The 56,124-nt window shown below is 66.9% G+C and carries 47 protein-coding genes and 3 tRNA genes (1 of these 50 only partly in view); 31 read left to right on the forward strand and 19 right to left on the reverse strand.

Features of this window, described 5'->3' with window-relative positions:
- The coding region (locus HLH27_RS14915) for a DUF4347 domain-containing protein (RefSeq protein ID WP_182950842.1) at positions 1–8,342 on the reverse strand (8,342 nt) is incomplete at its 3' end.
- 391 nt (positions 8,343–8,733) lie between these two features.
- On the opposite strand from HLH27_RS14915, the gene HLH27_RS14920 reads away from it, so the two are divergent.
- Positions 8,734–10,263 (forward strand): TolC family protein, encoded by a 1,530-nt coding sequence (locus HLH27_RS14920; protein WP_246375931.1) that lies wholly within the window; start codon positions 8,734–8,736, stop codon positions 10,261–10,263.
- A 76-nt stretch (positions 10,264–10,339) separates the two neighbouring features.
- Here HLH27_RS14920 and HLH27_RS17130 read toward each other — a convergent pair whose 3' ends face one another.
- Positions 10,340–10,666: a hypothetical protein gene (locus HLH27_RS17130; RefSeq protein WP_246375932.1), complete on the reverse strand. Its 327-nt coding sequence runs from the start codon at positions 10,664–10,666 to the stop codon at positions 10,340–10,342.
- Between HLH27_RS17130 and HLH27_RS14925 the strand changes: the two genes are divergently transcribed.
- From HLH27_RS14925 to HLH27_RS14950, 6 genes are all read left to right on the forward strand, one after another.
- Positions 10,665–11,264: an efflux RND transporter periplasmic adaptor subunit gene (locus tag HLH27_RS14925; protein WP_246375933.1), complete on the forward strand. Its 600-nt coding sequence runs from the start codon at positions 10,665–10,667 to the stop codon at positions 11,262–11,264. The two genes, HLH27_RS17130 and HLH27_RS14925, sit on opposite strands and share 2 nt — an antisense overlap.
- A 9-nt stretch (positions 11,265–11,273) precedes the next feature.
- On the forward strand, positions 11,274–12,641 hold the full coding sequence (locus tag HLH27_RS14930; protein WP_182950844.1) for an efflux RND transporter periplasmic adaptor subunit: 1,368 nt from the start codon (positions 11,274–11,276) through the stop codon (positions 12,639–12,641).
- Positions 12,626–14,779, forward strand: coding sequence for an HlyD family efflux transporter periplasmic adaptor subunit (locus HLH27_RS14935; RefSeq protein WP_182950845.1), 2,154 nt, complete (start codon positions 12,626–12,628; stop codon positions 14,777–14,779). Before HLH27_RS14930 ends, HLH27_RS14935 begins: the two co-directional genes overlap by 16 nt.
- 112 nt (positions 14,780–14,891) lie before the next feature.
- On the forward strand, positions 14,892–16,796 hold the full coding sequence (locus HLH27_RS14940) for a hypothetical protein (RefSeq protein ID WP_182950846.1): 1,905 nt from the start codon (positions 14,892–14,894) through the stop codon (positions 16,794–16,796).
- 68 nt (positions 16,797–16,864) lie between these two features.
- Positions 16,865–16,939 (forward strand) — tRNA-Val (locus HLH27_RS14945).
- A gap of 459 nt (positions 16,940–17,398) precedes the next feature.
- Complete coding sequence (locus HLH27_RS14950; RefSeq protein WP_182950847.1) at positions 17,399–18,520, forward strand: hypothetical protein; 1,122 nt, start codon at positions 17,399–17,401, stop codon at positions 18,518–18,520.
- A 94-nt stretch (positions 18,521–18,614) separates the two neighbouring features.
- Here HLH27_RS14950 and HLH27_RS17260 read toward each other — a convergent pair whose 3' ends face one another.
- A complete protein-coding gene (locus HLH27_RS17260) occupies positions 18,615–18,743 on the reverse strand; it encodes a hypothetical protein (protein WP_275943922.1) in 129 nt (42 codons plus the stop codon).
- Between the two features lie 411 nt (positions 18,744–19,154).
- Between HLH27_RS17260 and HLH27_RS14955 the strand changes: the two genes are divergently transcribed.
- The gene (locus HLH27_RS14955; protein ID WP_182950848.1) at positions 19,155–19,511 is read left to right on the forward strand and encodes a YidB family protein; all 357 of its coding nucleotides are present in this window, start codon (positions 19,155–19,157) and stop codon (positions 19,509–19,511) included.
- A 21-nt stretch (positions 19,512–19,532) separates the two neighbouring features.
- On the opposite strand, the gene HLH27_RS14960 is transcribed toward HLH27_RS14955, so the two are convergent.
- Positions 19,533–20,438 (reverse strand): N-formylglutamate amidohydrolase, encoded by a 906-nt coding sequence (locus tag HLH27_RS14960; RefSeq protein WP_182950904.1) that lies wholly within the window; start codon positions 20,436–20,438, stop codon positions 19,533–19,535.
- A gap of 153 nt (positions 20,439–20,591) precedes the next feature.
- Here HLH27_RS14960 and HLH27_RS14965 point away from each other — a divergent pair.
- A tRNA-Val gene (locus tag HLH27_RS14965) sits at positions 20,592–20,666 on the forward strand.
- A 118-nt stretch (positions 20,667–20,784) separates the two neighbouring features.
- Here the strand turns inward: HLH27_RS14965 and ruvX are convergent.
- The gene (gene ruvX / locus HLH27_RS14970; RefSeq protein ID WP_182950849.1) at positions 20,785–21,264 is read right to left on the reverse strand and encodes a Holliday junction resolvase RuvX; all 480 of its coding nucleotides are present in this window, start codon (positions 21,262–21,264) and stop codon (positions 20,785–20,787) included.
- 76 nt (positions 21,265–21,340) lie between these two features.
- On the opposite strand from ruvX, the gene gatC reads away from it, so the two are divergent.
- The 5 genes from gatC (at position 21,341) to HLH27_RS14995 (ending at position 26,473) form a co-directional block, all read left to right on the forward strand.
- Positions 21,341–21,628: an Asp-tRNA(Asn)/Glu-tRNA(Gln) amidotransferase subunit GatC gene (gene gatC / locus HLH27_RS14975; RefSeq protein ID WP_182950850.1), complete on the forward strand. Its 288-nt coding sequence runs from the start codon at positions 21,341–21,343 to the stop codon at positions 21,626–21,628.
- Positions 21,625–23,112: an Asp-tRNA(Asn)/Glu-tRNA(Gln) amidotransferase subunit GatA gene (gatA, locus tag HLH27_RS14980; protein ID WP_246375934.1), complete on the forward strand. Its 1,488-nt coding sequence runs from the start codon at positions 21,625–21,627 to the stop codon at positions 23,110–23,112. Before gatC ends, gatA begins: the two co-directional genes overlap by 4 nt.
- Positions 23,112–24,560, forward strand: coding sequence for an Asp-tRNA(Asn)/Glu-tRNA(Gln) amidotransferase subunit GatB (gene gatB, locus HLH27_RS14985; RefSeq protein WP_182950851.1), 1,449 nt, complete (start codon positions 23,112–23,114; stop codon positions 24,558–24,560). Before gatA ends, gatB begins: the two co-directional genes overlap by 1 nt.
- A 95-nt stretch (positions 24,561–24,655) precedes the next feature.
- A tRNA-Ser gene (locus HLH27_RS14990) sits at positions 24,656–24,748 on the forward strand.
- Between the two features lie 480 nt (positions 24,749–25,228).
- Positions 25,229–26,473, forward strand: a complete 1,245-nt coding sequence (locus HLH27_RS14995; protein ID WP_246375935.1) for an O-antigen ligase family protein — start codon at positions 25,229–25,231, stop codon at positions 26,471–26,473.
- Between the two features lie 39 nt (positions 26,474–26,512).
- Here HLH27_RS14995 and HLH27_RS15000 read toward each other — a convergent pair whose 3' ends face one another.
- Positions 26,513–27,079: a cytidine deaminase gene (locus HLH27_RS15000; RefSeq protein WP_408870860.1), complete on the reverse strand. Its 567-nt coding sequence runs from the start codon at positions 27,077–27,079 to the stop codon at positions 26,513–26,515.
- Here HLH27_RS15000 and lysA point away from each other — a divergent pair.
- Both lysA and HLH27_RS15010 read left to right on the forward strand, forming a co-directional pair.
- Positions 27,036–28,394, forward strand: a complete 1,359-nt coding sequence (gene lysA, locus HLH27_RS15005; RefSeq protein WP_182950854.1) for a diaminopimelate decarboxylase — start codon at positions 27,036–27,038, stop codon at positions 28,392–28,394. The genes HLH27_RS15000 and lysA overlap by 44 nt on opposite strands.
- 7 nt (positions 28,395–28,401) lie before the next feature.
- A complete protein-coding gene (locus tag HLH27_RS15010) occupies positions 28,402–31,233 on the forward strand; it encodes a DUF4175 domain-containing protein (RefSeq protein ID WP_182950855.1) in 2,832 nt (943 codons plus the stop codon).
- A gap of 212 nt (positions 31,234–31,445) precedes the next feature.
- Here the strand turns inward: HLH27_RS15010 and HLH27_RS15015 are convergent, their stop codons facing one another.
- A complete protein-coding gene (locus tag HLH27_RS15015; RefSeq protein WP_182950912.1) occupies positions 31,446–31,598 on the reverse strand; it encodes a hypothetical protein in 153 nt (50 codons plus the stop codon).
- Positions 31,595–33,040, reverse strand: a complete 1,446-nt coding sequence (argH, locus tag HLH27_RS15020; protein ID WP_182950856.1) for an argininosuccinate lyase — start codon at positions 33,038–33,040, stop codon at positions 31,595–31,597. The genes HLH27_RS15015 and argH overlap by 4 nt, the downstream gene beginning before the upstream one ends.
- Before the next feature lie 3 nt (positions 33,041–33,043).
- Here argH and HLH27_RS15025 point away from each other — a divergent pair, with 3 nt between their 5' ends.
- The 10 genes from HLH27_RS15025 (at position 33,044) to HLH27_RS15070 (ending at position 42,639) form a co-directional block, all read left to right on the forward strand.
- A complete protein-coding gene (locus HLH27_RS15025) occupies positions 33,044–33,640 on the forward strand; it encodes a TlpA family protein disulfide reductase (RefSeq protein ID WP_182950857.1) in 597 nt (198 codons plus the stop codon).
- A gap of 72 nt (positions 33,641–33,712) precedes the next feature.
- Positions 33,713–34,492 (forward strand): N-formylglutamate amidohydrolase, encoded by a 780-nt coding sequence (locus tag HLH27_RS15030; protein ID WP_246375939.1) that lies wholly within the window; start codon positions 33,713–33,715, stop codon positions 34,490–34,492.
- A gap of 7 nt (positions 34,493–34,499) precedes the next feature.
- Positions 34,500–35,411 carry a shikimate dehydrogenase gene (locus HLH27_RS15035; protein ID WP_182950859.1) on the forward strand — a complete coding sequence of 304 codons (912 nt, stop codon included), beginning with the start codon at positions 34,500–34,502 and terminating at the stop codon, positions 35,409–35,411.
- 2 nt (positions 35,412–35,413) lie between these two features.
- Complete coding sequence (gene coaE, locus HLH27_RS15040) at positions 35,414–36,040, forward strand: dephospho-CoA kinase (RefSeq protein ID WP_182950906.1); 627 nt, start codon at positions 35,414–35,416, stop codon at positions 36,038–36,040.
- Positions 36,037–36,717 carry a DNA polymerase III subunit epsilon gene (gene dnaQ, locus HLH27_RS15045; RefSeq protein WP_182950860.1) on the forward strand — a complete coding sequence of 227 codons (681 nt, stop codon included), beginning with the start codon at positions 36,037–36,039 and terminating at the stop codon, positions 36,715–36,717. Before coaE ends, dnaQ begins: the two co-directional genes overlap by 4 nt.
- Positions 36,718–36,918: 201 nt before the next feature.
- Positions 36,919–39,240: an adenylate/guanylate cyclase domain-containing protein gene (locus tag HLH27_RS15050; protein WP_182950861.1), complete on the forward strand. Its 2,322-nt coding sequence runs from the start codon at positions 36,919–36,921 to the stop codon at positions 39,238–39,240.
- On the forward strand, positions 39,237–40,127 hold the full coding sequence (locus HLH27_RS15055; RefSeq protein ID WP_182950862.1) for an MlaE family ABC transporter permease: 891 nt from the start codon (positions 39,237–39,239) through the stop codon (positions 40,125–40,127). Before HLH27_RS15050 ends, HLH27_RS15055 begins: the two co-directional genes overlap by 4 nt.
- A gap of 3 nt (positions 40,128–40,130) precedes the next feature.
- The gene (locus HLH27_RS15060; protein ID WP_182950863.1) at positions 40,131–40,826 is read left to right on the forward strand and encodes an ABC transporter ATP-binding protein; all 696 of its coding nucleotides are present in this window, start codon (positions 40,131–40,133) and stop codon (positions 40,824–40,826) included.
- Positions 40,826–41,782 (forward strand): MlaD family protein, encoded by a 957-nt coding sequence (locus HLH27_RS15065; RefSeq protein ID WP_182950864.1) that lies wholly within the window; start codon positions 40,826–40,828, stop codon positions 41,780–41,782. Before HLH27_RS15060 ends, HLH27_RS15065 begins: the two co-directional genes overlap by 1 nt.
- Positions 41,783–41,793: 11 nt before the next feature.
- Positions 41,794–42,639, forward strand: a complete 846-nt coding sequence (locus HLH27_RS15070) for a hypothetical protein (protein WP_182950907.1) — start codon at positions 41,794–41,796, stop codon at positions 42,637–42,639.
- Positions 42,640–42,761: 122 nt separating this feature from the next.
- On the opposite strand, the gene HLH27_RS15075 is transcribed toward HLH27_RS15070, so the two are convergent.
- From HLH27_RS15075 to bioB, 5 genes are all read right to left on the reverse strand, one after another.
- A complete protein-coding gene (locus HLH27_RS15075; RefSeq protein WP_182950865.1) occupies positions 42,762–44,189 on the reverse strand; it encodes a SulP family inorganic anion transporter in 1,428 nt (475 codons plus the stop codon).
- Positions 44,190–44,320: 131 nt separating this feature from the next.
- Positions 44,321–44,848: a 6-pyruvoyl trahydropterin synthase family protein gene (locus tag HLH27_RS15080; RefSeq protein ID WP_182950866.1), complete on the reverse strand. Its 528-nt coding sequence runs from the start codon at positions 44,846–44,848 to the stop codon at positions 44,321–44,323.
- On the reverse strand, positions 44,841–45,578 hold the full coding sequence (queC, locus tag HLH27_RS15085) for a 7-cyano-7-deazaguanine synthase QueC (protein ID WP_182950867.1): 738 nt from the start codon (positions 45,576–45,578) through the stop codon (positions 44,841–44,843). Before queC ends, HLH27_RS15080 begins: the two co-directional genes overlap by 8 nt.
- Before the next feature lies 1 nt (position 45,579).
- On the reverse strand, positions 45,580–46,215 hold the full coding sequence (gene queE, locus HLH27_RS15090) for a 7-carboxy-7-deazaguanine synthase (RefSeq protein ID WP_182950868.1): 636 nt from the start codon (positions 46,213–46,215) through the stop codon (positions 45,580–45,582).
- 94 nt (positions 46,216–46,309) lie between these two features.
- Complete coding sequence (gene bioB, locus HLH27_RS15095) at positions 46,310–47,320, reverse strand: biotin synthase BioB (RefSeq protein ID WP_182950869.1); 1,011 nt, start codon at positions 47,318–47,320, stop codon at positions 46,310–46,312.
- A 209-nt stretch (positions 47,321–47,529) separates the two neighbouring features.
- On the opposite strand from bioB, the gene HLH27_RS15100 reads away from it, so the two are divergent.
- Both HLH27_RS15100 and HLH27_RS15105 read left to right on the forward strand, forming a co-directional pair.
- Positions 47,530–48,786, forward strand: a complete 1,257-nt coding sequence (locus HLH27_RS15100) for a DUF2075 domain-containing protein (RefSeq protein ID WP_182950870.1) — start codon at positions 47,530–47,532, stop codon at positions 48,784–48,786.
- A 132-nt stretch (positions 48,787–48,918) separates the two neighbouring features.
- Positions 48,919–49,488: a TetR/AcrR family transcriptional regulator gene (locus tag HLH27_RS15105; protein WP_182950871.1), complete on the forward strand. Its 570-nt coding sequence runs from the start codon at positions 48,919–48,921 to the stop codon at positions 49,486–49,488.
- Positions 49,489–49,518: 30 nt separating this feature from the next.
- On the opposite strand, the gene HLH27_RS15110 is transcribed toward HLH27_RS15105, so the two are convergent.
- The 4 genes from HLH27_RS15110 to ybaK are packed head-to-tail and all read right to left on the reverse strand — an operon-like array spanning position 49,519 to position 51,980.
- Positions 49,519–49,935, reverse strand: coding sequence for a ketosteroid isomerase-related protein (locus tag HLH27_RS15110; protein ID WP_182950872.1), 417 nt, complete (start codon positions 49,933–49,935; stop codon positions 49,519–49,521).
- Between the two features lie 12 nt (positions 49,936–49,947).
- Positions 49,948–50,826 carry a carbon-nitrogen hydrolase family protein gene (locus HLH27_RS15115; RefSeq protein WP_182950873.1) on the reverse strand — a complete coding sequence of 293 codons (879 nt, stop codon included), beginning with the start codon at positions 50,824–50,826 and terminating at the stop codon, positions 49,948–49,950.
- Positions 50,823–51,461 (reverse strand): GNAT family N-acetyltransferase, encoded by a 639-nt coding sequence (locus tag HLH27_RS15120; RefSeq protein ID WP_182950874.1) that lies wholly within the window; start codon positions 51,459–51,461, stop codon positions 50,823–50,825. The genes HLH27_RS15115 and HLH27_RS15120 overlap by 4 nt, the downstream gene beginning before the upstream one ends.
- A 15-nt stretch (positions 51,462–51,476) precedes the next feature.
- Positions 51,477–51,980 carry a Cys-tRNA(Pro) deacylase gene (ybaK, locus tag HLH27_RS15125; RefSeq protein WP_182950875.1) on the reverse strand — a complete coding sequence of 168 codons (504 nt, stop codon included), beginning with the start codon at positions 51,978–51,980 and terminating at the stop codon, positions 51,477–51,479.
- Between the two features lie 273 nt (positions 51,981–52,253).
- Here ybaK and HLH27_RS15130 point away from each other — a divergent pair, with 273 nt between their 5' ends.
- Positions 52,254–52,808: a hypothetical protein gene (locus tag HLH27_RS15130; protein ID WP_182950876.1), complete on the forward strand. Its 555-nt coding sequence runs from the start codon at positions 52,254–52,256 to the stop codon at positions 52,806–52,808.
- A gap of 123 nt (positions 52,809–52,931) precedes the next feature.
- On the forward strand, positions 52,932–53,750 hold the full coding sequence (locus tag HLH27_RS15135; protein WP_182950877.1) for a shikimate dehydrogenase family protein: 819 nt from the start codon (positions 52,932–52,934) through the stop codon (positions 53,748–53,750).
- Between the two features lie 36 nt (positions 53,751–53,786).
- On the opposite strand, the gene sucD is transcribed toward HLH27_RS15135, so the two are convergent.
- Entirely contained in the window at positions 53,787–54,668 is an 882-nt protein-coding gene (gene sucD / locus HLH27_RS15140; RefSeq protein WP_182950878.1) for a succinate--CoA ligase subunit alpha, read from the reverse strand.
- Complete coding sequence (sucC, locus tag HLH27_RS15145) at positions 54,668–55,870, reverse strand: ADP-forming succinate--CoA ligase subunit beta (protein ID WP_182950879.1); 1,203 nt, start codon at positions 55,868–55,870, stop codon at positions 54,668–54,670. Before sucC ends, sucD begins: the two co-directional genes overlap by 1 nt.
- A 215-nt stretch (positions 55,871–56,085) precedes the next feature.
- Between sucC and HLH27_RS15150 the strand changes: the two genes are divergently transcribed.
- Positions 56,086–56,124, forward strand: partial view of a ferritin-like domain-containing protein gene (locus HLH27_RS15150; RefSeq protein WP_182950880.1) — the beginning only. It continues 786 nt past the right edge of the window; the window shows 39 of its 825 coding nt (coding positions 1–39); it begins with the start codon at positions 56,086–56,088; its stop codon lies beyond the right edge, outside the window.

A 56,124-nucleotide genomic window follows, 5' to 3' on the forward strand; every position in this document is an offset into this window, starting at 1 on the left:
GTGCTGGAGAGGTCGGACGGCAGGACGGTCCAGCTCGCGCCGCCATCGGTGGAATAGCGCCACGTGCCCTGGGTGGTCGCGTTGGCGGCATCGCCGGTGATGGCCATGCCGCCAATCGGGTCCGGCAGCGAATTCCGTGTCGGATAGGAGAAGACCGGCCCCAGCACCGATGTGACCGTGGCATGCGGTGCATTCGCCGCCGTCGTATCTTCCGATTCGGTCGGTGCCTGCGGGGCGCCCGTCATCGTCGGGGCGTCGTAGACCGGAATGGTCAGCACCACGCTGTCTGCGCTGATCGAGGCGGCATCCGTCGGTACCGTGCCGGCGATGGCCGTGCTGACATCGACACCCGTATAGACGGTCGTGCCGATATCGGACCCGTAGACCGGGGTCGTGCCCTTCATGAAGGATGGCGCTGCGTTGTTCGACTGGCCGCTGTTGTCGACGACATGGACCGTGAGGCCGCCGGGCTTGCCGCTGAAGCCCGCCACCGGCACGAATTGCAGTTGCGCCGTCGTCGGCAGCACCAGCGCGTTGGTGGCGGAAAGGTTGGACGGCAGGGCGGTCCAGTTCGCTCCGCCATCGGTGGAATAGTGCCACGTTCCCTGGGTCGCCGGGTCGGCGGCGTCGCCGGTGATGGCGATGCCCGCGAGCGTGTTGGCGGTCGAAAGGGTGGCATTGTCCGTCGCGTCCGAAAAGACGGATGTGAACAGCGAAGCCACCGTGCTGCCCGGTGCGGTCTCGGTCGTGCTGTTGACCGTTTCCGCCGGCATGACCGGGGTGCCGGTGATCGTCGGCGCATCGTTGACCGCCGCGACGTTCAGCGACACCGATTGCGCGTTGGCGGAATAGGCCGCCGACGGTGTGTTGGTGCCCTGGCCGAGGGACGCTGTCGGCAATGTCGTCACCGTGCCAGAGTGCACGGCATCTGACTGATCCCACGCGCGGAAGGTCAGCGCGTTGGAGATCGTACCGTTCCAGTTCGCGACCGTTGGCTGGAAATAGACCTGCGTCTGCGGTGTGACCGTCAGATCGAACGCGGACCCGGCGGGGATGGCGGGCATGGTCGCCCAATTCGTGCCGCCATCGGTCGAATAATACCAGGTGCCCTTGCTGGTATCGACGTTGGTGATGGCGATGCCGAGCGTGCCTGTCGCGCTGCCGTCATGGTCGTTGGCGAGGTCTGGATCCTGCACGTTCCGGGGGCCCGACGGATTGCTGTCGAAGCCGATCAGGGTGGCCAGAGACGTTCCCTGGACGCCGCTGACGGGTGTTGCCGCATCCTCGGACGACTGGATCGGGAGAAGCGTGGTTGTGGTCAGTACCGGCGAATCGTCGACTGCGGTGACAGAGACGGTGCCCGTGGTCGTGACCGGGGTGGCGACCCCGTTTTCGTACAGCGACATCGTGACATTGCGCGGCGTCGTTGTCGGCGTGTCCGAACTGTCGGCATAGGTGATCGCCCGCAACGCGGTCTGCCAGCTTGACAGCGGGGTGCCGACGGTCCCCGTCAGGGTCAGGGTATAGGTGTAGGCCGCGGAATCGTAACTGGTATTGCCCGTGTCAATGCTGATGCCCGACGGAAGGGTGGGGGCGGCCAGAACGTCCTCGGGCAGGGCATTCGTGACTTGGATGACGGCTTTCTGGATGCTGCCGGTGCCCTGCAGGGTCAGGCTGTTATCCAGATATGTCGGCAGGACCGGTGTGTTGTTGTTGGGCTCGGTGAACGCAGTGGTGAAGCCCGCCGGAGAGGCCGGAGGAATATCGACATAGGTCCACAATGGTGCACTGGTCTTTGCCCCGCCGGTGCCCTGATGGCCCGTGAGGCTGTTACCGCCCACGCTGGTCGTGTTGCCATCCGACAGCGTCGCGCCGATGGCGAGGTTGGACCAGCCGTCATTATTGGCGGCCGTGTATGTGTATGTCAGATTCTGGAGCAGGGTGGCGATGGACGCCGCCGTGGCATTGCCGCCGAATGTCACCTGCAAGATGCCGGTCGACAGCTTCGCCTGGTCGTAGGTGCCGATCTGCGTGCCGCCGACTGACACCGCACCGTTAGCGATGGTGGCATTTCCGGCGGCGCCGAATCCGTCCGTGGCGGAGGGCGAGGCCGTGGTCGGGGAACTGTAGCGCTGGACCGTCAGGACCGTGCCGGCATAGGCGTTGGCGGACACGATAGCGCCGTCGCCTACCAGGCGGTCGATCTCGGCATCGGAAACCGCGAGCGTGCCGGCATTGCCCAGGCTTATGGTCTGCCTGCCGTTCTGGTCGGTGATGGGCGTGGTTCCGCCCCAACCCGTGGTGGCGCCGGACACGGCCCATGTCGGCGCGGTGTCGGGCAGGGCGAACGACATGTCGACATGGGTCGCGACATGGCCGCCCGTGCTGTCGGGGGAAACCGTGGCCGTTGCGGCGGCTGTCGTGCCGTGCGGGTTATAGACCAGCGTCTCGCCCCCCGGCAGGCCCGACTGCCCGGCGGACGGCAGGGTGACGGTTGCCAATGTGGATGACGGCGTGGCCCCGTAGAATGGAATCAGGGTGGCGTAGGTGCCGTCGGCAGCGGTGAGCAGACCCGCGCCCGCGTTGAGCTGGCTCGATGTGTCGTAAGTGCCGTGGCCGTCCGCCTCGACAATCTTTACCTTGACATTGCCAAGGGCCGTATCTGTCGCTGAAGCATATGTGTTCGGGGTATAGCCCAGATCCTGCCAGACTTGGCCCGCAACATAGGCCAGGCCCGTCGTGACGCTTGCGGAATAATCATCGACTGCGGGATTGCCCGACCCGTCGCGGCTCTGGTCCACCGCGCCACTCGTGTTCGCGCCTGCTGCGACGTTCTGCAGCGACAGCCATGTGACCGTCGCCGTGGTCGCATCCGCGCCCAACTGGGAGGCCGGGAGTTGCACGTGATAGGTGATCGCCTCGCTCTGGCCGCCTTCGAGCGTGATCCTTCCCGTGACCGCGGAGGAACCGAGTTGGGGCGTGGAGGAGTTCTTCGTTCCGTCGACGTCGGGTGTCGGGTTCGACAGGGTCGCGGTTCCGTAAGGGCTCTCGCCTGACGCAAACGGATCGTTCAGCGTCACGCCGTAGGCCGTGACGGTGCTGGTGTTGGTCAGCGTATCGACATAGGTGACGGTATAGGTCCCCGTGCCCGCGTCGTACGTGATGCCCTGGACCGTCTTGGTCAGGGTGACTTGCGGTTCGACCACCGTCTGGGTGACTGACGGGGTGGTGACGGGCTGGGATGCGGTTGCATCGGTCGAAACGCTCAGCGTTTCGCCAATAAGCTGGTTGCCAGCCTTGTTGCTGGCGTCGTTGTTGACCCATGCATTCACATCGACGACGACGTAGATCGCTGAGCCGTACGTTCCGACGCTGCTGGGGTTGTCCTGGCCGGCATTGTCGGTCACGGTGCCCAGATTGATGGTCAGCTTGCCGTCCGCATAGGAAATCTGGTCTGCCGACAGGGGCAGACCCTGCGTGGCAGCCGTGGTCTGGGCCGCACTCAGGCCACCTATGGTCTGCACGGTGGAGGATTTGGAACTTCCTGTCCCCAGCAGGCTTTCCAGCGTCGTGGACGTCATTTGGCCGTCGGGGCTGACCAGCAGGATCTTGACGTTGGAATTCGCAGCCGTGGCAGACATATCCACGGTCAGGTTGGACGGCACGTCGAATGTCAGCGTGACATTGCCGTTGGACCCTTCCGGGAGGGTCGCGATGCCGCGAAGGGTTACATAATCGCCCGGGACCACGTTGATCGCCGATCCGGTACGGGCCAGGCTGAGTGGTTGGCCCGAAACCAGGGTCGTGTCATTGGCTTCGCCGACGATCGACAGACTTGTCGCGGTCGGGGCGCCGACCGCGACAAGCGCGTCGTGAGCCGTGGCGGTCTGTACTTCCGGCGCCGTATACGACGTGCCACCCGGACCATTCGGAACGGAATTGGACGTGACGGTATCTTCAACCTTGGCCGTGGTGGTGGCGGGCTGGTTGGATGCGATCTTGCCGATGATCTGATAGGTCAGCGCGTGTTCCGCGCCCGGGGCCAGACCGGTGGTGCCCAGATACTGTTTGATTGCGCTATTGAGTCCCGCCGTATCGAGACCGGACTGCCCGTTGAAGGAATAGGAGACACCCTGGAGGACAGTCGGGGTGTCGTTCGTCGGATTGACGGTGACGTCGTAGGCGTGGACCAGGCCGGTATTGGTGATTGTGGCGGTATAAGTTACCGTCTCGCCACTATAGGCAGCTTTCTGATTGTCCAGGGTCGAGGCGATCTGCTCGCTCAGGCTCGGTTCCTGCTCGATGGCCTGCACGGGGGTGGCGGCCAGGGAGCGGGATGCGCCTGTGCCGTCAGGCGTATAGTTCAGTGCCGCCGTCAGGGGCTGGTCCGTGCCGACGCTGTCCATGCCATTGGTGTAATTGGCCGTATAGGTCAGGGTCAGCGCCTTCGGGGTGCCGTTCGTGTTGGTATTGGTGACCGAGGACCCCAGATCGAAGACCAGGGTGGTGGTGCCGTCGCCGTTGGATGTGGGCGTGGGACTCGCCACCGAGTAGCCGGGCACCGACTGGCTGCCGGGAACATACGTCACCCCCTTGGGCAGCGTGACCGTGATCGAGACATCGCCCGCGTTGGTCAGTGTGCCTTGGGGCACCTGAACCGTTATCGTCGTCTGGCGCTGTTCGCCGGCCACGACGGTATTGCTGCCGTGATCGGCCCCGGCCGCATCCATTCCGTTGTAATTCTGCTCGACGGTCGTGCCGTCTTCGAGACGAATGGATGACGGGCCGAGCGATTGGGTGATCGATGGCGCTATGGTCGTGATGTCGGCGCCGTCGCCGAGATCGGACGTCTGGGTGCGGCTGGTGACGAACCCGCTGGTGCTGGTGCCGGCCGCCGCGGCGTCTGCCGTGTTCCAGAAATTGACGATTTTCGCGCTGGGGGACAGCGTGGTGTCGATGGCGGTGGCCGGTAGCGTCAAGTCATAGGTGACGGTCAGGACCTGGCCGGCTGCCAGGCTGGACTCGGTCGCCGAGGCGGGAATCTTCAATCCGGCAGCCGTGAAATAGGCGGTGCTGTCGCTGAGCGGGACGGCGGAGCCGTCGGGATAGGTGATCTGGAAATTCCTGACATCGCCGGGCGCGAAACCGGCCGGAAGGGTACCGGCGATCGTCAGGCCGTACATGGTCGCCGAACCGGAATTCTGCACCGATGTCGCGATACGCACCGTATCGCCGGCATTCGCCTGGCTGGCATCCAGATCCTCGATCGCGCCGAGGGTCTGGTCGGGTGAGGTGGGGGTTGGCTGTGTCTTGAAAATATTGCCGGTGGAACCGGCGGCCGAGAAGATCGCGGTGGGGTCGGCCGAACCGGTGTAGGAAACGGTGTCGGCGTGACTGTCGGGGGTCATGACCGAGACGATGCCAGTCTTCAGTTCCGCCATCGGTTCGGCCACCGTCGACTGGGTGATGACCGAAGTCTGCTGCGTGTCGTGGGTGGGGTCCGAACCATAGACGAACGTGGATTGTTCCTGACTGGTCATGGTCAGGCCGTCGGCGAAGGGGGCGTCGGTGGCCCTGAGCGTGAACAGGACCGTCACCGTCTTGCCGGTTTCGGACATGGTATTATTACTGAGCAGTGCGAAATCCACACTGTTCGCCGCAGAATTTACCGCCGCCGTCGAGGCGATCGTCACGTCCGTCGCAGCGGACGCGGGTGTGGTGTCCAGTATATAGGTTCCGGCCTGATTGGCGGCGTTGCCGATATATGTCCCGCGCGTCTGGCCGGTCGCCTGGGTGAACTGGGTGGTCGTGGCCGAACCGGATGCCGTGGGGTCTGCCGTGTTGACCAGCGGCAACGGCAGATAGGAGGCCAGGTCCAACCCGTCGAACGTGTTGGACGTCAGGTTGTAGGTGGCCTGATACGTGACGTAGTCGCCGGCCTTGATGGGATTGGCGGCCGCGCCCGTATCGCCGTTGATGGCGACGACCTGCAGGGAGGGGCCGCCCTGGGCCACCGCCAGGGTCGTGCCCGATGTGTCGCCGGCTGTTTCGGACAGCGATTGTCCCGAGGAGGGGTCGAGCAGATCCACGCTTGCGTTGACGGAAGACGTCAGCTGGTTGCCTTCGGTCACCGGCAGGCTCGTGACCAAGAAGGTCTCGCTGGCCTGCGAACCGTAGGTCAGGGAGGCGCTGCTGCCGGCCCGCATGGCCGGGAGGTCCTGTGCCGCCAGCATCTGCGCGATATCGAACGTGGCCGTCGTGACGCCGGTCGACGAATTCCGGGTGTAGGACCAATAGGAGCCGGTGCTGCCGCCGGCGTTCCCCAGCGACAGGTTCTGGTGAAGGTCGCCATTGATGTCGGTGTAGGAAAAGAGGGGAACCGTCGTGCCCAGGATCGTCTGCCCGTCGCTGAGTGTTGCGGCCAGATTCAGATTGTTCGAGGCATAGAAATCGGAATTCTCGATCGCGATCGTATGCGTGATCACATCGTCCGGCATGACCTTTCCGCCGCCGGTCTCGTCGGTCGCGCTTTCCTGGATCGCGAAGGCCTTGGCGTCGAACGCGGTGTCGGCGGATGTGACGGTCGCGCCGAAGGTCTTGGTGTAGCCCTTGTCGAAGGAACCCGTCGGGGGCGTCCAGGTAACGCTGGCGTAGCTCTCGGTGGGGGCGGCGATCGTCGTGGGATCGACGACGCTGCCCGGTTCGAGGACCGGATTGTCCGATGCATCGGTCCTGTCGACATAGACGGGTATGTCGATCGTCAATGGCGCGCCGGTGGCCCACATGGCGTTGGTCAAGGCCAGATTCAGCGTGCCGCCCGGCTTGCCGGGGGTGCCGGTGAAGGTGGGAGTGACGGTCTGGCCCCCGATATCAACGGTGCCGCCTTTGAAGATCACCTGCTCCGGCAGGGCGATGGTGACGGTTCCGCCGCTGATCGGGTTGCCGTTGGTGATCGGCGCTGCCGTGAGGGTCAACTGGTAATGCTGGACATAGTCGGGGCCGGTCGGGCTTTCGTCCTCGCCCACCGCGGTCTGGATCTGCGATGTCACGTCCAGCAGGTCCAGCGAGGTGCCGGCCGTCTGGAAACTGCTTGCGATCGGGGTCGATCCGGTGGGCGAGTCGCCCAGCGCATAGCCGCCCGCCGCGGCGATGTTTACCAGCCCGCCATCGCTGCTCAGCCGGCTGACGATCGACTCATTGCTGGTGTCGGTGAGGAAGGTTGCCTGGATTGTAATGGGCGGCTGGCCGGGGGTGTAGCTGCCGAACGGCAGTTGGGCGACATACATCGTGTCGCCCACCGCAAAGCCGGTGGGGGCTGCGACCCATGTACCGGTCAGCGGATTGGTCGCCCCGATGGTGTTGCCGGGGCCCGTCGTCAGGAGTGCCATCTTGTAAGGCAGGTTCGTCGAGCCGCTGCCGTTGACCATGGAAAGGCCGCCTGATTCCAGCGGCGTGTATTGCTTGGAATTGGTCGGTGCGAACAGTTCGACATACGGCGTGTAGCCGGGGCTGCCGCCGCTGTTTTTGAAGGTGATGGTGTCGGTGAAGGTTCCGCCCAGCAGTGCGCTGGCCTGCCCCGAAAGCGCCACGTCCGCCACCGGCCCGTCCAGCGCGTAATCGTAGTTTGCCTCGGCCTGCGTCGAGAACGGGCTGGCGACCTGCGCCTGGTCCATGCCCGCCGTCTGTTCCAGCGTCCAGTTGCCGCCCAGGGTGGCGAGGCCGGTCCTGTCAGTCGAGGCCGCGATGTCGGCGCCCGTCAGCGTATGCAGGTCGTCGACCAGCGCCCTTCCGTCCACGCCCGCGCCGACATCGCAGCCCCAGAACAGGATCTGGCCGCCGGGTGCCAGGGCGTCGCCCCATCCGGTGACCTGCCGGCTGTCGGCCGCGACAGTGGCCTCGCTGATGGTGCTGTTACCCAGTTCGGCCGCGCCGGGCTGGCCATAGGTGAGGAAATTGACCGATTGCAGGTCCTGCTGGTGCGCCAGGACGCGCGAGACCACATCCATGCCGTTGCGGTCGGGCGATATGACGACGACGCCCACATTGTCGGGCAGGGAGGCCGTCAGTTCCTTCCAGTCCGCGACACGGGAATCCACGAAGACGATCGCGGTCAGCGACCCGGCGGCGGCGCCGTCGGCCAGGGTGGCGGCCTGGCGGTCGTCGGTATGGCCGGGTTCGGGGCGCGATATGCCGGCGGCCGGCGGGGCGTCGGCCACGGCCTCGATCGCGTCGGCGACAGCCGTTCCCTCGTGCGCGTCGATCCCGCCATGGTGCGCATGGTGGTGCGCCACATGTGCGATACTACCGTCGAAGAGATAGCGTTGTTCCAAGATCAGACGCATCGGGCCGCCCTAAATAAAAAATGCCTCGTGAGGAAAAAAATCGCCGAACACGACGAGACATCACGTGCATTGTCCCAAATAAGGCAGGATTATCAGGGGGCGCAATCCTGCGTGCCGGGGTTTTTCGAAATTTCTCGTATTGTAACAATTGGCCATTGACTAAATAATGGAAAGGCCCTTTAAGGTCGAATTTAGCCATCGGGACGGTGTTTATCATCGGAGTCGGCTATAGAAATGCGGGCCGCTTTTGCAGCCTGAATGCTGCAACCGCTTGTTTTGAAATTCGGATACAATGCACCACTACGTCGAACGCGCGAGACGGCTTCCGGTTGTGTCCCTTACCGTTTCCGCCCTTCTCGCGCTTACGGCTTGCGGGGTCCGCCCCAAGCCCATGTCCCTGCAGGAGCACATTGCCCGTGCGGACGCGGACCAGGCCGCCATCACGGCGGGCTATGTTCCGCTGAAAGGCGGGCTGAGCCTGGGGACGGCCATCGCCCGCGCCCTCAAATACAATTACGACGCGCAGGTCGCGAAGCTGGAAGCCAGCCAGCAGGAAAAGCAGATCGACCTGGCCCTGATGCAGATGCTGCCGCACCTGGCGGCCGATGCCGGCTATTCGCATCGCAGCAACAACAATGCGGCGGAAAGCATCGACTGGTTCAGCAACGAGCGTTCGCTGGATTATTCATATTCCGAACAGGCCAGCCACGGCACGGGAGATATCAGTTTCTCGTGGAATGTCATGGATGCGGGCATCAGCTATTTCAGCGCGCGCCAGCAATCCTATCGCGCGCTGATCGCGGTCGAACGCCGGCGCCGGGCCATCAATGACCTGGTGAAGGCGGTCACCACCAGCTATTGGGAAGCGGTGGCCGCGCAGGTCATGCTGCCCCGCCTGGACCCGATCATCAAGGACGCGGAAGACATGCTGGCGGCGTCGCACGACGCGGCAAACGCCCATCTGCAATCGCCCCTGACATTGCTGGACTACCAGCAATATATCATCCAGCTCCTGGGCGACCTGCGCCGTATCCGCGACGAACTGGTGAGCGCCCGGATACAGCTTGCCTCGCTGATCGATATTCCGCAGGACAGCGTCCTGACATTGACGACGCTGCCGCAGGATGTGCGGCCGATCGCGTCGCTGGACAATGCCGCGCTGGAGCGCATGGGCCTTGTCATGCGGCCCGAACTGCGGATGGAAGTCTATCAGCAGAAGATCGACCGGCAGGACGTCTATAAGGAAATCCTGAAGATGATGCCGGGCATCGGTGCCATCGGGAACGGAAATTTCGATTCCAACAGCCTGCTGGTTCATAACATCTGGGGGCAGATCGGCGTTCGCGGTACCATCAACCTGATGAACATGGTGCAGGGGCCGCGGGCCATCGCCATGGCCAAGAGCAATGTGAAGCTGTCGGAAGCACGCAGGCTGGCACTGAGTATTTCGGTACTGACACAGGTCAATCTGAGCGCGCAGCGCTATCGCACCGCGCTGGACGGGCTGAAGACCGCGCGTGAGATCAACGATGTCAGCCTGCAGATGGAGCGGCTGGCGGATGTTGCCTCATCCGCCGGCGCGCAATCCAAGGCCGATCGGATACGGCACCAGATGGCGGCGCTGCTGGGGCAGCTGGCCTATAGCCGCAACCTGGCGCAGACGCATCAGGCGCTGGCCAATATCTATGCCTCGGTCGGTGTCGATCTGGTGCCGGCGAACTCCGACATGCAGGATCTGGACCGCCTGACCGTGCAGGTCGAACATTCGATCGCGGGTTGGGAGGCCGGCCAGTTGCCGAACCTGGCGCTGCCTGAAACCGCCTCGGCAGCCGCCGGGGCCGTCCCTGTCGCCAATGCCCGCCCGCCCGCGCCGTCCGGCCAGCCCGTTGCCTCGGCTGCGGCGCCGGCCAGCGCCGGATAAGGGGCGATCGGAAATCGGACGTGCTGCACCGGCTGCATTCCAGGCTGGCGGTATCGTCCTGTTTCCGTAATGGAAATCATATCACAATGCGTTTCGCTGTTGTTTTGTCGTCTCTCCTGTTGACGGGCTTGCCCGGTGCGGCCGCCTTGGCAGCCGATATGCCGCCGGTGGATCCCGCCAGGCGCGTGACTGCGCCCGTGCCTGCGCCGATGCAACCTGTCGTGCCAGCGCAGCCCGCCGGGGCGGCACAACCCTCCGCGCCGTTGCATTCCGCCGTGGAATTGCAATCGCCGGTCGGGGCGGCTGCCGTCGCGTCCGCCTCGCCCTTGGGGACGCAGTCGGCGGCCCATAGGCCCGCCATACAGATTTCAACGCCCGTCAGTGCGCAGATCAGCGCGACCATGTCGGGGCAGTTGACCGAATTTCCGTTTCGGGACGGCGATCGGTTTCGTGCCGGCGATGTTCTGGCACGGTTCCAGTGCGGCCAGCAGAAGGCGACACTGGCCCACGCACGGGCCGAATATGTCAAGCGCAAGGGCCTGCTGGAGGTCCAGAACCGCATGAAGGCGCTCGGCCAGTGGAGCGTGTCCGACCTGCGGTCGGCATCGGCGGATGTCGATGCGGCCGAGGCGGACCTGGAAATGGGGACGGCGGTGGTGGCGCAATGCACGATCGTCGCCCCGTTCAATGGCCGGGTTTCCAACGTTCTTGTCCATAACTACCAGTATCTGTCCCCGGGGACGCCGATGCTGGACATTCTGGACGATTCGTCGCTGGAACTGTCGATGATCGTTTCGTCGATGGAATTGCAGCAATTGCGGCCGGGCACGCCCTACAAGGTCTGGATTCATGAGACCGACCATACCTATGACGCAGTGGTGACGCGCCTGTCTGGCAAGGTCGATCCGGTCAGCAAGACCATCAAGGTCTATGGGCAACTGGTGCGGCCGGAGCCGGATCTTCTGCCGGGCATGACCGGCGATGCCATCCTGACGAACTGACCCGCATCGATGTCCCAAGTCCCCCCGCGTGACATCGCGGGCCGAGATGTCCGTCAGGCCGATCTGCTGCTGTTTTCGGGCATCCTGGAACTGTGCGAGCGGATCAGGACCTGTCCGCGCGACGAACTGGATTTCGTGCTCGTCAACGAAACGCGGGAACTGATTCCGTATCAGCAGGCGGCCCTTTACGCACAGGCGACGCATGCCGTGACGGCGGTATCGGGCGTTGCGGTGTTCGAACGATCCGCGCCCTATGTCCGCTGGATCGGCAGCGTGTTCGCCGCCGTTGCACGGCAGGAGAGCGGCGTGCGTGATGGCAGCGCGGCGGCCCCGGTGCGTGCGTTGACGGCTGCCGACCTGCCGGAGGAGATCGGCGCGGCGTGGGGAAGCTGGCTGGGGGGGCATGCGCTGCTGGTGCAACTGGGCTCGCGCCACGGCCCGCTCGGGAAGTGGTTGCTGGCGCGGGCCGAACCGTGGACCGCGCGCGAGGCCCGGCTGCTGGCCCTTGTCGGTGGGGCCTATGCCGAGGCGCGGCAACTGGCCGACCTGCCGCACCGGCCCCCGGCACGCCATCGCGCGCGGCGCTGGGTCCTGGCCGGCGCCGCGCTGGTCGCGGCCGTCGCGCTTTATCCTGTCCGGTCCTGGGTGCTGGCGCCGGCCGAAGTGGTGGCCGCCGACCCGGCCTATATCCGCGCACCCTTTGCCGGGATCGTGCGGCAGATCGATGCCCCGCCGAATGGGCCGGTGCAGGCCGGCGCGGTGGTGGTGGAACTGGAACGCGCGCAGCTGGAAAGCCAGTACCAGGTTGCCAGCAAGGCATGGCAGGTCGCCCGGACCGAATATGACGAGGCGGCGCAGGCCGGCATGTCGGACCAGAAGGCGCGGGCCCAGGCCGAGCAGTTGCGCGGGCGCATCGATGAGGAGGCGGCCCAGATGCGCTATCAGGACGAGCTGTTGCGCAAGGCCTCGATCCCGGCGCCGATGAGCGGGCTGGCGCTGTACAACGACCCGTCGGAATGGATTGGGCGGCCGGTCGAGGCCGGCGAGCGCATCCTGATGGTCGCGCCTGCCTTGTCCCGGCGCATCGAAATCCGGCTGCCTGTGACCGAGATCGGGCATTTCGACCCCGGATCGACCGTCCGGTTCTTCGATAACGTGCGGCCCGACCGGCCGAACGAGGGGCACCTGGTCTTTGCATCCTACGGCAGCAGCGCCACGACGGCCGGCATCCTGGCCTACACGCTGCGGGCCGACATGCGGGCCGACATGCGCCTGGGGCTGAAAGGCACCGCGCGCATTTACGGACCCCGGCACGTCCTGATCCTGTGGGCGTTGCGCAAGCCGTTGAGCATCGTCCGGCAATGGCTTTCGTTTTGAGTGCTGATGGCGGCGGCGCGAGCCCCGCTGCGCCATCCGTGCCGCCGCCCGCCTGGCCGCCCCTGCGGGACGACCTGGAATTGCTGCGCGGCCCGGTCTTCGCCGGTGCCCCGACCTGGACGTTGTACGACCCGGCGCGGCATCGCTATATCCGGCTGGGCTGGGTCGAGATGGAAATTCTCCAGCGCTGGCATATGGCCGATGTGCAGGCGATCATCGCCGACATCGCGTTGACGACGACCCTGCGGCCCACGGTGCAGGACGTGAACGACATGCTGCTGTTCGCGCGGCAGGCGGAATTGGTCGCGCCCGGCCAGCGCGGCGACAGCCTGCGGCTGGCGCAACGCGCGCGGCGGCCGGGTGCCCTGACGTGGCTGCTGCATCATTATCTTTTCTTCAGGATTCGGCTCTGCAATCCGGATCGGCTTCTGGCGTGGGCGACCCCGCATCTGCGCTGGATATTCACGCGCGGGTTCTGCGTGGGGGCGGGCCTGTTCGCCTTGACCGGCCTGATGCTGATCGCGCAGCAATGGGCGACGTTCGCCCAGGGGTTCGCGCGGCTGATGACGCCCGAAGGGGCGTTCGGCATTGCCTGTGCGCTGGTGCTGAGCAAGATCCTGCATGAATGCGGGCACGGTATCGCCGCCCGGCATTTCGGCTGCCGCGTGCCGTCGATGGGGGTGGCGTTTCTGGTTCTCTGGCCGGTCCTGTGGACGGATACCACCGATGCGTGGCGCCTGACGCGGACACGGGACCGGCTGGTCATCGACTGCGCCGGCATGGTGGCGGAGACGCTGCTGGCAGCCTGTGCCTCGATCGTGTGGAGCGTGCTGCCGGACGGGCCGCTGCGCGACGGGGCGTTCACGCTGGGCAGTTCGACATGGATCCTGACGCTGTCGGTCAATCTCAGCCCGCTGATGCGCTTCGACGGCTATTATATCCTGTCCGACCTTCTCGGGGTGCCAAACCTTCAGGAACGGGCCTTCGCCTGGACGCGATGGCGCACCCGGCGCCTGCTGTTCGGTGGTGACGCGCCGCCGCCGGAGGCGTTTTCCCGCAAGCAGGGCGGGTTGTTGCTGGGTTATAGTGTCGCGACGTGGTTCTACCGGTTCTTTCTGTTCACCGGGATTGCACTGGTGGTCTATCACGCGGTGTTCCGGGCTTTGGGCGCCGTGCTGATGGGCATCGAACTGTGGGTGTTCCTCGCCCGGCCCATCCTGCGCGAAGCGGTGGAGTGGGTACGGCAGATTCGATCGAACCATAGGCATTGGCGGGCGCAGGGAACGGCGCTGGCCGTGATGGCGGTGCTGATCCTGCTGTTGGTCCCGTGGCGGACGCACCTGCATGCGCCGGCCATCCTGCGCGCGGCCGAGCAGGCCGAGCTTTATACCGACGATGCCGGGGTGGTGACCGCGCCGCCGGTCGACGGCATGGAGATGACGAGAGGGCAGGTCGTCGCCATCCTGCGTTCGCCCGGACTGGAGCATGATGTCGCGGTCGGGCAGGCGCGGCTGGTCTCGCTGAATGCCAGTCTGGCGGGGCGCGATTTCGATCCGACGCAGACATCGGCCCTGAATGACACGATCGACCAGATCGCGCAGCAGACCGCCGAACTGGACCATCTGCAGGCATCCATGCGGCTGCTGACGGTGCATGCGCCCTTTTCCGGCCGGCTGGTGGATGTTCCCCCCGATATCCGGGCCGGCGACACGCTGCGTCGCCATGAACGGATCGGCACCCTTGTTACCGACACGCGCGCCGTTATCGAGGTCTATGTCGACGAGGCCGATATCGACGGGCTGCACATCGGCGCCCGCGCGTGGTTCCAGGCGCCGGGGGCGGACGGAGGGGTGACCGATGCCCGGGTGAGATCGATTTCGCCGGCCTCGATCGGGCATCTGGATTCGCCGGAAGCCGCGTCGGTCTATGGCGGGCATATCCAGGCGCGCAAGGACGATAACGGGCAATTGGTGCCCGACGGTGCGGTCTATCGTGTCATTCTGGAGCCGGAGCAGGGGGGTGGGTCCATTCCTCCGCGCCAGCCCGGCATTGCCGTTATCCAGAGCCGGCCGATGTCGCTGCTGGCGCGCGTGTATCGCAGGACGGTTGCGCTGCTGATGGGGGAAGCGGGTTTCTGAGGTGTCCGGCCCGTGCGGGGCGCGGGGAGGCCTATTAAACTTCGGTCATGGGCCGCCGCCTGCCGAAACGGCATGATTTCTGGGGGCGGGATTATGCGGTATGGAATCTCCCATGCTGGACATCCATACCTATGACGCCCGGGCGGGCGGCAATGTTCTCTACAAGGCGCTGGTTCATCCGCTGGCGGCCGAGGCGCTGGCGGGGCTGGCGGCTTCGGTCCGTGCCGCCGGACCGGTGGCGGTGTACGATCCCGAGGGGATGTTCGCCATGGTGCTGGCGCTATGCCCCGGTGGTGTGGACGGGTTGGGCGGGCTGGGCGTCATCGAAGGTGTGTATGTCCATGATACGCAGCGCGTCGGCCAGCCCACGGCGGCGGGGCCGGCGCGGGCGCTGGTGGATCTGCCGCTTGCCTCCGTCGGGGCGGTGCTGGCCGTCAGCTTCGAGGGCGCGCGGGTGCGCGACCGCATTGCGCATCTGCTGCCCGAGGGGGCGCGGGTGTTCGCGCTGGATGGCGTGCGGTTGCCCGACGCGTTGCTGACCGTGCCGGGCCGCTATCTCGACCGGCTGAATTTTGCGACCAACCATGCCTTCTTTCGCGATGCGGACGGGTTGTCGACCCGGCTGGTCACGGCGAATTACTGGGCGCGCTATGGGGCCGCGGACGTGCGGCTGTGGCTGCGGCTGTTCGGCGCCGCGGGCGAGGTGCTGGCCAGTTGGGAGGAGAAGGTGCCCGAGGGCGAGGGCGCGATCGTGATCGACAGCCAGGTGGTGCGTGAGCGTTTCGGGCTGCCGCCCTTCGTCGGGCAATTGTTCGTGCATGCGATCGGCGTGGCCGGGCATGATGTGGTGAAATATGCCCTGGATACCTACGGCACGGGGGAGAATCCCAGCCTGTCGGTGACGCATGATGCCAATGCCTGGCCCTCGGACCGGTATGCCAACCTGCCGGCCCCGGATGAGGGCGAGGAGGTGGTGCTGTGGGTGCAGAACAGCCACGCCGTGCCGATTCCAGCCGGTGCGATGGCGTTCAATCGCATGGGGGAGGACAGGCAGGTGCCGATTGCGCGCGGCATCGGCCCCTATGAAACGGTGGCGATCCCTGTTTCCGACTGTCTGCCGGACCTGCATTGGCCGGCGCAGATCGAGCTTCGGTCGGGGCGGTATCTGGTACGGCCGCGCTATGAGGTGACGCGTGCCGCGCGGACGCGCATTGCCCATCTGAACGTGGAGCGGGCGGATCTGCGCCCCGACCCGGGAATCGCGGATCTGCCGGCCAGCCTGGGGCGGGGGTATCTGCTGCCGTTCCCGATTCTCGACCCCGCGCGGTTCCGCACCGTCGTCCAGCCGTCGCCGATGGCCGAATCGCAGGCGACCCTGCCGTTGCGCCTGGATTGCTTCGATACCCAGGGGCGGCTGACCGGCCGGAAATTCCTGGGTTGCCTGCCGCGCGACCATGATCTGGCGCAGGATGTGGCGGAATTGGACGTGCCCGAGGGGCATGGGGAGCTGGTCTATGATTTTCGCGACGGGGGCGAAGCCGATGGTTGGCTGCATGCGCTGATCCGGTTCACGGCACGGGAGGGTGGGCATGCCGCCGAGACCAGCTTCGGGGCGCATGTCTTCAACACCGTCATGACCTATCGGGACGAGCCGCAATCCTATTCCGGTCCGCCGCCGGGGCTGAGCACGCGGCTGTTCCTGAAGGGCGGGAACGGGCTGGGCCAGGCGTTCTGCTGCCTGATCTATCCTGCGTCAGCGGCCTGGCGCCCGTGGTCGCGGACCATGCTGAGCCTGCATGACGGGCAAGGGCGGACTGTGGCGAAGGCGGAGATGGAGATCGCCTGTTCGGGATCGGCGATGGTCTGGCCGCATCGCCTGTTCGGCGGGGCGGCGGTCGAGCGGGCCGGAATGGGTGCTTATGTGATGATTCGCGACGTGACGTGCCGGCTGTTCGGCTATCATGGCGTGATGCGGGACGACGGGGCTTTCTCGCTGGACCATATGTTCGGGTTTTGAAGAATGTGTGACGGGGTGTCTTGCGGGTCGGAGGGAGATCTATTATGAGGTCCCCACCGGGCACGGATGGGTGCGTAGCTCAGCGGTAGAGCATCGCCTTCACACGGCGGGGGTCACAGGTTCAATCCCTGTCGCACCCACCATCCGATCCCCGGTTTCTCCCGATTTTTAATGCCTCATGTTGTCATTTGAGGTCCATAGCCTGGCAAGTCGAAGCGTATCGACGTGGCTTGGCGTGGCGGAATCCGTGCCGGAGACGTGCCACGGTTTTGTAACCGGCCGAGCGGCAGACTCGGGTCGGTCAGGGCAGAGCCTCAGGCAGGTTGCAGCAGGTCCGGCCCGTTATTCGCAGGCCTGTTGACCTCCTGCCCGATGGGCCAGCAGCGAAGACGCCCACGCCGGCCGGCATGCGAGAGGCAATCCTGTAATGATTGCCAAATGTTAAGAACTGCATCCGTGGCAGAAGCACGTTGATTCCAAGGCCGCGGCGTTGTTACCATTTGTCAATGTAGTTCGTGCGCTATCGTACGGCTCCAGAACAGTGCAGCCAGCGGGTATTTACCTCCATGAACCGATTGACGTCAGGGAGATGCGCCGAAGGCATGAATGTCGTGGCGCCTCGGCCCCTCACTGTTTCCGATCAGTCTTTGGAAGAAGAACATCGCTGGGCCGATCCGATATGGCGGGACGCGTGGCTTGGTGTCTTGCCCTACTTATCGCGGGACGACCGGGTCCTGCTGCCGGAAGGTGGCTGGCCTGCTGCAGATGTCGCCGAAATGCGGATCTACCGCCATGTTATTGATGTTGGCGACGCCACGGTCCTGTTTCTCTACAAAGGCCGGATGTCTGGCATTTCCCCCGCCACCCTGAAGAAGATCTATCACACTTGGCGACCGGTTTTCGCCAACGACGTTTTCGCCTGTTTCGTGCGCCGCGGTCTGCGGGGCCTCCTGGACCGGAAGCTGCGACGTGCAAAGCATTATGAGGTCGTCAGAGAATTCCTGGGCGCGCGGAAACTGCGGCGCTGCAAAGATACGACTTTTTTCGTGCATATCCCCAAGACGGCCGGCACGACCGTATGGGAAGCCGTCGCGGGTTCGGTTCCAGCTAAGCTCTACTGCGAGAATTACGAGGCCTTTGGTTGCCATCCTCCGGTCGCGGCGAATTTCGATCTGATTGGCGGCCATGTGTCCTTGCCGATCCTGGCCCGCTGGGCGGGGCCGAATGATCGTTTTGCATCGGTACTGCGGGATCCGCTCGCGCGTTTCCGTTCCGCGTTCCTGCATTGCCGTCGCGCGAAGGAGGATGTTGAAACCTTTACCCCCGCCATGCGTATGATGCGCGAACGCCCGTTGGCGGATTTTCTATCCGACCCGGGTGCGCCGATGGAGATCTGCCAGCAAACCATCATGCTGGGTTTTGCATTCGACCGCGTCTACGGCCCTGAAGTGGAGCAGGAGGTTTTCGACCGGGCTCGCGCTGCCCTCGATCAAAGCGGGAGCATCTTCGCTACGGCCCGGCAATTGCCAGACTTCATCGACAGAGTGCGCGCGAGGCTGCACCTTCCCCCGCTTGAGGGGCAACTGCCATTACGGAATGCCAGCGATATGAAGGCACAAGCCCGTGATATCGAGGAATTTGAGGCGTTTGTGCCGACGATCCGCGGGATGCTGGCGATGGAGCAGGAACTCTACGATATCGTGGCCCGACGGGAGAACCGCTGAGGCAGCGCCCGATGGTCGCCGCTGAGGACCGTGACAACATGAAGGCTGGCAACGCGAAAAGAGCCCGCGGCCTTTCCCGTGGGCTCAGGAATTGTCATCCATCCAGGAAGCCGGCATTCGCCGCCGCCGGCGCATCCGAGTCCTGTCCATCCAGCAGCCCGTCGGCCGGCATCAACTGCCGCCATGCCAGCCCGCCCGGCGTTGAGGTTGGCGTAGCGCCCATTGTTCCCTGGCACCGTCGCGACCGCAGCAGCGAATGCGGCAGGCGACGACAGTGCGCCGACTGCACCGGCCGCCCAACCGCTCGCGGTATCGACCGTTGCCACGACAACAGAGGCGCTGGCTGCCATCCGACCGGGAAATCCCAAATATATTTTATTATCTTGCTTATGTTGTCAGGCTTCGGCGCGTCCGCTGCTGTGGTCGCGCGTTTGCTGTCGCGATTTTTCTTGACACTTAAAAGTGATTTGAGCCATCAAAATCGGGTTGCAGCGTTTCGATTGAACGGCTGCTTCTTGGACGTTTCCTCCCTAAACTTGGCGGTGCTTCGGCACCGTCTTTTTTTTGTCCGGGCCCCTTGGCCGATCGCTGGCGATCGGCATCTACTGAACCGAATTGGCATTGAAGGTGGATCATGGCGGGATTCTTTGACGGACTGGTGAACAAGCTGACGGAACTGGCGGACAGCACGGGCCTGACCGACCAGGTGCATCAGCATCTTGCCGAACTGACATCGCCCACCGGGATTTCGACCTTGCTGAACCAGGCCGAGCAAGCGGGGCTGGGCGACAAGGTCCGGTCGTGGATCGGCAATGGCCAGAACCTGCCGGTTTCCCCCGAGGAATTGCGGTCGATTCTCTCGAACCAGCAGGTGCAGGCGCTGGTCGACAGGACGGGCCTGCCGGCGGCGACGATCCTGCCGGCACTGGCGCAGTTTCTGCCTGCTGCGGTGGATCATCAGACGCCTGCCGGCGCGCCGCCCGCCGCCTGAGCGTCGGCGCGCCGTTCCGCGTCAGGCCGCCCCGGCACCCGGCATGCGAGGCAGGTCGGTGGCGATGCCGGCCAGCGTGCGGAATAGCGCGGTCATGACGGTGCGGATGTCGCCGAATCCGGTGTTCGGCGTCAGTCCGTTTTCATCCATGTAGAGCGCCCGGCTGATTTCGACCTGCAGGGCGTGGCGCCCCGTCGCGGGCCGGCCGTAATGGCGGGTGATGTAGCCGCCGGCATAGGGGGCGTTGCGGTTGGTCCTGAAACCGTAGGACCGCAGGCAGGTCTCGGCCGCTTCGGTGATGGCGGGCGCGCAGGATGTGCCCCAGGCGTCGCCCAGCACGAAATCCGGCATGTCGTAGGCCCGCAAGCCGGTGCTGGGCATCGAATGGCAATCGACCAGCACGCAGGCCCCGTGTGCCGCGACCTGGGAATCGATCAGTGCGGAGAGGGCGGCGTGATAGGGGGTCCAGAGCCGGGCGAGACGCTCCGCCGCCTCGCGTAGGGGCAGCCGGGTGCGGTAGATCGGCGTGCCCGATGCCGAGATGCGGGGAATCACCCCCAGGCCGGCCCGCACCCTGGGGGTGAGGCGCGTGCGGTCGGGAGGGAGGGACTCGGTGAACATCGTGGGGTCGAGTTCGTCCGAATCGCGATTCACGTCGCAATAGATGCGGGGGAAGGTGGCGTGGATCATGTGCGCGCCCACCCCAGGCGCGCCGGCCAGGAGTTCGTCGACGCAAAAATCCTCGCTGCGGCGCAGGACCGTACGGTCCAGCCGCGACAGGGCGAGGAAATCCTGCGGATAGGCGTGGCCCGAATGGGGGGAGGCGACGACCAGCGGCACGCCGGCGATCCGGGGCGGCACCAGCACGAAGGGGGCGGGTATTGCGTCTGAGGTCGTTTCCGATTCCGGGGCCAGCCGCGATTCCATTTGCGTCACGTGCGGTCATCCGGAGCGATGGGAAGGATATTATCCTTCTTTTTCAAGGAGTTGATCGAAACGGTCACCTGCTCGTCATTTTTTCCGTACGGATGGGTTGCGCAACGTCGGTTGCCCGGCTAGAAGCCTGTTCACCGAACGGATGGGCGCATAGCTCAGCGGTAGAGCACTACCTTGACATGGTAGGGGTCACAGGTTCAATCCCTGTTGCGCCCACCATCCTTCGGGCTCCCTTTTTGAATGTTGTTAAAAGACCGTCTGAAGACGGTCCACCGCGCGAGCGGGCCGTGAGGCGGTGTGTCCGGCTGTTTGCCGTCATCCGCCAGTGAGGGGTCCTTCAGGCGCTTTCCGGTTGTGTGGCCGAGGCATCCAGTGCGGCTTGCAGCATGTAGGCTGCTGCCAGCTTGTCCACCAGTTCGGCGCGGCGCTGGCGGGTGAGGTCGGCGTCCTGGATCAGCATGCGGTTTACGGCGCTGGAGGACAGGCGTTCGTCCCACATCGCGGCGGGAAGGCCGACCAGGCTGGACAGGTTCAGCATCCAGTCATGGGCCGCCTGGGCCGCCGGGCCGAAGCTGCCATCCATCGACAGCGGCAGGCCGCAGACCAGGCCCCCGACCTCCTCCCGTGCCGCGATCCTGCCGATTTCGGCGGCGACGGCGCCGAGTTTGCCGCGTTTCAGCGTGCCGTAGGACGAGGCCAGCATCAGCAGCGGGTCCGACAGGGCCAGGCCGATCGTCTTCTGGCCGGGGTCGATGCCCAGCAGGCGTTGGCCGCGCCCGAGATGGGCGCGGATCTGGTGCATGTTGAACAGGGGCATGGTCTGGGTCTATGGTCCGCGCGGTGTCCTGACCGGCAGGATATTCCCCCCAGATGATAATGGAAAGTTGTGCTTCATGTCGCTTGACCCCGCGACGGTCCGACGTATCGCCAGATTGGCACGGATCGGTATCGACGAGTCCGACCTGCCCGCCCTTCAGCGGGAACTGAACGGCATTCTCGGCTGGATCGAGCAATTGAACGAAGTCGATATCGACGGTGTCGAGCCCATGGTTGGCACCGGGCACGCCGCCCTGCGCATGCGCGAGGATGTGGTGACCGATGGCGGCGCGCGCGATGCCGTGCTGTCGAACGCTCCGGATGCGGCGGGGCCGTACTATACCGTGCCGAAGGTGGTGGAATGATGCTGACCGAACTCACGATCGCCGCGGCCCAGGGGGGGCTGCGTCGCCGCGAATTCTCCGCCGAGGAACTGGTGGGCGCCCATGTCGCGGCCATCGACCGGCTGAATGGCCGACTGAATGCCTTTATCACGGTTACCTCCGAACAGGCGCTGGATGCCGCGCGGCGGGCCGATGCGATCCTGGCCGGCGGCGAGGATGCGCCGGCGCTGACCGGGATTCCGCTGGGGATCAAGGATCTGTTCTGCACCGACGGCGTGCGGACGACCGCTGCCAGCCGGATGCTGGAAGAGTTTGTCCCGCCTTATGAAAGCACGGTGACGGCGAACCTGCTGGCCGATGGCGCGGTGTTTGTGGGCAAGACCAACCTGGACGAGTTCGCCATGGGGTCGGCCAACATTACCTCGGCCTTCGGGTCGGTGGAGAATCCGTGGAAGCGGGCAGGAGACGACCAGACCGTGCTGGTGCCCGGCGGGTCGTCCGGCGGGTCGGCGGCGGCGGTGGCCGCGCGGCTGGCCATGGGCGCCACCGGCACCGACACCGGCGGCTCGATCCGCCAGCCTGCTTCCTATTGCGGCATCGCCGGCATCAAGCCGACCTATGGGCGGTGCAGTCGCTGGGGGACGATTGCCTTCGCCAGTTCGCTGGACCAGGCCGGGCCGATGGCGCGCACGGTCGAGGATTGCGCCATCCTGTTGCAGTCGATGGCCGGGTTCGACGTGCGTGACAGCACCAGCGTCGATGTTGCGGTGCCGGATTACCGCGCCGCCTGTGGCCGGTCGCTGAAGGGCATGAAGGTGGGTATTCCCGCCGAATACCGGGTGGCCGGCATGCCTGCCGAAATCGAGGCGGCGTGGGAGCAGGGCATTGCCTGGCTGCGCGACGCGGGATGCGAGATTGTCGAGGTTTCGCTGCCCTACACAAAATATGGTCTGGCGACCTATTACATCGTGGCGCCGGCGGAATGTTCGTCGAACCTCGCACGCTATGACGGTGTGCGTTTCGGCCGCCGGGTGCCCGGTGAGTCGCTGGACGAGCTGTATGAAGCGACCCGGCGCGAAGGGTTCGGGGCCGAGGTGAGGCGTCGCATCCTGATGGGGACCTATGTGCTGTCGGCCGGGTATTACGACGCCTATTACCTGCGCGCGCAGAAGGTGCGGAACCTGATCCGCAAGGATTTCGAGAATGCGTTCCGGACGGTGGACGTGCTGCTGACGCCGACCGCGCCGTCGCCCGCCTTTGCGCAGGGCGAGAAGATGGATGATCCGGTGCAGATGTATCTGAACGACGTGTTTACCGTTCCGGCCAGCATGGCCGGCGTGCCCGCGATGTCGGTTCCCGCCGGGCTGAGCCAGTCGGGCCTGCCGCTGGGCTTGCAGGTGATCGGCCGGTCGTTCGACGAGGAATCTGTGTTCGCGGCGGCCAGTGCGCTGGAGCGGGCGGCGAGCTTTACGCATCGCCCGGCCGTGCGCGCGGAGGTGGTGTGATGACCTATCTGATCGAGGGACGCGACGGCCCGTGGGAACTGGTGGTGGGGCTGGAAGTCCATGCCCAGGTCATCAGCCAGTCCAAGCTGTTCTCGGGGGCCTCGGCCTCCTACGGTGGTGAGCCGAATACCCATGTCAGCCTGGTCGATGCCGGGTTTCCGGGCATGCTGCCGGTCATCAACCGCGAATGCGTGGCGCAGGCCGTGCGGACCGGGCTGGGGCTGAAGGCACGGGTGAATCTGGAAAGCCGTTTCGACCGCAAGAATTATTTCTATGCGGACCTGCCGACGGGCTACCAGATCAGCCAGTTCACGCATCCGATCATCGGTGAGGGGGCGGTCGAGATCGAGCTGGCCGATGGGTCGACCCGCATGATCGGCATCACCCGCCTGCATCTGGAACAGGATGCCGGCAAGTCGATGCATGACCAGGACCCTGCGCGTTCGTTCATCGACCTGAACCGGGCGGGCGTCGCGCTGATGGAAATCGTCAGCGAGCCGGATATTCGCACGCCGGAGGAGGCGGGGGCCTATCTGCGCAAGCTGCGCATGATCCTGCGCTATCTCGGCACCTGCGACGGCAACATGGAAGAAGGCTCGATGCGCGCCGACGTGAACGTGTCGGTCCGCAAGGCCGGCGAGCCGTTCCGCACGCGCTGCGAGATCAAGAACGTCAACTCGATCCGCTATGTCATGCAGGCGATCGAGGTCGAGGCCGTGCGCCAGGTGGAGATCTGGGAAAGCGGTGGCTCGGTCGACCAGGAAACCCGCCTGTTCGACCCGGTGCGGTCCGAGACACGGTCGCTGCGCAGCAAGGAAGACGCGCACGATTACCGCTATTTCCCCGACCCCGACCTGCTGCCGCTGGTGATCGGGGAGGCGTGGGTCCAGGACCTGGCGGCGCATCTGCCGGAACTGCCGGACGCGAAGCGCCAGCGCTTCCAGGACGAATATGGCATTCCGCGCTATGATGCCGGGGTGCTGGTGGCCGAACAGGCGACCGCCGATTTCTACGAGACGGTGGCGCGCGGCCGCGACCCGCGCCTGGCGGCGAACTGGGTGATCGGCGATTTCTTCGCCGCCCTGAACCGGACCGGCCGGACGATCCAGGACAGCCCGATCAGCGCCGCGGCGCTGGGCGGCATGCTGGACCTGATCACCGACGGCACGATCAACGGCAAGATCGCCAAGGACGTGTTCGAGGAGATGCTGGCCAGCGGCGAGACGGCGGCTGAGATCGTCGAGCGCAAGGGGTTGCGGCAGGTGACCGACACGGGGGCGATCGACGCGGCCGTGCAGGCGGTGCTGGACAAGAACCCTGATAAGCTCGCGGAATATCGCAGCGGCAAGGACAAGCTGTTCGGCTTTTTCGTTGGTCAGGTCATGAAGGCGATGGCCGGGAAGGGCAATCCGGCGCTGGTGAACGAGGCGCTGAAGAAAGTGCTGTAATCGCTGGGGGGATGGCGGTTTGGGGTTTGACGGCGTTGCGGTGACGGTCTACAAGCAGCGCTGCAAACGCCGTGTTAACAAACACGCTCCTCGGCGGAGGGGTGGCCGAGTGGCTGAAGGCGGCGGTTTGCTAAACCGTTGTACGGTGTCAAGCCGTACCGTGGGTTCGAATCCCATCCCCTCCGCCAATTTCCTTTCTCCAAAAAAGAATGTTTGCCGGATGTCCGGGCGTGACCGCCCGTTTGGCGGGGCTTTCGACATGGACATCGCGCAGACTATTGCTGCGGCTGGGCATTGGCCGCCTGTCTGCATTTTGCAACGTCAGCGAGGCTGCTCCGCTCCGATGCCCGGAAAGACACGCCGGGCGTAAGGCGGCAGGCGGTTTTTCAAACGGCCTCCATGCGCTTCCTTTTTTTATGAATCGGCGCACGATACGTCCGGCTTCGGGGGGCGTATGAGGATCGTCGCGCGTGTTGACAGCCGGATAGGCTGCCTGACCGGCCGTGAGGCGTCGGCGGCGTGGTCAGGCTCTGAAACAATTCGTGCCGGACGTTGGGTCGCCAGAGATGCGGGGGGACCTGTATGGAGGATTGCGAACCGGCAAGGGGCGGTATTCGGGGATGATGGTTGAAACGGTACGTGGGCGCCCTGGCCTGCCCGATCATGTGATGCGATGGATCGCCGTGGCGATGACGCTGATGCTGCCCTTCTTCCTGTTGCGGGGGCGGGCGATCAGCGATGGTTTCATGTCCTGTATTGGCGTGCTGTTTCTGCTGCATTGCCTGCGTGCGCGGGATCGCGGCTGGTGGCGGGGGTGGCCGGTGTTCGCGCTGGCGTTCTGGGCGTTGGCGATTCTCTCGTCGGTAATGCATGGGACTGGCCATGCGGTGGCCGAGGCGTTGGTGCTGGGGCGGTTTCTTCTATTCTGCGCGGCGCTGGAATGCTGGGTGCTGCGCGACGGCGCGGCGCGGCGCTGGCTGGGCCTGTCGGTGACGCTGGCGGCCCTGTGGCTGGTCGTGGAATGCTGGCAGCAATATCTGCTGGGGACCAATCTGTGGGGGTATCCGCGCTGGGTGGATGGCGCGCTGACCGGGCCCTTCTACAAGCCGCGCGCGGGGGCCGCCCTGCTGATGGTCGTCTTTCCGGGCCTGATGGTCTTTGCCACGCGCTGGCTGGAGGCGCCGGCCTGGCGCCCGCGGCTGGCGGGTGTGGGCCTGATCATGTTCCTGGTGCTGACGATGATCCTGATCGGCCAGCGCATGCCCGCGCTGCTGTTCGGCCTGGGGCTGGGCATCATGGCCGTGCTGATCCGCCGGTTGCGCTGGCCGGTGCTGGCCGCCGGGTTGGTCGGGGTGGCGGGACTGGCGCTGCTGCCCGTGCTGTCGCCGCCGGCCTATGCCAAGCTGGTGGTCCGGTTCATGGACCAGATGCGGCATTTTTCCGACAGCCCCTATGGGCAGATCTATATCCGCGCCGGGGTGATGCTGGACCGGCATCCGTGGCTGGGGCTGGGGGTGGACGGGTTCAGGAACGCATGCGCCGACCCGGCCTATGTGCGCGACCTCGTGCTGTTCGGCCATACGTTTCCGAGCCGAGGCGTGGCGGTGGGGTGCAACATCCATCCGCACAATATCTATCTGGACGTGGCGACCACGGCCGGGCTGGCCGGGCTGGCCTGTTTCGTGGCGATGGTGGCGTGCTGGCTGTGGCGGATGGTCCGGGCCCTGTCGCCCGCACGGGCGCCGCAGCAGGCGATGCTGTGCGTGACGAGTTGCGTGATGCTGTGGCCGGTTGCCTCCAGCAGTGCGCTGTTTACCGTGCGGACGGCGGGCTGGATCTTTCTGATGGTGGGCTGGGGGCTGGCGGCCTCGGCCGATATCGCGGGCGAGAAGCGGGCCGAGCGGCGTTTCTGAGCGGGCCAGGGCGATTGCAGAGCGTCGCCGGAAGGTCGCTCAGGCGGCGCCGAGATCCTCGGGGCCGAAGGCGTCGGGCAGCAATTCGGCCAGTGTGCGGACCAGCAGCACGTCGCCGGATGGGTTGACCATGCGGATTCTCAGACCGGGCGCGCCGAATTCGCGGATTTTCTGACGGCAGCCGCCGCAGGGCGCGCAGGGGCGGTCGCCGCCGCCGCAGATGACGAGGTCGGCGATGCGGCGGCCGCCGGCCGCCACCATGGCCGAGATCGCGCCGCCTTCGGCGCAGATGCCCTCGGGGTAGGCGGCGTTTTCGGTATTGCAGCCGATGAAGAGGTGCCCGTCGGCGTCGTGCAGGGCCGCGCCGACCAGGAAGCGCGAATAGGGGGCGTAGGCCCTGGTGCGGACGGCGATCGCGGCGTCGATCAGCGTGTCGTCGGACATGGCGGCCTCCCTTGGTTTGTCCTGTCTGATGAACCCTCTATCGGATCGGATGGCGAAAGAACAGCATGGGAGGCTGCGGGAGCTTGGAACTGGGGCGCCGTGCCGGTATTCTCGATACATGCTGGATTGCCCTTCCTCCCCTGCCGAGCAGGACCCGACCATCGCCGAACTGCTGGCTGCGCGCCCGCATCTGTCGATGCACGCCCTCGACGGCCTGGTGCTGGAGGAGGTGCCGCTGAACGCGATCGCGGATGCGGTCGGTACGCCGACCTGGGTGATGGGGACGGGAACGCTGCGGGCGCGCTATCGGCTGCTGGACGGGGCGATGCGCCGTGCGGGGCTGGCGCCGTCGATCCATTTCGCGGTGAAGGCGAACGATCATCTGGCCGTGCTGCGTGTGCTGGCGGCGGAAGGGGCCGGGGCCGATGTCGTCAGCGGGGGCGAACTGCGCCGGGCGCGTGCGGCGGGGGTGCCAGCGGAGCGGATCGTCTTTTCGGGCGTGGGCAAGACGCGCGAGGAGATGGCGCTGGCATTGGCCGAGGGCATCGGCCACATCGCGGTCGAGAGTGCCGAGGAGCTGGACATTCTCTCCGACGTCGCGGCGGCGTGCGGCCGGGTGGCGCCGATCACGCTGCGGGTGAATCCGGATGTGGATGCCGGCACGCATGAGAAGATCACCACGGGGCTTTCGACCAACAAGTTCGGCATTGCCTATGCCCGGGCGGCCGCGTTGTACGAGCGTGCGGCGACGCTGCCGGGGCTGAAGCCTCTGGGATTTTCGGTGCATATCGGCAGCCAGATCGTGGCCATGGCGCCCTATCGGGCCGCGTTTGCCCGGGTGGCGGAACTGGTGCGTACCGTGCGGGCGCGCGGGGTGCCGGTCAGTCTGGTCGATTGTGGCGGCGGTCTTGGCATTTCCTATCGCGACGAGGTCGAGGGCGCGCCGGAGGCGTTGGCCGGCGCGATCCGTGCCGAGCTGGGCGATCTGGACGTGCAACTGGCCATCGAGCCGGGGCGCTGGCTGGCGGGGCCGGCCGGGCTGCTGCTGTCGCGGGTGGTCCTGCGCAAGGCGGGGGAGGATGGGTTGCCGTCTTTCCTGATTCTGGACGCGGCGATGAACGATCTGATGCGGCCCAGCCTCTATGAGGCCTGGCATGGCATTCTGCCGGTTTCGGCCCGCGATGCGACGCTGCCGGTGGAGGCTGTGAATGTGGTCGGGCCGGTTTGCGAAAGTGCGGATTCCTTTGCGGATGGGCGGGTTCTGCCGCGTCTGGACGAAGGCGCGCGGGTCGCGCTGCTGGATACCGGGGCGTATGGCGCGGTCATGAGTTCCACCTATAACGGGCGGCCGCTGGCGGCGCAGGTGCTGGTCGATGGCGGGCGCTGGTCGGTGATCCGCGCGCGCCAGCCTGTGGAGAGCCTGTGGGCGGCCGACCGGATTCCCGACTGGGTGACGCCCGCCCCGGCGGGCGGCTGAGCCCGGCATGGCAGGGGGGTCCACATCCCTGGAAGGCGACGGGACGCCGGTCGTGTCCATCGTGCCGTTTCCGGTGCGTCTGGCGGCGGCGCGGCATCGGGCGCGGATCGTGCTGTGGATCGAGGCGGTCCGGCCCGTATTGCTGCCGGTGCTGGGGATGTTGGCCGCTTATGGAATTGCGGGCCTGCTGGGGGTGCCGCAGGCGTTTTCCGACCTGTTGCGTGGGGTGATCCTGGTCCTGCTGGCCGGTGTCTGCGTGGGTTGGGTCGTCTGGCGGGGGCGGCGGGTGGTGGCGCCGACGCCGGATGAGATCGACCGGCGGATCGAGCGCGCGTCGGGACTGGCGCATCGCCCGTTGCAGACGCTGGCCGATCATCCGGCCATCGACGGCACGGAACAGGCGGGATTGTGGGCCGCGCATCTGTGGCGCACGGGGCATGCGATCGGGCGGCTGCGCGCCGGCTGGCCGCGCCTGTGGGCGGGGGTGCATGATCCCTGGCGTCTGGGTGTCGTGTTACCGGTTGCGCTGCTGGCGGCGCTGGGCTGGGCCGGGCCGGAGGCGCCGGGACGGCTGGCGGCGGCTTTCTGGCCGGGGCTGGACGACCCTGGTGCGGTGCGGCCGCATATCCAGGCCTGGATCACGCCGCCATCCTATGCGCCCGGCGCGCCGGTGTTTCTGGATGAGCGGACGGGTCAGGCGACGGTGCCGCAGGGGGCGGTGCTGAGTGTCAGCGTGACGGATCTGCGCGGCCGGCCGAGCCTGCGCGTTGCCGCGATGGCGTCGGGGCCGGCGGTGGGGGACGACCGGTTTCGCGCGCTGGGGCCGGGGAGTTGGTCGGCGGAGGTGAAGCTGCTGGGCAGCGCGACGCTGGCCCTGCGTGGGCGTGGGCGGACCTTCAGCGACTGGACCGTGACGGTTCTGCCCGATGCGGCGCCGACGGTTGCCTGGGGCACGCGGCCGGGCAGCGCGCAGGGCGAATGGCGCACGCGGCTGCCTTATGCCGCGAAGCAGGCTTATGGCATTGCGTCGCTGCATGCCGAACTGCGGCTGGCGCAGCCGGGCAAGGGCGCGCGGGCCGGGCGGGTAGTGAGCGTGCCGATTCCGCTGGATGGCCAGCCGCGCGATGCGACCGGGGTTGCGACGCCGGACCTGTCGGCCGATCCGTGGGCCGGCGAGGAGGTCGTGGGGCGGCTGGTGGCGACCAGTACCAGCGGGCAGGAGGGGACGAGCCCGGAGGCGCGGTTCCGGCTTGGGGCGCGCAAGTTCACGAGCCCGGTAGCCAAGGCGGTGCTGGACATCAGGCGTCGGCTGGCGCTGGGGCGCGAGAGCCCTGCCGATGGCGCCGACGATCTGGCGGCGCTGGGCGAGATGCCCGACCCGTTCCAGGCCGATGCCGGCATGCTGCTGAACCTGGCCTCGGCCGCAGCATTGCTGGAAAGCAATGATGTGGCGCCGCAGGTGGCGCTGGACCAGGTGGTGGGGCGGCTGTGGTATCTGGCGCTGGAGATCGAGGATATCCGGCATGGCGGGCGCGCCGGGGCGCAGGCGGCCCTGGATGTGCGGGCGGCGCAGGATGCCGTGACCGCGCAATTGAACCGCATGCGGGCGCTGGGTGCGCAGGGCCAGACGGCGGCTGAACAGAGCGAATTGCAGCGGCGGATGGAGGCGTTGCGCCAGGCGATTTCCCGCCGGATGCAGGCGCTGGCCCAGCAGGCGCTGCAATCGCATTCCGCGATTCCCGATCTGCCCGGGATGACGCAGGACGGGGACCGCGCACTGTCGAAGATGATGCAGCAGATGCAGGATGCGGCGAAGGAAGGCCGGTCTGCCGACGCGATGCAGATGATGCAGCGTATGGAAGATATGCTGGAGCATATGCGGACGGCCTCGCCGCAGGATATGGCGAATCTGGCCGCCCAGATGATGGCGCGCCAGCAGGCCGCCGAGCAGCAGGCGGCGCTGCGCGACCTGATTGCCCGCCAGTCCGGCTTGCTGGACCACAGCCAGGCGCGCCTGGACCGCGCGCAGCGGGCGCGTGATAAGGCGGAGACCGAACGGCGTGCGCGGCAGGAGGAAGAGGCGCCGGATACGGATGGCGACCTGGCGACGATGCCGGCCGCCGAGCTGATGCGTCGCCTCGGCCTGCGGCCGCTGCCTGGCATGCAGGACGAGCAGTCGGGCCATGGCGGCCAGCCGGGCGGACCACCCCAGCCGCAAGAGAATGCCTCGGCCGACGGGGCGAAGGGGGCCGGCGCCGGTCAGCATGGCGAGGACGCGCCGGGTGACGAGACCGCGCGGGGGGACGACCGGGCCGTGCAGCGTGCGCTGGGGCGGGCGCTGGACGAGCTGGGGCATGAATTCAAGGGGCTGACGGGGAAGGACGCGCCGGCAGGCTTTACCGACGCCGGGCAAGCGATCAGGAATGCGCGCACCGCGCTGGCCGGTGGCGATGACGCGACGGCGGCGGCAGCACAGCGCAAGGCCCTGGCCGATCTGCAGAAGGGCGACCAGCAGATGCGCCAGGCCATGAAGGGATCGGGCGGCGGGGGCATGACCAGCTTCCTGCCGGGCTTCTCGAACAGTTCCGGGGGCGGCAAGCCGGGCGAGGGCGACGAATCCGGGGAGAGTGCGCAGGAAGACCAGAAGGGCGATCGGGACCCGCTGGGCCGGCGGACCGGCGAGGGCAAGGAAGGCATGGATGCCGATACCCATGTGCCCGACGCCGTGTCGCGCGAGCGGGCCCGCGAGATCGAACAGGAACTGCGGCGCCGGGATTCCGACCGGACGCGCCCGCGCGAGGAACTGGATTATCTGGATCGCCTGCTGAAACCGTTCTGAAAGCTCACGCCGGAGATCGACGCGGAGCGGGCGAAAGGCCGCGAACGCGAGATCGCGTTACTGCTGCGTGCGGAAACGATCAGTTTGAGGCCGGAAACGTGGGCTGGTGAGCGAGAGTGCCGCGCAGCGGCACGGCCGGCGTGTGTCTGCGAGCACCGGAGCGCAGAGGACGCGCGCCGGATCGCCACCAGCGCGCGTTTCCGGCCTCAAACTCAGTCGGGCATGGGGTAGGTTCGGGGATACGTCATATGCGAGGTGGGGCCGGGGGCTGAGGGCGAGCCCTTCTTGCCGCAGGCGGCCAGGCCGGTCAGCAGAAGGGCCAGGCCCAGCAAGGTGGCGAGGGGGCGCATCAGGCGCCCGATCATGGCGTGTTGCCCGACGGCGTGTCGCCCAGCGCGGCCAGCCAGCGTTCGGCCTGGGCGCGGACATTGTCCGGTGCGGTGCCCCCCTCGCTGGTGCGTGAGGCGAGCGAGGCCTCGACGGTGAGGACCGAGAAGATGTCTTGCGTGATGCCCGGTTCCTCGGCCTGCATGTCGGCCAGGGAGAGGTCGGAGAGGTCGACGCCGCGGCTTTCGGCCAGCGCGACCAGGCGGCCGGTGACGTGGTGGGCGGTGCGGAAGGGGAGCTTGAGCACTCGCACCAGCCAGTCGGCGAGGTCGGTCGCGGTGGAGAAGCCGGAGCCGGCATAGGCGCGCATGCGCTCGGTGTTCGGGCTGAGGTCGCGGATCATGCCGTCGCAGGCCGCCAATGACAGGGCGGCGGCGTCGGTGGCGGCGAAGACGGGTTCCTTGTCTTCCTGCATGTCCTTGGCGTAGGCCAGCGGCAGGCCCTTCATGACCGTCAGCAGGCCGACCAGGGCGCCGCTGACGCGGCCGATCTTGGCGCGCACCAGTTCCGCCGCGTCGGGGTTGCGCTTCTGCGGCATGATCGACGAGCCGGTGGTGAAGGCGTCGGACAGGCGGATGAAGGCGAAGGGCGCCGAGCACCAGATCACGATTTCCTCGGACAGGCGCGACAGGTGCATGGCCATGATCGACAGGGCCGACAGATATTCCAGCGCGAAATCGCGGTCGGACACGGCATCGAGCGAATTGGCGGTCGGGCGGTCGAAGCCCAGTGCCTGCGCAGTCATCCGCCGGTCGATGGGGAAGGAGGTGCCGGCCAGGGCGGCCGAGCCCAGCGGGCATTCGTTCAGGCGGCGGCGGGTATCGGCCAGGCGGCCGCGATCGCGGGCCAGCATTTCCACATAGGCCATCAGGTGATGGCCGAAGGTGACGGGCTGGGCGGTTTGCAAGTGGGTGAAGCCCGGCATGGGGTCGGCCGCGTGTTCGTGCGCGCGGCGGGAGAGGGCGCGCATCAGGGAGGCGACCTGCCCGTCCAGCCCGTCGATGGCGTCGCGGACCCAGAGGCGGAAATCGGTGGCGACCTGGTCGTTGCGCGAGCGGGCGGTGTGCAGGCGCTTGCCGGCCTCGCCGATCCGTTCGGACAGGCGGGCCTCGATATTCATGTGGATATCTTCCAGCCGGGGGCTGAAATCGAAATGGCCGGCGGCGATTTCCTGCCCGATGCCGGTCAGGCCGCGACGGATCTCGGCTTCATCCTCGGCGCTGATGATGCCGGTTTTGGCCAGCATCGCGGCGTGGGCCAGCGAGCCCGCGATATCCTGCCGCCACAGGGCCTTGTCGAAGCCGATCGAGGCGTTGATGTCCTGCATGATGGCCGAGGGGCCACCCGCGAACCGACCGCCCCACTGGACATTCGCCCGTGCGGAGTCATTGTCGGTCGCATGTTCTTCGTTCACAGACATGCCATGCCCCAGATCCAGATCCTGTCGAAAACCGTCGGTCGCCGCGCCTTGCTCGCGGATGGCGGCACCCTACTGGCCGCTTGGCTCGGGTGCAATTCCATCCTTGCGCCGCCGGCGCGGGCCGAAGAGCCGGTGGCGGTGGACCTGCCGACGCACCGCACCGCCGCGCCGCGCGCGCTGCCGGACCTGAGCTTTCTGGATGAAGCGGGGGCCACGCGGCATCTGGCCGACTGGCATGGGCGGATCGTGGTCCTGAACCTGTGGGCCACCTGGTGCCAGCCCTGCGTGGCGGAGATGCCGGCGCTGGCCGCGCTGGCGCGGCAGGTGGCGCCCGGGGGGGATATCGCGGTCCTGCCGGTCTCGATCGATCATGGGGGGGCAGAGCTGGTGCGGCGATTCTATCTCACCCATTCCATCGCCGACCTGCCGGTGCTGAGCGACCCGCATATGCAGATTCCGACCGCGTTGCGCGAGGAGGGGGTGCCGGTGACGCTGGTGATCGACCGCGCGGGGCGCGAGGTGCTGCGGATTGTCGGCCCGGTGCGCTGGGACCCGGCATCGGCGCCGGAGCGGCTGCGCGGGCTGGCGGCCGGCGGGTGAGGTGCCGCGCCTTTCGTGATGGCGGGGGGCGGGGTAGAACCGGACGGAGCGGGTGATCGGATGAGGGGCGAGATGATGGAACAGGACGGGCCGCTGCTGGGTGCGGACGATCCGCAGCCGGTGCTGGTGCATGGCCGGACGGGCCCGTCGCCCTTTGTCCTGGTTAGCGACCATGCGGGGCGCGCGGTGCCCGGCCGGCTGGGGGATCTGGGCGTGCCGGCGCCGGATTGGGAGCGGCATATCGCCTGGGATATCGGCATGGCCGGCATGGGACGCCTGCTGGCCGAGCGGCTGGAGACGATTCTGATCGAGCAGGTCTATTCGCGCCTGGTGATCGACTGCAATCGGGCGCCGGGGCATCCGACCTCGATCGTGCGGGTCAGCGACGGGACGTTGGTGCCCGGCAATGCGGAATTGGACGCAGCGGCGGAGCGGGAGCGGGTGGAGCGGATCTTCCGGCCCTATCACGACCGGATCAGCGGGGAACTGGACGCGCGGCAGGCGCGGGAACAGCCGACGGTGCTGGTGTCGCTGCACAGTTTTACACCCGAGATGGATGGGCTTGCCCGCCCTTGGCATGCGGGCATCCTGCATAATCATGACCCGCGTTTCGGGCTGATCCTGAAGGATCTGCTGGACCGGGAGCCCGGGCTGCTGGTCGGCGACAACGAGCCCTATGCGCTGACGGATACCAGCGACCACACGGTGCCGTTCCATGGCGAGGCGCGGGGCCTGCCGCATGTGGAACTGGAGGTCCGGCAGGATCTGGTGGCCGATGCGGCGGGACAGCGCGAATGGGCGGACCGGCTGGCGCGGCTGCTGCCGCTGGCCTGGGCGCGATACACGGCGTGAGTGCGGCATGAATCATAATGTGACGGATGCTTTGTCCTCGGTGCGGGTCGAACCCGGCCGGCTGACGATTCGCGGGACGACGGCGCTGGCTGGTGTGATCGGCTGGCCGGTGGCGCATTCGCGCTCGCCGTTGCTGCATAATTTCTGGCTGGCCAAATATGGGATCGACGGCGCCTATGTGCCGCTGCCGGTGCGGCCGGGAGCCTTCGACGTGGCGGTGCATGGCCTGCGTGCCGCCGGATTTCGGGGCGCGAACGTGACCATTCCGCACAAGGAGGCGGCGTTTGCGATTGCCGGCCGGCTGCATCGCTCGGCCGTGCGGTCCGGTTCGGTCAATACGCTGGTCTTTGCCGAGGATGGGACGATCGAGGCCCATTCGACCGATGGCGACGGGTTTGTCGCCAGCCTGGAGGCGAAGGGCGTGGATGTCGGGCGCGGGCCGGTGCTGCTGCTGGGGGCGGGGGGTGCCGCGCGGGCGGTGGCCGCCAGCCTGCTGGATCGGGGGGTAGCGGTTTCGGTCGCCAACCGCACGACCGCGCGGGCGGTGGCGCTGGCCGAGGCGCTGTCGGCGGAGGGGCCAGCGCCGGTTTCGGTGATCGACTGGGCGGATTGGGAGGACCATCTGCCGGGCCATGCGCTGCTGGTGAACACGACGTCGCTGGGCATGCATGGCGGGCCGGGCGATGGGTTTGCGCCCGACCTGACGCGTGCGCCCGACGACATGGTGGTGTCGGATATCGTCTATGTGCCGCGCATGACGCCGCTGCTGACCGCCGCCGTGGCGCGGGGGCTGCGGATTGTGGATGGGACCGGCATGTTGCTGCATCAGGCGCGGCTGGGCTTCAAATGCTGGTTCGGCGTCGATCCGGAAGTCGATGCCGATATCCAGGCGCTGTTCGACGCCGACCTCGCACGGTGACGATGAGGATCCTGGGCCTGACCGGTGGGATCGGGATGGGCAAGTCGACAGTGGCGCGAATGCTGCGGCGGGCGGGCTTTCCGGTGTTCGATGCCGATGCGGCGGTGCATGCGCTCCAGGCGCCCGGCGGCAGGGCGCTGCCGGCGATCGGGCGACTGGTGCCGGGAGCGGTGCAGGGTGGGGTGCTGGATCGCGCGGTGCTGCGTCGCGCGGCCGTTGCCGACCGGGCGGTGATGAAGGGGCTGGAGCGCATCATCCACCCCATGGTGCGCCAGGAGCGCGACCGTTTTCTGGCGCGGGCGCGGCGGGCGGGGCATTCATGGGCCGTGCTGGATGTGCCGCTGCTGTTCGAGACGGGGGGCGACCGCTTGTGCGACCGGGTTGCCGTGGTGTCGGCGCCGCCGGAGGTGCAGGCCTATCGGGTGGCGCGGCGGCGGGGCATGGCGCCGGGGGAAGTGGCGGCGGTGATCGCGCGCCAGATGCCCGATCGCGAGAAGCGGCGCCGGGCGGACGATGTGATCTGCACCGGCCTGTCGCGGAATGATACCGTTCGCCGGGTGCGGCGGCTGGTCGCGCGGATGCGTGCGGAAGCTGGATCGCGGATCCGCGCGGAAGAGGGAAGACCATGAAGCGATCGATCCTGTTCGATACCGAGACGACTGGGCTGGACCCCAGGAAAGGGGACCGGGTGATCGAGATCGCCGCCCTGGAACTGATCGACGATCTGCCGACCGGAGAGCATTTTCGGGTGCTGATCCATCCGGAGCGGGACATCCCGGAGGAGGCGACGAAGGTCCACGGCTTTACGCTGGCGGACCTGGAGGGCAAGCCCCGGTTTCATGAAATCGCCGACGCATTCCTGGCCTTTATCGGGCCGGATGAGATGATCGCCCATAATGCGCGCTTCGATTTCGGCTTTCTGAACGCGGAGCTGGAGCGTGCCGGCCGGCCGGTGCTGTCGCTGGACCGGATGGTCGATACGCTGGATATCGCCCGCGAACGCTATCCCGGCCTGCCCAACAGCCTGGATGCGCTGTGCCGGCGCTTTTCCATCGATCTGTCGGCCCGCACCACCCACAACGCGCTGCTGGATTGTCGCCTGCTGGCCGAGGTCTATCTGGAGCTGATGGGCGGGCGCCAGCGCGGGCTGGGCCTGATGATCGAGGATGGTGGCGGCGGCCCGACGGCGCACAGCTACGAGCGCGTGACGGGTCGCATTGCCCGGCCGATCGTGCCGTCGGCCGAGGAACTGGCGGCGCACGGCAAGTTTCTGGAGAAGGTGAAGGAGCCGATCTGGCTGTCATAGGGCCGGACCGGATCTGAGGGGCGGCGCACGCCGGGGCGGGAAACGCGGGCCGGATCGCCGCCTGTGGCGCCTCGCCGGACGGGCTCTTCCCGGCGGCGGGTGGCTGGTACGCATCCTGCGGGTTGGTTTTTGCGTTGACGATACCCTATCCTCGCGGGGCAGGCGTCGTGCGCTCCGGGCCAACAGATCGGGAAGAGATCATTGAACGCTGATGAGATCGTGGACCCCGCCGATGACCATTCGGACCAGGTCAGGCGTTTTCTGCTGCATGTCGGCGTTCCGATCTTCGGGGTCGTGCTGGTGGTCGCCATCATCGCGGGGATCGGCCTGCATTCCTATCGCTCGATCCGGTCGGGAGCGCTGGCGCTGACCCACGACCTGCTGGTCAGCGAGCAGAATTACATCGCGCAGGAAGTCGGCGATTATCTGGGCCCGGCCACGGCGGGGACCGTGATCGCACGCGACATGCTGGAACATGGGTCGCAGACCGCGATCATCAAGATCTTCAATTCCTATGGCGGCAGCATGCTCCGGCATGTGCCGCAGGTTCATTCCTTCTACCTGGCCGATTCCGACGGGCATTTCGACCTGATCGAGCGCGACCCCAAGGGCAAGGGGCTGGAGATGACGCAACTGACGGGCGAGGGCGCGGGGGCGCAATTCGTCCATCAGTTCCATGACGAGAAGGGCGCCGTGCTGCGCACGGAGAGCAATCCGACCGGCAATTACGACCCGCGCACGCGCGACTGGTTCAGGGGCACGGTGGAGTCCGGGAAGCTGTACTGGTCGGCGCCTTACCTGATTACCCAGACGGGCCAGATGATCATTACGGCCTCGATCGTCTATCAGGGCCAGGATGGCCGCCGGTTTGTCTTCGCCGTCAATCTGTCGATGAACGAGCTGACGAATTTTCTGGACTCGCTCCAGATCGGCAAGAGCGGGCATGCGCTGATCCTTGACCAGGACGGGCATCTGCTGGCCGGACGGCATATGCTGGACGTGGCGAAGCAGGCCAATTGGGACCCCGCGAAGATGGTTCTGGACCCGCGGACCTATCCGGCGCTGGCGCAGGCGTTCGATGTCTATCGCGTGCAGGGGTATGGCCCGCATACGGTCCGCAGCAGCAAGCGCAATTTCGTCACGATGGCGGCGCCCATGCCGTCGACGGCGAAGAAATGGGTGCTGATCCTGGTTGCGCCGGAAAGCGACTTTGCCAATTTCGCGATGGTGGACGGCCGGCAGAACCTGCTGTTCTCGCTGTTGATCGTCGCCCTTGCCGGGCTGCTGGGGGCGTTGCTGTTCCGCCAGGGGCGGCGGACCGAGCATGTGTCGGCGGAACTGGCGGGCCTGCGCGCGGTTTCGGGGCGGGAAAGCCAGACGCTGCGCGCGGTGGCGAGCTACCCGGCGCTGTTCGACCCGACCGACGAGGCGCTGATCCTGACGCGCAGCCTGGCGGAGATGGCCCTGGCACGGCGGGCCTCGGTCTGGCGCCTGATGCATGACGGCGCCACGCTGCTGTGCGTGGATTCCTACGATTCGCGCCATGATGCCCATTCGGGCGGTTTCGAACTGTCGCGCACCGATCTTCAGGCTTTCTTCGACCTGGTGGCGCATGGCGATGCGATCACGGTGCCCGATGCCGGGGCGGACGAGCGGACGGTCAGTTTCCACCGGCTGTTCATGCGGACCTTCGGCAGCAGCAGCCTCTTCCTGGCGCCCATCATGGGGGCGTCGGGGCCGATCGGCATGATTACGCTGGAGGATGCGTCGCGTGCCGGGCTGGTGTCGCACTTCGTCGCCATGATCGCGGGCATCGTGTCGGCCCGTTTTTCCGCCCAGCATTACAGCGCCGTGGCGGCGGCGGCCGGGGAACTGGCCCCGCCGCCCGCCGAGGAGGCCGAGCATGCCTTCGGCGACGGTTTCCTGATCCCGCCCGGCAGCACCCAGCCCGACGGGCAGGGGGGCGTGGTGGAAGGGCTGTTCCCCGCCGTGGCCGTCATGGTCATTACCTTTGCCGACATCATCACCTCGTCGCGCGACGATCCGGCGCGGATCATCGCGCTGGTCGAGGCGCTGGCGGTGCAGCTTCAGACCGTGGCGCGGCAATATGGGCTGTATTCGATCAAGATGCTGGGCCACCGGCTGGTCTGCGTCGCGGGCTGTTCGCACACGCCCGACCCCGAGGCTGCCGAACGGATGGCGAATGCGGCCCTGGTGATGCGCGAGGCGTCGCTGTCGCTTCTGTCGCGCGCGGACCTGGATCCGGTCTTCCGGATGGGGATCGATGTCGGCCCGGTTTTCGGCGGGTTGCTGGGCGATGACCCGAAGGTCTTCAACCTGTGGGGCGATGCCATCGGCATGGCCGAGATGATGGCGCAGGGCGCGCCGGATGTCGGCACCATCCAGGTGTCGGAAGAGGTGTACCAGATCCTGCGCGGGCGGTTCCTGTTCCGTGAGCGGGGGCGCTTCTTCGTGCCGCATGCCGGCATGACGCGCACCTATGTGCTGGCGGGGCGGCGATGACGGGGGGAGCGGTCGCGCCGACGCCGTCCGACACGCCGGAGGGGAGCCAGCCGGGTGTTCGGCCGGGCGGGCTGCGGGGCCGGCTGATGCCGATACTGGCGCGCATCCGCCCGGGACTGGCGCGGGTCGGGCGCCTGACGCGGCATCAGGTCCGGTTCATGCTGGTGCTGATCGGTGCGGCCTGGGGCGTGGTGCGCGAGAGCATGCGCCCCAATTCGTGGCGGCGGACGGTGCGCGAGGAGTTCCGCCAGTGCCTGCGCCAGGTCGTGGGTGGCGGGTTTCTCAGCACGATCGTCACCGCGACGCTGGCGGGACTGATGGTGGTGTCGCAGGCGGTGTACTGGCTGGGATTCGCCGGCATGGCGCAGATGACGGGATCGATCCTGGTATCGGTGCTGGTGCGCGAGATTTCGCCGGTGCTGGTCGGGATCATCCTGCTGGGGCGCAGCGGCATGCTGGTGCTGACGGAAATCGGGATCCTGACGCTGGGCGGGCAGATCCGTGCGTTGCAGGCGCAGGGCATGGACCCGTTCCTGCTGCTGGTGCTGCCGCGGACCTGCGCGTTCATGGTCGGCGGCTTTACCCTGGGCATCCTGTTTGCCACCAACGCGCTGCTGATGGGTTTTATCATCACCCATGCCTCGGGCGTGATCACGACGTCGGTGTGGACGTTCTTTGCCAATGTGCTGGGGGCGATGTCGTCGTGGGATTTCCTGGTCATTCCGCTGAAATTCATCCTGGTCGGGTTCTTTGTCGGACTGGGGGCCTGCATGACCGGATTGCTGGTGGATGCGGACGACACGATAGCGACCCTGATGCCGCGCGGCTTCGCGCGGGGCATCATGACGGTGATGGTCGTCAACATCCTGTTCACCCTGGGGGGCTGAACCATGGCGCATGACGGGCCGATCCTGGACCTTCGCGCGGCGCAGCCTTCGTTCGACGAAAGCGGCATGGCGCCGGTGCCCGTCGACCTGCGGTTGATGCCGGGGGATTGCGCGGTGGTGGAGTGCCGGGACTACGCGCGGGCCACGCTTTTTGCCGACCTGTGCTGCGGCATGATTGCCCTGGCGTCGGGGAGCGTGCGCTTCATGGGGCTGGACTGGACCGAACTGGGAGACCGCCAGTTCTATGCCCTGCGCGGGCGGATCGGGCGGATCACCCGGCGCGAATCGTGGCTGGACCTGTTCGGCACCCACCAGAACATCATTCTCCAGCAACTGCATCATACGACGCGCCCGACCGACGACGTGGTGGGTGAGGCGATGAAACTGGGGCTGGCGTTCGGCTTCCCCGGCCTGCCCCTGACCAGCCCGGGGCGCCTGTCGGCGTCCGACCTGGCGCGGGCGGCCTGTGTGCGGGCCTTTCTAGGCCGGCCCGACCTGCTGGTGCTGGAAGATATTTCCGACATGCTGCCGCCGGATGCGACGGTCGCGTTTCTGGAGGCGATCACGGCGGCCCGCGACCGGGGTGCCGCCGTGATGTGGTTCGCGCGGCATGCCGCGAGCTGGACCGACTACCGGTCGGCGGTGAATGTTCATCTGCGCCTTCTCGATGAAGGTCTTTTCCCGGTGCGGGGGGTCTGATGGCCAAGGATCAAGTGAAGGGCCTGACACGGCAACTGGTGCGCGTGCGGTATGCCGACGAATGGGTCGGGCTGCTGGTGCTGCTGGCGCTGCTGATCTGTTCGGCCGCCGTGATCGAGGCGGGCATCGTGCATAACTGGCTGACCCCGGCCGGCCGGTTGCAGATCGTGCTGCCCGATGGCGGCGTCAGCGGCCTGTCGCCGGGCGACGATGTGGAGGTGGTGGGCATTCGTGCCGGCACCATCCGGCGCATTCGCATCAATCCGACGGGTGGCATGTATGCGATCGCGGATATCGACCCGGATATCGAGCCCTTCATCCGCCGCGACAGCACCGCCACCATCCGCAAGCGGTTCGTGGTGGCCGGGGCGAACTATATCGACATCACCCGTGGCACCGGGCAGGTGATGGACTGGCATTACGCGGTGCTGACTGCGCACCCCGCGCCCAATCCGGCGGACATGATTACCCAGACCTTCGCCGACATTCGTGCGCGCGTGCTGCCGGTGCTGGATAGCGCGCAGCACATGATGTCGATGCTGGATTCCACGATTACCGACCTGCATGCAGGCAAGGGCACTGCCGGGCAGTTGCTGACCGACGACAAGCTGGTTCGGCAGGCCGAGACGCTGGTTGCGTCGCTGAATGACGCGGTGGCGCATCTGACGCCGGTCGAACGGCAATTGTCGGCGGTCATGGCCAAGGCTGATGCCAGCATGGCCAATGTGCGCGCCATGTCTGCCGACCTGCGGAAGGCCACCCCGAGCATGCCGGCGATTACCCGCAACCTGCAGGAGACGTCGGCCGAGCTGCCGGTGCTGCTGACGCAGGCGCAGACTACCGCCGCCAGCCTGCAGAAGCTGACCGACCAGTTGCGCGGCCTGTGGCTGCTGGGTGGTGGCGGAGCGAAGGCGCCCGCGTCTCATCGGTTGCCGGCCGGGAGGATCGAACCGTGAGGGGGGGCGTGATGCGCAGAGGCGGGCGGGCCGCGCTGCTGCTGGCACTGGCCGCGCCGGTGTTGGCCGGGTGCGGGGGCGGCAAGGCGGCGCCGACCAGCGATGCCGTCCTGGATCAGGCGATGGATGCGGGGCATCAATCGGCGGGGCTGGAGCGGCTGACGGTTGCGGAAGCGCAGTATCGGCTGGCCGGCACGCGTGCGCTGGCGCGCGACGATGCGCCGGCGATCGGCGATGCGGGGTATAATCTGGCTGTGGTGCAACTGGCGCAGGATCGGCCGGCCGACGCGCTCTCGACCATCGCGGCCACGCGGGCCGCGTTGGCGGTGCGGGGGCATGCGGGCGCCGATGCCGGGCTGGACCTGACGCAGGCTGCGGCCCTGCATCGCCTGTCGCGGGATGAAGAGGCCGGGCCGCTGGCCGCTGGGGCGATGGCGAGTGCCGATCCCGCGATTGCCGAGCAGGCCAGCCTGCTGACGGGGTTGATCGCGGATAGCCGGGGGGACCGGGCGACGCTGGCGCAGGCCGTGGCGCATCTGGCGCATCCGCGCCCCGTGGCCGCGAAATGGCAGGCGGATGAGGATGAATTGCAGGCCCGGATGAGGCTGGCGCAGGAGCCGGCGGCGGCGCGGGACCTGGCCGTGGCGGCTGCCGATCTGCGGCGGCAGCTTGTGGATTATCGCGGCATGGCACGGGCGCTGACGCTGGCCGCCCGTGCGGCGGGGCAGGCGGGGGATGCAGGTGGGGCGGCGGCTTTGTCGCTTCAGGCCACGCAGAGCCTGCACGCGCAATCGGCCAGTGCGCCGGCGGCGGTCGGGGCGCCTGACCCGTTCAAGGAGCCGACCCCGCCCGTCTGAGGCGTAGGGCGCCGCGAAGCGGCACGGCCGTCGTGTGTACGTGAGCCTCGGCGCGGAGCAGCCTATATGGCCGTGAGCACCGGAGCGCAGCGGACGCGCGTCGGATCGCTGGCGGCCCGCATTTACAGCCCGGTTCTGAGATCCGAGTGGCGGTCGATCAGGGTGGCGCTGGCGGTGTTCAGGCCCTGGAGTTCGACGGTCAGGCCGTGGCTTTCCATGCGCGCCACGATATCGCGCAGGGTGCCGACGGCCGTGATGTCCCAGAAATGGGCGTGGCGCAGGTCGATGCGGATGTGGCGGGCGGTGTCGCGCGTGTCGAAGCCCTCGGCGAAGAGATCGGCCGAGGCGAAGAAGATCTGCCCCGTCACGCTGTAAGTTCGGGTGTCGCTGGCGGCGTCGTAATCGGCCTGGACCGTGACTAGGCGCGAGACGTTGGCGGCGAAGAACAGGCCGCTGAGCAGCACGCCCACCAGCACGCCCGCCGCCAGATTGTGGGTGGCCACCACCACGGCCACGGTCGCCAGCATGACCAGGCTGGCCCCGCGCGGGTGGGTGCGCAGGTCGCGCAGCGAGGACCAGGAGAAGGTACTGGCCGAGACCATGATCATGATCGCCACCAGGGCGGCGACCGGTACCCGGGCCACCCAAGGCCGGAGCGTCACCATCAGCAGCAGCAGGAAGGCGCCGGCGACAAAGGTCGACAGCCGCCCGCGCCCGCCATAGCGCAGGTTGCCCACCGTCTGGCCGATCATGCCGCAGCCGGCGATGCCGCCGAACAGGCCGACGGCGACATTGGCCAGCCCGAGGCCGACGCATTCGGTGCGCTTGCTGCTGTGGGTTTCGGTCATGTCGTCGACCACGCTGGCGGTCATCATGGATTCCAGCAGGCCGACCATCGCCATGGCAGCGGCGAAGGGCAGGATGGTTTCCAGCGTGGACAGGGACAGCGGTACCTGCGGCCAGACCAGATGCGGCAGGCTGTCGGGCAGGCGGCCCAGATCGGCCACCGTATGGACCGGCATGGGCCAGATCGTGGCGACGGCCGTGAGGGCCAGGATGCAGACCAGGGGCGAGGGAATGGCGGTGAACAGGCGTGGCACGCCGTAGATGATGGCCAGCCCCAGGGCGATCATGGCGTAGGTGTGCCATGTCACATGCAGCATGTGCGGCAGTTGTGCCGAGAAGATCAGGATGGCCAGTGCGTTGACGAAGCCGGTGCGGACGGGACGCGAGACGTAGCGCATGAGCAGGTGCAGCCGCGCCGCACCCGCCAGCATCTGCAACAGGCCGGCCAGCAGCGTGGCGGCCAGAAGATACTGCACGCCATGCGTGCGCACCAGCGCCGCCGCCACCAGCGCGACCGACCCGGCGGCGCCGGAGATCATCGCCGGACGGCCGCCGGTGATGGCGATGACGACGCTGATGACGAACGAGGCGTAGAGCCCGACCTCCGGGTCCACCCCGGCGGCGAAGGAGAAGGCGATGACCTCGGGGATCAGCGCGAAGGTGCCGACCATGCCGGCCAGGATCTCGCGCACCGGATTGGCCATCCATTCGGCGCGGTAGCGGGCGAACCCGGAAAGCTGTGATTCAGATACGGATAAGGACACTTCAGAACCTGACCGGAAAAATGGGCTGGTGCGCGGGAGCCGCCCGGCAGGGTGGCTGTGCAGGCGGCCTGTCAGACATCGGCGATGCTGTCGTCCGGGCGCAGCCACCAGCAGCGTGCCGCCGGACGGGGGGTGGGCAGCATGTCCAGCGGATCGCCCTCGTAGCGGACCGTGTTGGTCGGGGTTTCCTGCAACGTGATTTCCGCGCAGCGCAGCAGGCCGCCATCGTCGTCGAGCAACGCGTTCAGCTTGGCCATCATCAGGCAGGCCATCAGCTCGGTGGTCGGGTCGCCCGGAGTGACGACGATGCGGCGGGCGCGTGCCGGCTCGTGCGTGCGGAACCAGCCGAGCAGCGGGTCGTCCTCGGCCAGTTGCAGGGCATGGTCCAGCCGTTCGTCCACGAAGCGGTGCCAACGCGACTTGGCGCGCTGGAAGGAGACGACCATGTTGCCGCTGCCGTCCAGCGGGCGGGGCGTGGTGGGGCGCAGGCGCACGGTGACGAATTCGTTGTGGCCGTGGGGCAGGGCGCAGCTTTCGCTGGCGCCGTGGATCAGCCGGTGGCCCATCGAGAAGCGGCGGGTGAAGACGAGGTCAAGCATCGGTGCGGCCCGCCATGTAGCGCTCCCACCCCGCGCGGCGCAGGTCGCAGGCGGGGCAGGTGCCGCAGCCATGGCCCCACGGGTGCATGACATCGCGCGTGCCCAGATAGCAGCTATGGCTCTCGCGGTTGATCAGCGCGACCAGCCCGGGGCCGCCCAGGCTTTCGGCCAGGCGCCAGGTATCGGCCTTGTCGATCCACATCAGGGGCGTATGCAGGACCAGCCGGCTGGCCATGCCCAGGTTCAGCGCCACCTGCATGGCCTTGATCGTGTCGTCGCGGCAGTCGGGGTAGCCGGAATAATCGGTCTCGCACATGCCGCCGATGATGTGGCGGGCGCCGCGGCGGGCGGCGAGGGCCGCCGCGAAGGTCAGGAAGATGAGGTTGCGGCCGGGGACGAAGGTGCTGGGCAGGCCGTTCTCGTTCATCGTGATCGCGGCGTCGCGGGTCAGCGCGGTGTCGGACACCGCGCCCAGTGCGTCGAGCGCCAGCGTGTGGTCCGCGCCCAGGCGGGCCGCCCATGCGGGGTCGTGCGCCGCCATGCCCGCGCGCAGGGTGTCGCGGCATTCCAGTTCCACCGCATGGCGCTGGCCGTAGGCGAAGCCCAGCGTTTCGACATGGCCGAAGCGCGACAATGCCCAGGCCAGGCAGGTCGCGGAATCCTGGCCGCCGGAGAACAGCACGATCGCGCTTTCCTGCTTCGGGTCGGCGGGGGTGAGTGATGCGGCCATCTCAGGGAATCCCGATCAGCTTGTGGGTCTGCAGGGACAGGCGCCAGCGCGGATGGGTGCGGCAGTAGGCGACCGCCTGTTCGGTATTGCGGGCCTGGTCGGGGCCGTCCATCGGCTGGAGCCAGAATTGCCGGAAATCCAGTCCGGCCACCTGTTCGGGCAGCAGGTCGGGCTGGGGGTAGACCAGTTTCAGCTCGTGGCCCGTACGCTGGACCAACGGCGCGCCGGCCTTGGGGCTGACGCAGACCCAGTCGATGCCCTCGGGTGCCGGCAGGGTGCCGTTTGTCTCGATGGCGATTTCGAAGCCGCGCGCGTGCACCGCCGCAATCAGGGGGGCGTCGAGTTGCAGCAGGGGCTCGCCACCGGTGAAGACGACGAAGGCATGGTCAAGGTCGGGGGCGGCCCAGGCGGCGGCGATGGCGTCGGCCAGGGAGGCGGCGTCGGCGAAGCGGCCGCCGCCCTCGCCGTCGGTGCCGACGAAATCGGTATCGCAGAAACGGCAGGTCGCGCCCGCGCGATCGGCCTCCCGCCCCGACCAGAGATTGCATCCGGCGAAACGGCAGAACACGGCGGCGCGGCCGGCATGCGCGCCCTCACCCTGGAGGGTCGCGAACATCTCCTTGATCGTATAGGCCATGCGGCGTGATTTCGGACAGGCCGTGCCCGGACGCAAGCCTTAAATCGCGGGAGCCGCTTCCGCCGGCCGCCTGGAGGCGGCCGGCGGGGGGCGTTCAGGCCTGGACGAGGCTGGTGTGCATGCCCAGGCGGGCCAGCAGGCGGGCGTCGCGGCTGGCTTCGGGGTTGGGGGTGGTCAGCAGCTTTTCGCCGTAGAAGATCGAGTTCGCGCCGGCCAGGAAGCACAGGGTCTGGGCCTCATCCGTCATGTCCTCGCGGCCCGCGGCCAGGCGCACGCGGCTGGCGGGCATGGCGATGCGGGCGGCGGCGATGACGCGCACGAAATCGATCGGGTCGACGGTTTCGGCTTCGGCCAGCGGGGTGCCGGCGACCCGCACCAGCAGATTGATCGGCACGCTTTCGGGATGTTTCGGCAGGCTGGCCAGGCTGGCGATCAGGCCGGCGCGGTCGCTTTCGTCCTCGCCCATGCCGACGATGCCGCCGCAGCAGACATTGATCCCGGCGTCGCGCACATTCGACAGCGTGTCCAGCCGGTCCTGATAGGTACGGGTGGAGATGATGTTGCCGTAATGCTCGGGCGAAGTGTCGAGATTATGGTTGTAATAGTCGAGCCCGGCATCACGCAGGCGCTGGGCCTGGCGGGCGTCGAGCATGCCCAGGGTGACGCAGCTTTCCAGCCCCAGGGCCTTCACGCCCTCGACCATGGCGCAGACCGTCTCCAGGTCATGATCCTTCGGCGAGCGCCAGGCGGCGCCCATGCAGAAGCGCGCCGCCCCGGCGTCGCGCGCGGCGCGGGCTTCCTTCAGCACCGCTTCCACTGCCATCAGGCGGCTGGCCTTGACGCCGCCATCCTCGTGCATCGCGCTCTGCGGGCAATAGGCGCAATCTTCCGGGCAGCCGCCGGTCTTGATCGAGAGCAGGGTTGAGATCTGCACCTCGGTCGGGTCGAAGCGGGCGCGATGCACGCTCTGGGCCCGGAACAGCAGTTCGGGGAAGGGCAGGGCGATCAGCGCCGCGATTTCGTCGCGCGTCCAGTCGGTGCGCACCGGCGGAAGGGACGGATCGGCGAAAGCGGGCGATGCGGCCGGCATGAGACCATCGGGCATCGGGCGGGTTCCTGGACTGTCGGCGGTAAGGGACACGCTGTGCCACAGAAGCGGGGGGTATGTCACCCATGTCGGCTCGTCGGGGCTTGTTTCGGTCGCTCGAAGGAGGGGCGTGGGCCGGGTGCGGTCGTAAAAAATCGTTGACCGTTGAATAATTGGGGTTCCACTAGGGAGACAGGAACGGTTCACGCAGGGACTGCCCGCTCGCCATGCCCATTTCAGACAATCGCGCCGCGCTCAAGCTCTCTCCCGATCATGCATTGACGGAGGAGCAGGAAAGGCTGGTGGGCCGGGTCGTGGCATTCTGCCGGCAGCATGTGGGCGGGCGTGGCGGCGTGCTGGTGCTGGAGGGGCCGGCCGGCACGGGCAAGAGCATCGTCATGAATGCCGCCTTCGCCCGGCTGCGGCAGGCGGCGGGACGCGGTAGCGGGGATGCCCTGTCGGGCCGGAGCATGATGTTCCTGGTCAATCATCCCGAGATGATCAAGCTGTACCGCCGGATCGCGGAGGGTTCCGCCGCCCTGCGCAAGCGGGATTATGAGCGGCCGACCAGCTTCATCAACCAGGCACGCAAGAGCGGGCAGGGCGCGGATATCGTATTTGTCGACGAGGCGCATCTGTTGTTGAGCCGCCGCGATGCCTATAACCGCTTCCTGCAGGACAACCAGCTGGAAGAGATTATCCGGGCCAGCCGGGTCGTCGTCCTGGTCTTCGATCCCCGGCAGGTGCTGAAATTCAAGAGTTTCTGGGATGAGGCGGCGCTGCGCCGGCTGCTTGGGGACCGGCCGGTGGTCTTTCAGCGGCTGACGACGCAGTTTCGCATGCAGGCTCATGAAGACGTGCCGCGCTGGATCGAGGCGTTCGGCGAGCGGGTTCTTCTGCCGCTGCCGGCATGTCAGCCATTCGATTTCCGGATCTTCGACGATGCGCAGGCGATGTACGATTTGATCCGCCGGCATGAGGACGAGGTGGGGCTGTGCCGGATGCTGGCGACCTACGATTATCCCTATATCCTTGACGGGAATGACCATTTCATCACCGAGGGGAGGTTTCACCTGCGTTGGGACCGCGCGCTGCCGCAGGCGCGGCTGCCGTGGGCGGAACGGGCCGACACGATCGACGAGGTGGGGTCGGTCTATACCGTGCAGGGGTTCGACCTGAATTATGCCGGCGTCATTCTCGGCCCCAGTGTCGATTACGATGCGGCGTCGGACCGGATCACCATCGATGCGTCGCTGTATGAGGATGGGGCGGCGTTCGCCGGGAAGGCGGGGATTGCCGATCCGGCTTCGGCGCGCGAACGGATCATGCTGAATGCGATCAGCGTGCTGATGACGCGGCCCATGCGGGGGCTCTATCTCTATGCCAGCCGCCCGGCGCTGCGCGCGCGGCTGATGACGCTGTGGCGCCGGCGCGAATCGGTGCCGGCCCGGGCGATGCTCCGTTTTTCATCGGGGGATGAATAGAAAGCGTGCTCCGGGGGTGCTAGGAGTCGCAACGCGCCATTGCAAAGGGACGATCTTGTGCCGGTCCATCATACTCCGCTCAGCCGCCGCAGGGGACGCCCGGCGAAGGGAACGCCCGCGGCGCGCGATGCCATGCTGGGCGCGGCCCTGCATGGTTTCTCGCGGAAGGGCTATGACGGAACGGGGCTGCGGGAGATCGCCGAGGAGGCGGGGGTCGATCCGGCGCTGATCTCGCATCAGTTCGGCTCCAAATTCGCCCTGTGGAAGGCGGTGGTGGACGAGATCGCGCTGCGTCTGGCGGCGGCGCGCCGGTCGATCGAGGAACTGCATGGCGGGTCGGGTTCGACCGAGGAGCGGGTGCGCGAAGGGCTGACGCGCTTCATCACCGCCAATTGCGACATTCCCGAACTGTCGAAATTTCTCTCCGACGAACTGAGCCAGCCCGGCGAGCGGCAGGAATATATCCTGCGTGAAATCTGGGAGCCGTATCAGGACGCGATGCTGCCTTTGTTGCAGGAAGCCCGTGCGGACGGGCTGCTGCGCCATGACGGCTCGCCCGAACTGACCCTGATGATGGTGATGGGGGCCGTCATGCTGCCGTTGCTGATGATGCGCCGGCGGGGGCTTTCGAAACGGGACGAGGCGGAACTCTCCCGCCGGCTGGTGTCCGACGTGTTGCCGATGGTGCTTGCCGCGGCCTGACGGCGGGCAGCGCCGTCAGGCCGTTTGCGATCAGGACGCGGCGTTGATCTGCTTCGTCCACAGGGGAAGATTGTAGTAGCTGGTGACGCGCGCGATCTTGCCGTCCCGGATTTCGAAGAAGGCGCCGACCGGCAGCCTGTAGGTCTGGCCCGTGGCCGGCGGCAGCCCCTGTTCGGTCTTGAGATAGGCGCCGTGCACGGTGAATTCGGCGGCGGCGCGGGTGCCGTCGGGGGTTGTCATGATCACGAGGTCCTGCGATTCCTCGCGATAGAAGCCCTCCATGCGCTTTAGGAAGGTTTCGAATTGCGGGCGGCCGATCTCCTGCCCGCCCTGGTTGATGTCATGGACGACATCTTCGGTCAGCAGGTCGAGGACGGCGGCCACGTCCTCGCGGTTGAAGGCGTCGTAATAGGCGCGGATCAGGGCTTGGGTCTGCTCGGCGGACATGGGGTTTCTTTCTCAGCTCTCGAAGGGGATGCGGCGGGCGACGGGGACCGTCACCGGCCAGTCGCGGCAATTGCGTACGGCGCCGTTTTCGCGCACCGCGTCCAGCGTGGCCGGGTCGAGCGTCGTGAAGATCCAGCCGCCCTGGTCCAGCGTGCCTTCGGCCATGATGCCGTCGGCGGGGAAGCCGCGATCGACCGGGCCGTAGATTCCGGCACAGCCGTGGTTCTCGTCCAGCGTCGCCAGCCAGGGTGCGTCGCCCACCGTCGGGGAGACCGCGACGAAGCACTGGTTTTCCAGCGCGCGGGCCTGGGCCGAGATTCGCACCCGGTTGAAGCCGTGCATGGAATCGGTGCAGGTGGGCACCAGGATCAGCCAGGCCTCGGCCTCGATCTGGGCGCGCGCCAGCATCGGGAATTCCGAATCATAGCAGACCGAGGTGCCGATCAGGCCCCACGGGGTTTCGAACACGCCGGGCGGGTTGCCCGCGCGCACGCCCCAGGATTCGTTCTCGAACCGGGTCATGACGTGCTTGTCCTGGAACGCGACCTGTCCGTCCGGAGCGATCAGGGGCGCGCGGTTGCGCACGCCGGCCGCCTCGGGGCGGGGCAGGGTGCCGGGCATCAGCCATACCCGATGGCGCTTCGCCGTCTCGCGCATGATGTGCAGGATGGCGTCGCTGTGCCGGCAGACGGCCTCGAGCTCCGCCGCCGGGTCGGGCCGGTCGGTCAGCGCGGCAGCGACCTCCATGCAGGAATATTCCGGCATCAGCAGCAGGTCCGCGTGCGGCGCCGCTTCGGCGACCAGGGCGTCGAGATGGCGGGCGTAATCCTCGATCGTGTGGTTGCGCGCGACGTGCCAGGCCAGCACGCCCAGTCGGATCGGTTTGTTCATAGGACATGTTCCTGCGTCTGGAGGCTGGCGGGGATCGGCGCGCCCCGGAGCGATTTTATGAAGAAATCGAGCGTGTGGGGTGTTTCTTCGGTCTGGCCGGGTTCTTTCCAGTCCAGTTCGCAGCTCACGCCGGGGAGGGGGTGGAAGCCGCGCCTGGCCCAGAAATCATACAGCGTGGTGGCGCCCGGCGGACGGGCCGGGTGGTCGTTGGGGCGGCGGACCGAGCAGAAGGTGGCGAAATTCGCGCTGCTTATCGCCAGCGCGTGGCGTTCGCGCTCTTCGAAGAAGCGTACGCCCAGGCCCTGGCCGCGATAGGCGTCCAGCAGCACGGATTCGCCGAAATAGAAGAAATCGTCCGCATTCAGGCCGCGTGTTTCGAAGGGAGCGCGGATGGCGTCCAGTTCATCACGCATCGGCAGGCAGGTCGAGGCGCCGATGACGGACTCGCCGTCGCGGGCGACGATGACGGCGGCGCCTTTGCTGCGGACGTAGAATTGGAGGTATTTTTCCTCGTAGGCCACATCGCCGTCATACAGATAGGGCCATTCGCGGAAGACCGCGATGCGCAGGCGGGCGAGGTCCGGGAGCACCGGAACGATGTGCTCGCCCGTCAATGTCTCGATCGTCACGCGCATGCGGGCGGTTCCTTTTCAGTGGGTGTCCGCGCCGGGTTGCGGCGCGGAGATCGGGGCGAGGGTGGCGTTGGCCGCGCGGCGTGCATCGTCGGGTGCGATCCGGACGACCAGGCCCCGCGCGCCGGCATTGATGTAGATGGCATCCTTGCCGGATGCGGCGTCGTCGATCACGACCGGCACCTGCGTTTTCTGGCCGAAGGGGCTGATGCCGCCGACCTGGAAACCGGTCAGGTCCTCGGCTTCGTTCGCCGGGATCATGCGGGCATTGCGGCCGCCGAACAGGGCGGCGACCTGCTTGAGGTTGACCTTGCTGGCGGCGGGAACGAGCAGGCACACCGGCTGTTCGCGGTCGACCCGGACCATCAGGGTCTTGAAGACGCAGGACGGATCCTGGCCGATGGCGGAAGCGGCCTGCATGCCGATCGGGGCGCCGGCGGGATCGTAGTCGTAGCGATGGACACTGAATCGCACGCCATGTTCCGTGAGGAAGGAAGTGGCCGCCGTCCTGTCCTGCTGCATGCGGGCGCTCCCCTCGGGCGCGTTAAATCATCGAATGGTGAATATAAGGCTGCTGGCCGAGCGTCAAGGGAGAGGCGGGCAGGTCGACGAAGGCGATTCGCGTGCCGGTGCGCGGAGAGGGAGGGGTCGTTGCGGCCGCGTGTCGATGGAAGGCGCTGCCCTTTGTTGGCCTCTTTACATGTCACAGGCCCGTCAGCGACGATATCCTTGGGAATCAGGCCATTGCCCGAGATGGGACAAATCTGATATTTTTGTAACATTGGAGGCAATTCTATGAGCGATGACCCTAGACACGTTATTCTTCCGATTTTTTATAATCAGCGCGGGGCGATGATTTTCCGTGATCGGCCGCTCAAGATAAAGCCTGCCCCGTCCGCGATGCAAAGCATCATGGGGCTGGTTAATAGAAATTCGCTCCCGAAAGAAAAAACGATCTATCAGGATTATTTTTATTACGGATTTGAATTCAGTCCGAAGAAAATTCGACTGATGGATGCGCTCATGGGCGGCATTTTCGATTATTTCCATTCCATTGGAATAACGTTCAACTACCCTGGAGTGGATCTGGCTTCGGTTTCCGAGGATTGGGTCGGGAGGACGCGCTATCATGTCGTCGCCGTGATGGCCGACATGCGTAATCCCTATCTCTGCGCCTTTGGCTATCTCGATCCGTCGACCGGGGCCTTTGTCGAGGACGATAACGAGACGAGGCCGCGTTCCAAGCTGAAGTCGCCTGCCATCTCCGTGGGAATAGTGAAGACCATGATCCGCAAGGGCGAGCTTGATGAATCGCGTATTCGTCTGGCGAAGGTGCAGTTGCCTGCCTAGTGACGGGTAGACAGTCTCGACCGGTTTCCCTTTCTCTCTTTCGGCGCGATGGCGACGGGCTGTTCCGGCTTCGGTATCGGAATATCCGGTGTTTCTCGCGCGACGCATGTCCGGAGGGGTGGGATGATTGGTGGAACCACGAAACTGTTCGGCCTGGTGGGGCATCCGGTCACGCATGTTCGCACGCCGCAGGCGATGAATGCGCTTTTCGAGCGGAACGGGCTGGATGCGGTCATGGTGCCGTTCGATGTGGCGGGGGCGGATCTGGCGGCCTGTCTGGCCGGGCTGCAGCGTATCCGGAATCTCGAAGGGCTGGTGGTTACGGTGCCGCACAAGATGTCCGCCGTGGAGCTGTGCCGGGATCTGACGCCGCGTGCCGGGCTGGCCGGGGCGGTCAATGTGCTGCGCCGTGTCGGTGAGGATGCGTTTGCGGGCGACATGCTGGATGGCGAGGGGTTTGTCGCCGGGCTGGCCGCTGCCGGGCATGCGGTGGCCGGGCGGCGGATCTGCCTTGTGGGGGCGGGCGGGGCGGCCAGCGCGATTGCGGTGGCGCTGGCCGAGCGGCAGCCTGCGAAACTGACGCTGATCAATCGTTCGCGGGAGCGGCTTCTGGCGCTGCATGAGCGGTTGCGGTCGCGGTTTCCGGCGCTCGACGTCGTGATCGGGGAGCAGGTCGGCGGCCATGATCTGGTCGTCAACGCGACTTCGCTCGGCCTGCGGGCGGATGATCCGCTGCCTTTCGATCCGGAGCAGGTGGGGCCGGGCGTTGTGGTGGCGGAGGTGATCATGACCCCGGAGATCACGCCGATATTGCATGCGGCGGCCCGGCGGGGAGCTGCGATCCATCCGGGGCGGGCCATGCTGGATGGCCAGCTGGACGCGATTTTTCGGTATTTTTCGGAAGACGGGCGAATCCCTGCCCGGCAGGGCCGGGGGCCCTGACCGGTCCGCCCGCTTTGGGGCGGACCGGGTGAAGGATCAGGCGCGGCCCGACAGCACGTCCAGCAGGGTCTGGCCCAGCAGGGCAGGGCTGGCGGAGACGTGGATGCCGGCGTCGCGCAGGGCTTCGATCTTGGCGGCGGCCGTTTCGTGGCCGCCGGTGATGACCGCGCCGGCATGGCCCATGCGGCGCCCCGGAGGGGCGGTGGCGCCAGCGATGAAGCCCACGACCGGCTTTCTGGTGCCGCTGTCGCGGATCAGGGTGGCGGCCTCGATTTCCGACGTGCCGCCGATTTCGCCGATCATGATGATCGAGTCGGTGTCGGGGTCGGCGATGAAGCGTTCCAGCACGTCGATGAAATCCATCCCCTTGACCGGGTCGCCGCCGATGCCGACGCAGGTGCTCTGGCCCAGCCCGACCGCGCTGGTCTGGGCCACGGCCTCGTAGGTCAGGGTGCCGGAGCGCGAGACGATGCCGACCTTGCCGGGGCGGTGGATCGCGCCGGGCATGATGCCGATCTTGCATTCGCCCGGGGTGATGATGCCGGGGCAGTTGGGACCGATCAGCAGGCTTTCGGACCGGTGCAGCACCTGCTGTACGCGCACCATGTCGAGTACCGGAATGCCTTCGGTGATGCAGACGATCAGGGGAACGCCGGCGGCGATGGCCTCCAGAATCGCATCGGCGGCGCCGGCGGGCGGCACGTAGATGACGCTGGCATCGACCCGGGTGGCGGCACAGGCCTGGGCCACCGTGTCGAAGACCGGCAGGCCGAGATGCGTCTCGCCGCCGCGGCCGGGGGTGACGCCGCCGACCAGTTTCGTGCCGTAGGCCAAGGCCTGTTCGGAATGGAAGGTGCCCTGGGCGCCGGTGAAGCCCTGGGTGAGGACGCGCGTGTCGCTATGGACCAGGATGGACATCAGGCGACTCCTTCCGCGCGGACGGCCGCGACGATCTTGCGTGCCGCGTCGCCCAAATCGCTGGCGGGGATGATCTTCAGGCCGGAACGGGACAGGATTTCCTCGCCGCGTTCGACATTGGTGCCGGCCAGCCGGACCACCAGCGGCACGCGCAGCCCGGTCTCGTGCGAGGCGGCGACGATGGCCTCGGCGATGATGTCGCAGCGCATGATGCCGCCGAAGATGTTCACCAGGATGCCGCGCACCTTCTGGTCGGACAGCACGATGCGGAACGCCGCCGCCACCCGCTCACGCGAGGCGCCGCCGCCGACATCGAGGAAATTGGCCGGCTCCTCGCCTTCCATCTTGATGATGTCCATGGTCGCCATGGCCAGGCCGGCGCCGTTGACCATGCAGCCGATCGTGCCGTCCAGCCCGACATAGGCCAGCCCGTGGCGGGCGGCTTCGCGCTCGCGGGGGTCTTCCTCGTTCTCGTCGCGCAGTTCTTCCAGTTCCGGATGGCGGAACAGGGCGTTGTCGTCGAAGCTCATCTTGGCGTCGAGCGCCACCAGGTCGCCAGAGCCGGTCACGACCAGGGGGTTGATCTCGACGATTGCGGCGTCCAGCGCCACGAAGGCCTCGTAGGCTGCGCGCAGGACGGTGGTGAAGGCGCGGATCGAGCGGCCGTGCAGGTCCAGCCGCGCCGCGAGGGTGCGGGCCTGGTAGTCGGACAGGCCGGTGGCGGGGTCGATCGATTCCTTGAGGATGCGCTCGGGGGTCGCGGCGGCGACGTCCTCGATCGCCATGCCGCCGTCCTGCGAAGCGACGATGACGATGCGGCCGGTGGCGCGGTCGACCAGCAGCGAGAGATAGAGTTCGCGCGCGATCTCGCACCCGGCCTCGATATACAGGCGGCGGACGATGCGGCCGGCCGGGCCGGTCTGGCGGGTGATCAGCGTGCTGTCCAGCATCGCGATGGCGGCCTGCCGGGCGTCGTCGGGCGTGCGGGCCAGGCGGACGCCGCCCTTGCCGCCGGGATCGTCGGCGAAATGGCCCGCGCCGCGGCCGCCGGCATGGATCTGCGCCTTGACGACCACGAGCGGGCCGCCGATGGCGCGGGCGGCCACCAGGGCTTCGTCGGGCGAACGGACGACCCGTCCGTCCAGCACGGGCATGCCGAATCCCTTCAACAGGGTTTTTGCCTGATATTCATGTATGTTCATACGGTTATAATCCGCGTTTGTTGTGATTGCGCCAGGGGGGGAGCCGGGCGGGCTGCCGGTCGCAGAGGCGCCAGCGATCGTCTGCATGGCATAATCGGCCGGTTTATGCCATCTCGGAAGCTGAAAAGGACTTGTTCAGGCTTCGTATATGCCCTTCTCCACGGAGGGGCGGGAGAGAGGGAAACGGGGCGCGATGGCATGAAAGACGGAGCACAATGAAACACTGGCGCATTGAGCAGATGGACTGGGACAGT

This window comes from Gluconacetobacter takamatsuzukensis (assembly GCF_014174275.1).
In the GTDB taxonomy this organism is placed as follows: Bacteria; Pseudomonadota; Alphaproteobacteria; order Acetobacterales; family Acetobacteraceae; genus Gluconacetobacter; species Gluconacetobacter takamatsuzukensis.

What these genes read in the sequence shown, in the direction of transcription:
- sucD (WP_182950878.1), bottom strand. Translation starts at nt 54,668, where the DNA reads ATGTCCATCCTGGTCCATAGCGACACGCGCGTCCTCACCCAGGGCTTC.
- gatA (WP_246375934.1), top strand. Translation starts at nt 21,625, where the DNA reads ATGATGCTGACCGAACTCACGATCGCCGCGGCCCAGGGGGGGCTGCGT.
- HLH27_RS15015 (WP_182950912.1), bottom strand. Translation starts at nt 31,598, where the DNA reads ATGATCGGGCGCCTGATGCGCCCCCTCGCCACCTTGCTGGGCCTGGCC.
- HLH27_RS15130 (WP_182950876.1), top strand. Translation starts at nt 52,254, where the DNA reads ATGAGCGATGACCCTAGACACGTTATTCTTCCGATTTTTTATAATCAG.
- HLH27_RS15075 (WP_182950865.1), bottom strand. Translation starts at nt 44,189, where the DNA reads ATGGCCAATCCGGTGCGCGAGATCCTGGCCGGCATGGTCGGCACCTTC.
- HLH27_RS15030 (WP_246375939.1), top strand. Translation starts at nt 33,713, where the DNA reads ATGATGGAACAGGACGGGCCGCTGCTGGGTGCGGACGATCCGCAGCCG.
- lysA (WP_182950854.1), top strand. Translation starts at nt 27,036, where the DNA reads ATGCTGGATTGCCCTTCCTCCCCTGCCGAGCAGGACCCGACCATCGCC.
- HLH27_RS14950 (WP_182950847.1), top strand. Translation starts at nt 17,399, where the DNA reads ATGAATGTCGTGGCGCCTCGGCCCCTCACTGTTTCCGATCAGTCTTTG.
- coaE (WP_182950906.1), top strand. Translation starts at nt 35,414, where the DNA reads ATGAGGATCCTGGGCCTGACCGGTGGGATCGGGATGGGCAAGTCGACA.
- HLH27_RS15025 (WP_182950857.1), top strand. Translation starts at nt 33,044, where the DNA reads ATGCCCCAGATCCAGATCCTGTCGAAAACCGTCGGTCGCCGCGCCTTG.
- HLH27_RS15065 (WP_182950864.1), top strand. Translation starts at nt 40,826, where the DNA reads ATGGCCAAGGATCAAGTGAAGGGCCTGACACGGCAACTGGTGCGCGTG.
- ybaK (WP_182950875.1), bottom strand. Translation starts at nt 51,980, where the DNA reads ATGCAGCAGGACAGGACGGCGGCCACTTCCTTCCTCACGGAACATGGC.
- HLH27_RS15105 (WP_182950871.1), top strand. Translation starts at nt 48,919, where the DNA reads ATGCTGGGCGCGGCCCTGCATGGTTTCTCGCGGAAGGGCTATGACGGA.
- HLH27_RS15135 (WP_182950877.1), top strand. Translation starts at nt 52,932, where the DNA reads ATGATTGGTGGAACCACGAAACTGTTCGGCCTGGTGGGGCATCCGGTC.
- dnaQ (WP_182950860.1), top strand. Translation starts at nt 36,037, where the DNA reads ATGAAGCGATCGATCCTGTTCGATACCGAGACGACTGGGCTGGACCCC.
- HLH27_RS15010 (WP_182950855.1), top strand. Translation starts at nt 28,402, where the DNA reads ATGGCAGGGGGGTCCACATCCCTGGAAGGCGACGGGACGCCGGTCGTG.
- HLH27_RS15100 (WP_182950870.1), top strand. Translation starts at nt 47,530, where the DNA reads ATGCCCATTTCAGACAATCGCGCCGCGCTCAAGCTCTCTCCCGATCAT.
- HLH27_RS17260 (WP_275943922.1), bottom strand. Translation starts at nt 18,743, where the DNA reads ATGGGCGCTACGCCAACCTCAACGCCGGGCGGGCTGGCATGGCGGCAG.
- HLH27_RS14925 (WP_246375933.1), top strand. Translation starts at nt 10,665, where the DNA reads ATGTCGGGGCAGTTGACCGAATTTCCGTTTCGGGACGGCGATCGGTTT.
- bioB (WP_182950869.1), bottom strand. Translation starts at nt 47,320, where the DNA reads ATGCCCGATGGTCTCATGCCGGCCGCATCGCCCGCTTTCGCCGATCCG.
- HLH27_RS15055 (WP_182950862.1), top strand. Translation starts at nt 39,237, where the DNA reads ATGACGGGGGGAGCGGTCGCGCCGACGCCGTCCGACACGCCGGAGGGG.
- HLH27_RS14920 (WP_246375931.1), top strand. Translation starts at nt 8,734, where the DNA reads ATGTCCCTGCAGGAGCACATTGCCCGTGCGGACGCGGACCAGGCCGCC.
- HLH27_RS15080 (WP_182950866.1), bottom strand. Translation starts at nt 44,848, where the DNA reads ATGCTTGACCTCGTCTTCACCCGCCGCTTCTCGATGGGCCACCGGCTG.
- HLH27_RS17130 (WP_246375932.1), bottom strand. Translation starts at nt 10,666, where the DNA reads ATGGTCGCGCTGATCTGCGCACTGACGGGCGTTGAAATCTGTATGGCG.
- ruvX (WP_182950849.1), bottom strand. Translation starts at nt 21,264, where the DNA reads ATGCCCCTGTTCAACATGCACCAGATCCGCGCCCATCTCGGGCGCGGC.
- HLH27_RS14960 (WP_182950904.1), bottom strand. Translation starts at nt 20,438, where the DNA reads ATGGAATCGCGGCTGGCCCCGGAATCGGAAACGACCTCAGACGCAATA.
- gatC (WP_182950850.1), top strand. Translation starts at nt 21,341, where the DNA reads ATGTCGCTTGACCCCGCGACGGTCCGACGTATCGCCAGATTGGCACGG.
- HLH27_RS14955 (WP_182950848.1), top strand. Translation starts at nt 19,155, where the DNA reads ATGGCGGGATTCTTTGACGGACTGGTGAACAAGCTGACGGAACTGGCG.
- HLH27_RS15035 (WP_182950859.1), top strand. Translation starts at nt 34,500, where the DNA reads ATGAATCATAATGTGACGGATGCTTTGTCCTCGGTGCGGGTCGAACCC.
- queE (WP_182950868.1), bottom strand. Translation starts at nt 46,215, where the DNA reads ATGGCCTATACGATCAAGGAGATGTTCGCGACCCTCCAGGGTGAGGGC.
- gatB (WP_182950851.1), top strand. Translation starts at nt 23,112, where the DNA reads ATGACCTATCTGATCGAGGGACGCGACGGCCCGTGGGAACTGGTGGTG.
- HLH27_RS15115 (WP_182950873.1), bottom strand. Translation starts at nt 50,826, where the DNA reads ATGAACAAACCGATCCGACTGGGCGTGCTGGCCTGGCACGTCGCGCGC.
- HLH27_RS14930 (WP_182950844.1), top strand. Translation starts at nt 11,274, where the DNA reads ATGTCCCAAGTCCCCCCGCGTGACATCGCGGGCCGAGATGTCCGTCAG.
- HLH27_RS14995 (WP_246375935.1), top strand. Translation starts at nt 25,229, where the DNA reads ATGCGATGGATCGCCGTGGCGATGACGCTGATGCTGCCCTTCTTCCTG.
- HLH27_RS14940 (WP_182950846.1), top strand. Translation starts at nt 14,892, where the DNA reads ATGCTGGACATCCATACCTATGACGCCCGGGCGGGCGGCAATGTTCTC.
- HLH27_RS15000 (WP_408870860.1), bottom strand. Translation starts at nt 27,079, where the DNA reads ATGGTCGGGTCCTGCTCGGCAGGGGAGGAAGGGCAATCCAGCATGTAT.
- HLH27_RS15070 (WP_182950907.1), top strand. Translation starts at nt 41,794, where the DNA reads ATGCGCAGAGGCGGGCGGGCCGCGCTGCTGCTGGCACTGGCCGCGCCG.
- HLH27_RS15120 (WP_182950874.1), bottom strand. Translation starts at nt 51,461, where the DNA reads ATGCGCGTGACGATCGAGACATTGACGGGCGAGCACATCGTTCCGGTG.
- HLH27_RS15110 (WP_182950872.1), bottom strand. Translation starts at nt 49,935, where the DNA reads ATGTCCGCCGAGCAGACCCAAGCCCTGATCCGCGCCTATTACGACGCC.
- HLH27_RS14935 (WP_182950845.1), top strand. Translation starts at nt 12,626, where the DNA reads ATGGCTTTCGTTTTGAGTGCTGATGGCGGCGGCGCGAGCCCCGCTGCG.
- queC (WP_182950867.1), bottom strand. Translation starts at nt 45,578, where the DNA reads ATGGCCGCATCACTCACCCCCGCCGACCCGAAGCAGGAAAGCGCGATC.
- HLH27_RS15060 (WP_182950863.1), top strand. Translation starts at nt 40,131, where the DNA reads ATGGCGCATGACGGGCCGATCCTGGACCTTCGCGCGGCGCAGCCTTCG.
- argH (WP_182950856.1), bottom strand. Translation starts at nt 33,040, where the DNA reads ATGTCTGTGAACGAAGAACATGCGACCGACAATGACTCCGCACGGGCG.
- sucC (WP_182950879.1), bottom strand. Translation starts at nt 55,870, where the DNA reads ATGAACATACATGAATATCAGGCAAAAACCCTGTTGAAGGGATTCGGC.